We start from the raw sequence: 55920 nt of genomic DNA on the forward strand, positions 1-55920 counted from the left end.
CAATGATTGCTCCCGGGCGAAGCGCATCGATGAGCGCGAGCCGCGGGGAACTGCGCACAGAGGAGACGTTTCTCGTGAGTTACGCAGACCTGAGAGGGTTCATCGAGGCGCTCGACAACCAGGGCATGGAAGTCGACCTCGCATGTTTTCCTGTACAGCAGTGGCAAAAAGCGGCACCTGGCGTCGACACGGAAGCTGAAGAGGCGGCGCTGGCGTTCATCGACTGCTCTCCCTGATCGAAGCTCCGTTGCGGAGCATCTTAGGTACAATATATACCTACACTGTGTACCTTTCTAACGCGTTTGGCAAACGCAAATTTCGAGGCGAGGAGCGCAGCGCTCATGACCAATTCAAGGCATACACATGCACTCCAGCAGGGCAGCGCCGGACCCAGTGACCGCCGATCCGAGCGTTTCGTTCCAGCTGCGACCGTTTCGCACCCCGACCTCCTGCGCGATGGTAGCGATTATGAGTTTCGAGATACGATCCATCTGATGACACTCGCGATTGGTCGCCTTCTGATCTGTCGCGATGCGTTTGGAAGACGGGCCAACCTTACGGGGTCGCAGTTCGCTGTTCTTCTCGGCACCGCATATTGTGAGGGCTGCGACGGCGTGACCATAAGGAAGCTTTCAGAACACGTTCATCTAGCCCAGATGCACGTGACGACCGAGGTCGGTCGCCTCGTTCGCATTGGCCTTCTTAAAAAGAAGCCAAGCTCGAACGACCGACGGTCCGTGCAGGTCAGTCTCTCCGACAGCGGTCGCGATGCGGTGGCCCGACTCACCCCCTTCATTCGCACAGCTAACGATTTGCTCTTTGCAGGTGTCACACGATCGGAAATCGACTCGGTCCGCAACTTCTTCGCGAAGGTGGTTTCAAACAGCGAAGGCGCGATCTTCTTCGTCAAGAAGCGGCCCGAAAGCACCTTTCCCTCGCTGGTGCTCGCACCGACGTGATGGGCTTGGCCTAAGAGATGGGTGCTCGTTAAGTCGGGGCGCGCCAGGCGATAGCCGCCGGGCGGCAGTTCCGGCCTTATGCCGTGGTTAGAGCGTCAATGATATATTGATCGCGATATAAATAATGACAATAATTACGAAGAGCCCGATGAGCAAACCGCCAGCGGGCCGGCGGAAGTAAGATATCATCCGAGAATGCAAACCATGGCCGGCATTTGTGGTCATTTCTGTTTCAATACCATCCCTTGTGCCAAAACTTCCCATAAATGAGCCAGAACCAGATACTAGCGTAAGTTCTTGGTTTCTCAAAGCTCGCGAGAACGGCCGTGGTCAGGTTGCGAAAGTCCACGCGTTGCAGATGAACTCGTAGGGTGTCAGACCCTTGAGGGTCTTGAGCTACGGGCAAAGTTGGCTGCCTACGGGAGGAACCGGTCAGAGCAGTGAACCGTGCTGCCCTTTGGCATTGCTCGTTTCGCCTTGCGGCGAGGTGACCCTCAACCTTTTCGCTCCTGCTTGGCTCTGGCAAAGCCCCGATCCGTCGCGATAAATCGCTCAAGCATGGGCACAATCAGGCGAAGGGGATCGGCGGAAGGCTGACCCGCGTCGCGGCCAAGGATCTCAGCATATCTGGACAGATCGCGGTGCAGCGGCGCCGGCAGTTCCACTGTGACCTTGACCGGCTTGTCGTCTGCAATCGGACCGAGTTTCAGCTTGGCCATTTTCAGCCTCCGTAGGGTTCGAGCACGAGATCGCGCGTAACGACGACACGCACATTAACGCCCGGCCGTATCGTCAGCGTCGGTGCGATGTTGAGTTGGCGCTGGACGATTTGCTGGCCCACCTGGCTGAGGCTGTCGGAGGCGCCGCCGCGCAAGGCGCGCACGATGTCACTTTCCTGGCCGGACGAGCCGGCCTCCGCGCCAACGCTGAGGATGGTGGTGAGTGCGGCCGCCTTGAACAGCTCGGCCCAATGGTAGTCGACGCCGTCCTCAAGGCCGGCATAGCCTTGGGCGTCAGTGCCGGGCTGGCGTTCAAGGACAATGGAACGTCCGTTGGGAAAGACCAGCCTGCTCCAGACAAGCAGCACGCGCCGCTGGCCGAAGCCGACCCCATTGTCGTACTGGCCAATGACACGCGTGCCTTGCGGGATCAGCAGCGAGCGACCCGTCGGACTGTCATAGACATTTTCGGTCACCTGCGCGGTGATCTGACCAGGCAGATCGGAACGGATACCGGTGATGAGGGCCGCCGGGATGACGGCCCCTGCCTGGAGCACATAGGGCGATGCCGGCGGCGTGACGCGATCCGGCGTCACGGTGCGCCGATCAGCGGCCGCATTCAGAAAGCCAAGCTGGCGGTCTTGTGTGGTCGACTGGCCGACCTGACCGGCAAGCTCGGGGCCGCCAAGGTTCGCCGGAGAAGTTCCCCCGGGCGGGGTTTCGGCCATCGCGGTTGACTGCCCTGTCTGGAAGAAGACGCGCGAGGTTCGGGCCGCCTCCTCTTCGGCCCGCCGGCGCTGTTCCGCCTCATCGACCATGGGTGTCGCGATCGTTGGCGGCACGACGGGCTGTCCCTTGTTCTGGGCATCAAGCATCGGCCGGCCAAGATCGCCAGGCAGTGGCGGTCCAAGAACAGGGCCGGTATAGTCGCGCGGCAGGCTGGCCAGTCCGTCGGCGGGCTGCCTGTTGGACGTCGAGTAGAGCTCGTCGCCATGCCTGCCGGTTTCGCTCGTCTGAAGCGCGTAGATCAGCGCGCCGCCGACGCCAAGCGATGCACATAAGCTGATGCCGGCGAGCACTTTGCGCGACAGGCGGGTGACACGCGGCGGATCGGCGCGAAGCTGCATCGGCGCAGCCGGTATTTCGTTCTCGTTCACGAGTGCTCCCCTCCCCTTTGACGAAATGCGTTCTTTGCATTCGGCACGGCGTTGGCGCCTGACATCCACAGGCCTCTCCTCGTGGCATCGGTGCGGACGATCCTGACGGTCTGTTGCCGCTTGCCACTGCCAAGCCGCAATTCCCCGGCGCCAAAGAGTCGGTCGACGATCAGGGTGTTCTGGTAGACGCGGCTGTTGGCAATCTCGGCCTCGCCGTCCGGGCCGATGACGAAGATGGGCGGCATCTCGCCTTGCACGATCCCGCGTGGAAACTCGACATAGACCCGCCTGCCGTCGTCATAGACGGTGACGGGTCTCCAGGGGGGCGCGTCGCCGGTGAGACCATAGCGGTAGTTGCGTGCGGTGATGGCGGGAATCACCGGTGTCGCGGGGATCGCCCGCGCTTGTCCGGCCGGCGGCGCCGGATAGGCCCATGACACGGCGGGCATGTACGGCTTCTCGCCCGATCGCAGCTCGATCATGTAGCTGCGCCGGTCGGTGGTGATGACGAGATTGGTGTTGATGTCCGAGCGTGAAGGCTTGACCAGCACGTGGACGCGCCTGGTGACGCCCGCTCCGCTTTCGGTGTCGCCGATGATCCAGCGCGCGGTATCGCCCGCCGCGATCGGACCTTCGCCGGTCAGGCTTTCGCCAGGCTCAAGCGCGATGTCCGTTATCTGTCCTGGAGCGGCATAGACCTGATAAAGGGCTCCTTCACTCCAGGGATAAATCTGAATGGCGTTGTAATAGCCCTCACGACGCGGCTGGACTCGCGCCGCCGCGTTGGCGTTCTCGACGCGCGCCATCGGCGTGCTGCCGGCGACACCGCCGCGGGCCGGGACCCACCCTGGTGGAACGTGCAGCGGCTTTGGCCTTTCATCGAGCCCGGCTGCCGGAGCGGCGGGCAAAGGCGGCACGTAGGCATCATAGGAGATCTGAGGTGGTTTCTGAGGTGTGGCGCAACCGGCAAGTATGGAGCCCGATAACAACACCACGGCAAACGCCGACCTTGTCAAAGCCGGAGTGGCGATGACACACAATGGCAGGTTCATTGGCTCATCTCCCGGGACCAGTTGATGGCGTTGACGTAGATGCCGAGCGGATTGGCCCGAAGACGTTCGGCGTCGTTTGGCATTTGTGTCACGATCGTCAGGATCGCGGTCCAGCGCTCGGTGCCGGAAAGCTGGCCGTTTTCGTAATGGTGCTCGATCCAGGCAACACGAAAGGAGCCCGGTGAGGCCCTGATGACCGAAGAGATATCCACCGCGACCTGCTGCTTGCCGACCCTGGAGAAAGGGTCGTTGGCGCGGGCGTAATCGTTGAGCGCCGCGGCGCCCTGGTCGGTGGTCCAATCATAGGCGCGCAGCCAGTCCTGGCGCAGGATGATCGGATCGGCGGGGATGGAGCGCACCTGTTCGACAAAGCGGGCGAGATGCCACGCTATCTGAGGATCAGTCGGCTTATAATCCGCGATCGCGGGCGCGGTCGCTTGAACCTGGCCCATCTTGTCGACCTGCACGACCCAGGGCACGACAGTGCCGCGGCCCAATTGCCAGACCAGTGACGTGGAAAGGCCTGCCGACAAGATGAGCGACCCGAACGCCATGGCGCGCCAGTTGCGTGCCTGCACGCGAGCAGACCCGATGCGCTCATCCCAGATCTGCTCCGCCTTCTGATACGGGGTTTCCGGTCGAGGAGTCTTGCCGTAGTGAACGTCGGGTCGCCTAAAGATATTCATCTTGTCATTTGCCTTCAGAAAGAGAAATCGAAGCTCCGCCGCCATGGCTGTCGCCGGCGCGTACCGCGTGGGCCGCGGTCTGGGCGCCGTGAGAGAGGCGTTGAGAGCGCTGCAAGCGTCTGGCCCATTCCGGCTGTCCGTGCGTGCCGGATGGCTTGCCCGCGCCGGACGCAGACGCCGCGGCTGACAACGCGGCGCCGCCGATCGTTCCCATGGTGGTCGACGAACCGCCGTGGATTTCAGCCGCCGAACTGGCGCCGGAGGCGAAGCTGGACTTAAACGATTGACCGGTGTTTGCGGCAGCGCGCTTGAGAGGAGAGGAGGCTGCCGCAGCGCCAGCACGCGCAATGCCGCCCAAGCCGGAGGCGATGCCTGCCGCGCCAGCTTGGCCGCCTGCGCCAAGCGTGTAAGCGGCCGAGGCGCCACCAGCGAGTGACGTGCCGCCACGCGCGGCTGACATTGCGCCCGCGAATGCGGCTGTCCCACCTCGCGCCGCCAGGCCGGCTGCGCCATGGCCAGCAACCGCCATGCCGCCCGCGGCAAGGCCGGTGCCGACAGCCGCACCGGCGCCAAGCTGCGGTCCACCCGAGACGAGGCCGTTGGCGATGCCGGGGCCGAAGATGCCGAGGCCAAGCAGCGACAGCGCCGCCAATACGATCGCCATGGCTTGGTCGATGGTGGGGCTCTCACCGCCGAAGCCTTGGGTGAATTCGCCGAAGAGCGTCGATCCGATGCCGATGACGACGGCAAGCACCAGAACCTTGATGCCGGACGAGATGACGTTGCCCAGCACGCGCTCGGCCATGAAGGCAGTCTTGCCGAAGAGGCCGAAGGGGATCAGCACAAAGCCGGCCAGCGTCGCCAGCTTGAACTCGATCAGAGTCACAAAGAGCTGTACCGCCAAGATGAAGAAGGCGAGCAGGACGAGCGCCCAGGCAAAGAGCAGGCAAGCAATCTGGATGAAGTTTTCAAAGAAGGAGACGTAGCCCATCAAACCGGAGATCGCCTCAAGCAAGGGTCGTCCGGCGTCGAGACCGGTTTGCGCCACCCTGCCAGGGTGCAGTAGGTCCTGTGCCGAGAAGCCGGTGCCACTCGCCTTGAGACCAAGACCGGAGAAGCTCTCGAACACGATCTGAGCGAGACCGTTCCAGTTGGATATCAGATAGGCGAAGACACCGACGAAGAGCGTTTTCTTGACGAGCCGCGCAAGAATGTCGTCATCAGCGCCCCAGCTCCAGAAGAGCGCGGCAAGCGTCACGTCGATGACGATCAGCGTGGTGGCGACGAAGGCGACCTCGCCACCGAGGAGGCCGAAACCGCTGTCGATGTAGCGGGTGAAAGTGGCCAGGAATTGGTCGATGACACCTGTATTGCCCATGTCTATTGATCCCAGCGCACGGCAGCATCTGGAGACTGCGAAGCGTCCGGCTCGCCTATCGAACGCCCCGATGGCTCTTTGAGACCGAGGAAGCGATCGCGCTGTTCGGCCCATAGCCGCGCGCATCCATCGTCACGCAGGGCAGCTTCACCGAGGACCTGGCAGCGGCGCAGACCATCGCGAAGCGGGTTCGGCATCAAGCCTGCGGTTGTGTGCGCGCGCTCGCCCGCCGGCTTGGTCTCCTTCCGGCTCGTACCGAGCGCGGCCGCCGTGACGGCGGCCGCGACAAAGATGACAGGCACAATGCGAGCGAGCGTTTTGCCGTCCATGGCCTTCGATCTCAGCGGTTGAACATCTGGGCCGAGCCGGCCTCGTAGCCGGAGCCTGGCGCCAGGAAGCGGCGGCGTTGCTCGCGGCCCTGATCGACCGCGGCGGCACGTTCGGCCTCGCTCAGAGCCTGGGCGCGGCCGTTGGCGGCGACCACAGCGGTCAGGTCCGCGAGCTGCTGGCCCTGGAGCGCAAGCAGCTGATTGCCAGCTTGCGTCGCCTGCAGCGCTCCGGTCGCCGATTGGCTGGCGCCGACCAGCGCCGACATCTGCGCGCGGCCGGTCTCGATGTTTCCAACGACGCCCGCCTGGATGCGCATGGCGTCCTGAAGGCCGCCCACCGTGTTTTGCCAGCGTGAGCGCGCGTCCGTGACGAGCTGCTGGTCGGAAGCAGAGAGTGAGACGCTGCCGTATTGCTGCTGAAAGGCCTTGTCGACCTGCTGGACGTCGAAGGCGATGTTCTGTGCCTGCCCGAGAAGCTGTTGCGTGCGTTGCACCGACTGTTGCAGTTGCTGCAGCGAGGACAAAGGCAGGCTCGCCAGGTTACGCGCCTGGTTGATCAGCATCTGGGCCTGGTTCTGAAGCGAGGTGATCTGGTTTGTGATCTGCTGCAGCGAACGCGCGGCCGTCAGAACATTCTGGGAATAGTTCGATGGATCAAACACGATGAAGGCATACGCTGGCGCAGTCATCATCGGCGGGATGGCGACCGGCGCGGCGAGCATCGCCGCGACCAGAAAGATGGCGCGAGGGCGGCTTTGATGAACATTCATGGTTGCGGATTCTTTTCAGGTTCGGGAAGGGTGAGGTTGGGAATGAGGTCGGCGGCCCAGCCGACGTCACGGGCACGCAGCCAGGCCGCCAGGAAGCCGTGGCGGCCATGCTCGGCAATGATGCTGCCGATCAGGGCCTGATCGCTCTTCGAGGACGCGGCGCAAAGTGCCAGCCCGACCTCGGACAGGCCGAGCTCGAAGAGACGGTTGCCGCGACGGGACTGGCAGTAGTAATCGCGCTTGGGTGTCGCTCGTGCCAGGATTTCGATCTGGCGGTCGTTCAGGCCGAAGCGGCGATAGATGGCGGTAATCTGCGGCTCAACCGCGCGCTCATTGGGCAACAGCAGCCGGGTTGGACAGCTTTCGATGATCGCCGGCGCAATGGCCGAATTGTCGATATCGGCAAGTGACTGGGTGGCGAAGACGACGCTGGCGTTCTTCTTGCGCAGCGTCTTCAGCCACTCGCGCAACTGCCCGGCAAACCCCTCGTCATCGAGGGCAAGCCAGCCTTCGTCGATGATGAGCAGCGTTGGACGCCCGTCGAGCCGATCGCCGATGCGGTGGAACAGATAGGACAGGACAGCCGGCGCGGCTTGCGTGCCCACCAGTCCTTCGATCTCGAAGGCCTGCACGGATGCCTGGCCGAGGTGTTCGGCCTCGGCGTCGAGCAATCGTCCGTGAGCGCCTCCGACACAGTAGGGGCGCAAAGCCTGTTTCAGGTCATTGGCTTGCAAGAGGACACTGAGCCCGGTGATGGTGCGCTCCTCGACGGGAGCCGAGGCAAGCGACGTCAGCGCCGCCCAGATATGCTCCTTTGCGTCCGGGGTGATCTGGATGCCCTCGCGCATCAGGATCGCAACGATCCAGTCAGCCGCCCAGGCGCGCTCATATGTGTCATGAACCCGGGCAAGCGGCTGCAGCGAAACGGAGGCGTCCACGCCTTCGGTGAGGTGCCCTCCGAGATCGTGCCAGTCGCCACCCATGGCGAGCGCCGCGGCGCGGATAGAGCCGCCGAAATCGAAGGCGAATATCTGAGCTTTGCGGTAGCGGCAGAACTGCAGCGCCATCAGCGCCAGCAGCACAGACTTGCCAGCGCCAGTGGGGCCGACGACCAGCGTATGACCGACGTCGCCGACATGAAGAACCAACCGGAACGGGGTCGAGCCTTCGGTCTTGCCGTAAAGCAAGGGAGGACTGACCAGATGCTCGTCCCGTTCCGGTCCCGCCCACACGGCAGACAGCGGCATCATGTGGGCGAGATTGAGCGTTGAGATGGGAGGCTGACGGACGTTGCCGTAGGCGTGCCCGGGCAAGGAACCGAGCCAGGCGTCGACGGCGTTGACGGTCTCGGCAATCGCCGTGAAGTCGCGGCCCTGGATGACCTTCTCGACAAGCCGCAATTTCTCGTCGGCCACGCGCGGGTCGCAATCCCATATGGCGACTGTCGCGGTGACATAGGCCATGCCCGCCATGTCGGCGCCGAGTTCCTGCAACGCCGTGTCGGCGTCGGCCGCCTTGTTGGCGGCATCGGTGTCGAGGAGGGCTGACGCTTCGTTGGTCATCACCTCCTTGAGGATCGAGGCGATGCTCTTGCGCTTCGCAAACCATTGCCGCCTTATCCTGGTCAACAGTCGGACAGCGTCGACCTTGTCGAGCAGGATGGCGCGGGTCGACCAGCGGTAGGGGAAGGCCAGGCGATTGAGGTCATCAAGCAGGCCGGGTGTCGTAGCGGTCGGGAAGCCAACAATCGAAAGCACGCGAAGATGCTTGTCGCCAAGTCGTGGCTCGAGCCCGCCGGCGAGCGGTTCATCGGCCAGCAGTGTATCGAGATAGATCGGCGTCTCGGGAACACGAACCTTATGGCGTTTGGTCGAGATCGTCGAATGCAGGTAGGTGAGCGTTTCGCCGTCATCGAGCCAGTGGCATTCCGGCATGAACCCGTCGAGCAGGGACAGTACGCGCTCCGTCCGGTCGACAAAGGCGCGCACGATCTCGCCCGGATCCGCGTCCGACTGGTCGCGACCCTCATAAAGCCACCCCTCGGCACGTGTGGCGTCTTCGGGCGGTGGCAAAAACAGGAATGTGAGAAAGTAGCTCGATACGAAATGAACCCCCTCCTCGTCAAAATCGGCTTTGCGCTCGGCATCGAGCAGGCTGGAGGCCGCATTGTGAAACTGGCTCTCGGGATAGGAGGCGGCTTCGTGCCGCTGCGCTTCGACAAAGACGCTCCAGCCCGAGCCGAGGCGACGAAGGGCATTGTTGATGCGCGACGCCACCGCAACCAGCTCCGCCGCGACGGCGGAGTCGAGATCAGGGCCGCGAAATCGCGCTGTGCGCTGAAAGCTGCCATCCTTGTTAAGCACGACGCCCGGCGCGACGAGTGCTGCCCAAGGCAGATAGTCGGCAAGGCGAGCAGCGGTCCGGCGGTATTCGGCAAGGCTCATCATGGCGGCGCCCTCAAACCAAAAGATGTCCAGGCAGCCGCAGGTGCCTGCGCCCAACCTCGAAAAACAGCGGATCGCGCCTGGCGGCCCATACCGCCGTGAGATGTCCGATTGCCCAGATGAGGAGACCGACCAGCCACAGCCGCAGCCCAAGGCCGACAGCGCCCGCCAGCGTGCCATTCAGGATCGCGATTGCGCGCGGCGCGCCGCCGAGCAGGATCTGCTCCGTCAGCGCCCGGTGGACGGGCACCGTCCACCCCGGCACCGCGTCGAGTTGTTCAAGAGCGGTTGTCATCAGATCAACGCTCCGCCGCCGAACGAGAAGAACGACAGGAAGAAACTCGACGCCGCAAAGGCGATCGAGAGGCCAAAAACGATCTGGATGAGCCGCCTGAAACCGCCTGAACTGTCGCCGAAGGCCAGCGTCAGGCCGGTGACGATGATGATGATGACGGCCATGATCTTGGAGACCGGTCCTTCGACCGACTGCAGGATCTTTTCGAGTGGCTGTTCCCACGGCATCGAGGAGCCTGACGCATGGGCGCTCGACGCGACCAGGAGATTGACGGCAAGGGCGGTGGCTCCTGCGGCCAGGTGGCCGTGGCAGCGTGCAAGGAGGCGGATCATGAGGTTTCTCCTGGGTTGATCGGTGTGGCTTCAGCAATGCGATAATCGCCGTCGGGGCCAAGACCCTCGACCCGGACGAGCTCGCTCAGCCGTCGCGCGACGCCACGTCCCGACAGGACGGCAACGAGGCCGATCGTGTCGGCGATCAATGCGCGCGGCACGGTGACGACGGCTTCCTGGATAAGCTGCTCAAGGCGGCGCAGGGCGCCGATGCCGGAGCCCGCATGAAGGGTGCCGATACCCCCGGGGTGCCCGGTCCCCCATGCCTTCAAGAGGTCGAGGGCCTCGGCGCCGCGCACCTCGCCGATGGGGATGCGGTCGGGCCGCAAGCGCAACGAGGAGCGCACCAGGTCGGAGAGTGTGGCGACGCCATCCTTGGTGCGCATGGCGACAAGGTTGGGGGCGGCGCATTGCAGTTCGCGGGTGTCCTCGATGATGACGACCCGATCCGTCCCTTTTGCCACTTCGGCGAGCAGCGCGTTGGTCAGGGTCGTCTTGCCGGTCGATGTGCCGCCGGCGACGAGGATGTTCAAGCGCGCGGCAACCGCGGCGCGCAATATCGCGGCCTGACCGTCGGACATGATGCCTGCCGCGACATAGTCATCGAGCGTGAACACGGCCACGGCGGGCTTGCGGATCGCGAAGGCGGGTGCTGCGACGACGGGCGGCAACAGACCTTCGAAACGTTCGCCGGTTTGCGGCAACTCAGCCGACACGCGCGGGGAACGGGAATGAACCTCGGCGCCGACATGATGGGCGACCAGGCGCACAATGCGCTCGCCAGCGGCAGGGGCCAGCGTTTCCCCGGTATCGGCCAAACCGTCGGAAAGCCGATCCACCCAGATCCGGCCATCCGGGTTCAGCATGACCTCGACGATCGCGGGATCGTCGAGAAACCGGGCGATGGCGGGTCCGAGCGCGGTGCGCAGCATACGCGAGCTGCGCGCGCGTCCTTCGGTATCGTTGTGCGAGATGGCCATCCTGTCCCCGTTGCGCCGGGGACATGTCAAGCAGTCCCCGGTCGGGGACGATCAAAACAGCCCTGAAGCGGTCCGATTCAACGGGTTTCAGCCGTCATCGTAGCGTAGCGTGCAATTACCGGCCAACGGCGGCGCCGCTGGCCGCGGCGGTATAATATGAACTTTGTCAATAATAAGTACATCTTTATTGACACGCGACTCCTGCCGGGTTTATGAGGGAACCACCGATGGTCTGCTCCTACAGGCATCGTTCTTTCCACGGCGCGGAGGGTGTCATGAGGTCCGGTCCGGAGGGCGCGATTTCTCGGCGCAAAACCGCCCTCCTCAGGTACGCCGACACTATACTGACATCGTCGCCGCCCGCCTCAACAAAGAATGGTGGCACCCCGTGAGCATGCTCGAGATCTGGCTGGGCATTCTGCAAGGGCTGGGCATCACCGCAGAGGTCACCGCCTATGGCCTGGTCTTTGCGATCCCCTTCGCGCTCGTCTTCGGCGTCGCGCAGTTTTTGACCACCGGCATGACGCGCTTTCTGGTTACCGCCGTGATCGAATTCTGGCGCAGCTCAGCGGTCGTCGTCCTGCTCTTCTTCTTTTATTACGTGCTGCCGGTGATGGGGGTCACTCTGTCGGCGCTGACCGTCAGTGCATTGGTGCTCGGTCTCAACACCGGCGGCTATGCCAGCCAGGCGGTTCGCGCCGGGCTGCAGTCTGTGCCTGCCGGCCAACGCGAGGCCGGCATGGCGCTCGGCCTCCCGCGCCCGGCGATCCTGCTCCTGATCGAGCTGCCGCAGGCCTTGGTCGCGATGAGCCCAACCTTCGTCAACAACCTTATCCAGCTCGTCAAGGCGACTTCCCTCGTCTCGCTGGTCACGCTGACGGACATGACCTTCCGCGCCAAGGAAATCGCGCAGACCGACTACGACCCCGTCGCGATCTATTCGGCGCTGCTGCTGGCCTTCTTCGTCGTCTGTTATCCGATCGCACTTGCCGGCCGCTGGCTCGAGGCGCGGGTCAATCCTGAAAGAGGAACGCCGCGTGGGATTTAACTTCGATTTCGCACTATCGACCGTCCCGACGATCATCGGGGCGATCGGAACGACCCTGCTCGCAACGGTCTTGAGTTGCCTCGGCGCATCAGTGCTTGGCTTCACTTTCGAGATGATCCGCCGCGGGGGCGGTGCGACTGGCCTCGTCGTCCGCTTCCTGATCGACTTCATCCGCTCGACGCCGGTTCTGGCCGGGCTCTATTTCCTGTATTTCGTCCTGCCCTTCTACGGGATCCGGCTTGGCGCCATGACGGTCGGCATACTGGGGCTGAGCCTGTACTACAGCGGCTATCTGGCGGAGGTGTTCAAAGCGGGCATCGACGCGATCCCGAAAGGCCAGCAGGAAGCGGCCAGAGCCTTGTCGCTAACACGCCGCGACACGGTCGTTTTCGTCATCGCGCCGCAGATGTTGCGCAACGTCGCCGCACCGTTGGGCAACTATCTTGTTTCGATCCTCAAGGCGACGCCTTATCTCGCGATCCTGGCCGTGCCCGAAATGCTCGGGCGCGCCTTCGATATCGCGTCCGAGACCTATCGATACGCGGAGCCGCTGACGATTGCCGGCATACTGTTTCTCGCCTTGGCGCTGCTCATTGCGTATGGCGTAAAGCGCATCGAGCAGCGCCTGCTTGCTGCTGGACGCCGCTGATGCTGGCTCAAGCCCCACATCCAGCCCAGCCCGTTCAATCCATCCCTCATGTCCGGATCGACGGCCTCAACAAATGGTTCGGCGCCCTGCAGGTTTTGAAAGACATCGATCTGACGGTTGGAGCGGGCGCACGGATCGTCGTTTGCGGACCGTCCGGTTCCGGCAAGTCGACCTTGATCCGCTGCATCAACGGTCTCGAGCCTTTCCAGAAGGGAACGATTCAGTTCGAAGCAGCAATTCTGGACAAGGATGGCCGCGATGCCAGGAAGGCGCGCCGGCAGACAGGCATGGTATTTCAGAGCTTCAACCTGTTTCCGCACCTCACCGTGCTCGCCAACTGCACGCTGGCGCTGCGCCGGGTTCTCCTGAAACCGGCACGGGAGGCCGAAGAGATCGCCATGCAGCATCTGACAGCGGTGCACATCCCCGAAAAGGCGCAGGCCTACCCGGCCCAGCTCTCGGGCGGTCAACAACAACGGGTGGCGATCGCGCGCGCGCTTTGCCTCAATCCCCGCATCATGCTGTTCGACGAACCCACCTCGGCGCTCGACCCGGAAATGATCAAGGAAGTCCTCGACGTCATGATCGCGCTGGCGGGAAGCGGCATGACCATGGTCTGCGTGACCCATGAGATGGGTTTTGCACGCGAAGTCGCCGATGAGATCGTTTTCATGGACGACGGCCGCATCCTCGAGCATGCCTCGTCCAAAGACTTTTTCTCAGCGGCCGCTCACCCACGCGCCCGGCTGTTCCTGGATACCATCTTGAGCCATTGAGAGCCGACGCGTGTGGACCCCGCGTGCCGGCAATCGGCGCGCAACCGCGCCACATGTCGGAAGTCCCGACCAGGTCACCACTCCGGTGCGAACGCGTAGCCAGCCGAGCGGACCGTCCGGATCACGTCGCTTCCCACGGACGCCCGAAGCCTTTTGCGTAGCCTGGCTATATGAACGTCGACGCCCCGCACGTCGGTTGCGGCGGCATGTTCAGGCCACGCGGTCGCGACCAGTTCCTCGCGGCTGAAGACCTTGCCAGGCTGCGCCAAAAGGCTGCGCAAAAGCTTGAACTCGATCGGTGGCATCACGATTTCTTTTTGCCTGAAGAATGTCCGGTGAGTCTGCCGATCCAGCCGAAAATCGCCCTGCACCAGCTCACCCGAGTCTGTTTCGCGCGATAGCTTCGCAAGGCCTGCTCTGCCATGCAGCCAGGCCAGAAGCTGTTCGGGGGCGAACGGCCGCGAAAATATCTCGTCGACGCCAGCCTTGATCAAGTCGAGATGCAGCTTGCCAGAACGCGGGGCAACCAGGCTCACGACCGGAGTCCCTTTGGTCGCAGCGCCAGACTTCAGCCAGGCGCACTGTTTGACCACTGCACGGTCGCCTGGATGGCAGTCCATGATCACGGCAAGCGGGGATGCCGCCTCGATGGCGCGTGCGATTTCCCGGTCTCCCGTAATCAGTTGAATCTCGAAGCCAGCTACCGACAGTATGTGGCCGAAAACCAGGAAAAAATCCGGGTCCTTCGAGGAGATCAGGACCAGCGGCTTCATGAGTCCATCAACCGAGTTCGATACATCATAAGGCTGACTACCGCGCAAATGGGCGCGATGACAATATACCCTGACGATCGACGCCTCGCGGGCTTTCCGCAAGTGCCTGGTTATGAGCCTAGATGTTGTCGGCAAGTATGACGCCGCTGATGCCGTAAGCGCGGCGCGTCTGTTCAACAGCCTCGGGCGTGACATCGATCAGCAGCGCGATGATATCGCCGTCGGGATGTTCAAGAGCTTCGCCGAGCTCGATCAGCGTCCAGCCAAGCGCGCGCAGCCGTTTTGGCCAGAATGTCTCGCAAACCACGCTGATCTGTCGAATCCCAAGGCTTTGCGCGGTCTCGAGCAGGCCGCAAAGAACAATGCCGGCGATCGGCGACGGGGCGCCTTGTGTGCGAAGCGATGGAACGACGAAGAAACGCGTCCATTCGAAGATTCCAGCTGCTCTCGGAGGCCTGCCGCCGGCGAGACCCGGGAAGACCTCGCTCATGAGATGCGGCTCCAGCGTCGGCAAGAGACGGGAGCCGCCTACGATCTTGCCGTTGGTGTCAAGCGCGAGAACATATAGCGTATGCTCGTTGTCGAAGGCGTCGATCTCGATGTTGATGGGCCGTGCGACGTCGCGCCAACGCCTCTGCTTGACGTAAATCTCGTACCGTATCCGAAAGTAGCGTTCCAGAACTTTCCGGTAGCGCTTCCTGTTATCCCAAGTGACCAGATGCATACGAACCATGACGCCTCCAGGCGGAGGGTCGTAGGAAAATGAACTTGCGGTACGTATGACGGTATTCAGGTATTGCTAAATCTGGATTTCCTGCCGTCGCAGCGCCTTGACGATGGCGTGCGCGACATTGATCGCGTCGAGCTTTGCTCGAATGTTGCGCTGATGGCTTTCAACCGTGTTCCTGGTAACACCGAGGATACAAGCGATATCCTCTGTGGATTTGCCTTGTGCGCTCCACTCCAGGAGTTCGCGCTCGCGCGCCGTCAAGGGCGTGGGCTCATCGCCATCGCCGGGCGTTCCCAGCCCTGAGAGGCTGCGAAAGGTGTGCACGCAAAGCGTTTCGATAAGGGGCATGGCGCTTGGCGGAACGTCCATCCGGTCACTCGCCATCGTGACGACGCCGGGCCCGGCCAATGGGACATGAATCGGGACGCAGATACCTTCTTTCATCCCGAACTCGGCCGCCTCGTCCATCACCAGCTTCGCGCGTGCAACCAGCCTTGCGGACGGCAGCTCGCCCCATCGGAAAGGCTCTGGCGAGTGCCGGCACTGGGCGACACAAGGATCGTGCAAGAAATATTCCTCGGTGACATAGCGACGATGCCATTCAGGAGACCAGCCATCAGCAAGGATCTCACGCTGCCAGTCCGTACCGTGCGGCACAGGCAGTCCGGTGATCAGAAAATTGCGCAATCCCTAGCGCTCCATGGCTAAGCGGAACGCCTGAAGGATTGCATCAGCCGACCGCGCGGTGTCGATCTTCGTGATCGCCGCAAAAAGGTCGATAACAGTCTCGTTCTCCATCGGTAGACCTCAACCACAGTCAGGCCCTACCCCGCGGAACAACCTATGGCTGTCTAGACACCACCTTCAATGGGACAAGCATCGAATGTACACTAAAGGAGTCAATCGCGTATCACAAAGACGAGATAAGTGAAAATCTTACCAGTACTGCATCGAGGACGTGCGGCTTCATCCATTCAACTTTGAAGTCGCCTGCTTCGTCACCCGAATGGCTCGCTTGTTTGCCGGGCTCGCTGAAACCAACTCTTGTGGCTCGACATTCAACGCCTTGGCCAGAATTTCGACTGTATCCAGCGTGGCGTTGCGCCGCCCGGCCTCGACGCTGCTGATATAGGCGCGCGTGCGGCCCGAAACAAAAGACAACTGCTCCTGAGAGAGTTTTCTTTCTCTCCGAAGCCGCTGCACGTTCAGACCAAAAACGGCGCGAAGTTTCATCAAACAACGGATGCTACGGCGCGCACTATGGTGCGACACACTATAGTGCACATTCCGCATTGACAGCCGTGCTCTTGGCTGTTTGAAACAACCAGCGAATTCATCGTTTCCTTGACAAGGAATAGCCATGACGAGCCGGCCGTTTCGCGACCTCGCGCACGACATGTCCGCGCAGTCCTCAGGCGAGATTAGCCGTCCCGGGATGGACAAGAGCCGGGTCCTGGAACTCGTTTGCATCCGATGCGGCGCTTCCTACCCCGCCGAAGTCACCATCGACTCCAGGGGATGCGCGCGCTGCCAAGACACCGCGCCGGCAAATCTTGCGCCCGTCTATGCCACTCCGCAGCCTCACCCTTTAACCGGCGCCACCAGCTCGCGCTCGCTGTGGCGTTTTGCGCATATGCTGCCTTGCACAGAAGCCGAGGCGGTGAGCCTCGGCGAGGGTCTGACACCTTTGCTTGCCACGCCGCGCATCGGCGCGTTTCTCGGCGTGCCGGATCTTGCAATCAAGGATGAAGGCAGAAATCCGACCTGGTCGCACAAGGACCGCTTCTCGACCATCGCGGTCAGCGTGGCGCGCGCACGTGGTTCTAAAGTCGTCGCCACCGCCTCGTCGGGGAACGCCGGCGCTTCGCTGGCGGCCTACGCTGCCCGAGCCGGGCTCAAATGCGTCGTCACCACTTTCGCGGGATCGGCCGGCGCGATGTTGGCGCAGATCCGCAAATATGGTGCGACGGTCCTGCCCTTGGTCAGCAAAATGGACCGATGGTCGCTGCTTGAACAGGCAGCGGCCCGTTACGACTGGTTCATCGCATCGCCCTATCACGGTCCGGTCGTCGGCAGCCATCCACTCGGCATCGAGGGCTATAAGACGATCGCCTATGAGATCGTCGAGCAATCGGACGGCACGGCGCCAGACTGGTGCGTCCTGCCCGTCTGCTACGGCGATGCCTTGTCCGGTGTGTGGGCTGGCTTTTGCGAGCTGTTCGCGCAAGGGTCGATCACGCGCCTGCCTCGTCTCGTCGCGGCGGAGGTGCATGGGTCGCTGGCGGACGCTCTGGCCAGCGGCGCCGATGCGTTGAGTGAACGCAAGATGCTTTTCGACAGCCTTGCCGTATCGATCGGCACGCCGCGCAGCACCTTTCAGGCGCTGAAGGCGCTGCGAGAATCCGGCGGACACGCCGTCCCCGTCAGCAATCACGGCCTGATTGCGATGCAGGAGCGCCTTGCGCGGGACGAAGGTATCTTTGCCGAACTGGCGTCGGTCACGCCGCTGATGGCGATATCGACGTTAAAGGACCAAGGTGTCATCGCAGCCACAGACCGCGTCGTGGCCGTCGTGACAGCCAGCGGCCTCAAGGACCTCGATCGGTCCACCGGATCGAACGAACACGATCACGTGTTCCAGACGACGGACGATGCCTGGCGCTGGCTCGACAAAAACGGGCCGGATTTCGTTTCATAGATTTTCCGGGGCGCCAATCGCCGATGGCACCTCGCTTGGCGCCTGCGTTTTCAGCACGTCGTCGAGGCTGCGACGAAGCCAGAGAAAGCGCGTCCATTGCGATTCCGCAGCCGGCGCGATGGTCGTCAGCGTCCTTGGCTGGGCCAGTTCCTTGCAGGGCCAGCCAGGCAGAACCGCAAGCCAGTCGTCATTGTAGACGGTCTCGGCATGGCGATGGCCTTCGTCAGGCATGATGACCGCCACTTGCGCATCCGAAAGTGTCGTTGCAACCCATTGCGCCACCAACGCGGCGGCGCCGCTGGTCGGCCCCATGAAGAGGCCGTGCTCGCGCAGCAAACGATGCGCGGTCCTGTACGCCGGATAGGCGCCAACCCAATGGATCTCGTCGACAAGTTCATGCCTGACATTCTTCGGCAAAACGCTGTTGCCCAGGCCCCGCAGCATGCGTTTGCCGACGGGCTGTCCAAACAGGATGCTGCGATGGGTATCGACGGCAAACACCGTCAGATGCGGAAAGACCGTTCGCAAAAAGGACGCGGTGCCGCAGAGCGAGCCGCCCGTACCGACGCAGCCGACCAGGCAGTCGACCTTGCCCATCGCCCGGATGAAGAGTTCGGCCAGCCGCGCATAGGCAAGCCAGTTGCCCGGACTGTCGTATTGGCGTGTCCAGAAGCCGTCCGGCTCGTTGGCCAGGATTTCCTGGAGGCGCTCCAGCCGGCCTGGCTGATTGCCGTCGCCGCGCGGATCGTCAAGGGCGATAACCGTGGCGCCGATGCGTTCCAGGCGGGCTTTGTATTTGGCATCGATCAGCGTTGAAGCGGTGACGAGCGTAAGGCGATAGTCACGCGCCGCCGCCAGCAGCGCCACCGCCATGCCAAATGTGCCCGACGTGGTCTCGACAATGTGGGAGCCTGCCTTCAGTTCCCTATTAGACGCTGCCCGATCCAGAATGTAGCGGGCCGGCATCAGTTTCATCAGCGGGAACGCAGCGGCGACGAGATTTGGTGCCAGGCGCGCAAGGCGCGGGGTCTCAAGGTCCCTGAAATAGTCCACGTCGAGGCTTACCATGTCCAACCCTCCGCATTGACGTGATGGACTTCAACGTCCTTAAAGCCGGCACGCCTTATCTGCTGCGCGACCAAGGCCGCCCGACGCTTGAGATTGGGTGTGAACAGATCGAAAATCAGACCAAACAGCGAGCCGCTATGGGCGACTTGCACGCCGCAGGCCCCGGTTCTCCTGGCAATTTCGGCGATCTCGTCTAACCCCTGTTTCGGCAGGTGCCGTTGACTGATCACGGCGCTTGCCGATGCGGCGCGTCCGAGAAGATTGGGATCCTGAAGACGAACCGCCCGTGCCACCATCGCCCGAAGCACGCCGAATTCCTGGATTTCGGCACTGTCGTAGCGCGCCGGTGGCAGCTGCAATGTGTCGACCGGGACCCCGTCATTTGCCTTGAAGCCGACCAGAAGCAGCGGCGGCAGGGAGCCGCCGAAATTCTCGATCACCGTGCCTTCTCGTTGCGCGAACAGCACCGCGTGGTCGTCGAAGGCGATGGCGTCGCTGGCGCGCTCAGCGGCAACAGCGAGACGACCGATGCTCGACGGCCGCAGGTGGATATTGAGCGCTGCGGCGACTGCGCGAATGGAAGCGACGACGTCCGCAGTCGATGAGCCGTAGCCGTGCCCCACAGGGATCGAGCTTTGGAGCGTCAGCACGCCACCGCCGTCGACCTTCAGGAATTCGAGCGTGAGCCGCGCGGCGGTCGCCGCCTTGACCTTGTGATCGGGGTGGACAACGATCGCATCGCCGTCGCTCCTGGCAAAGCTCGCCTCCGATCTCAACCCGGCAAGCGGCAGCGTGACGAGCCCGCGATGCAGGCGCCCGCCATCATCCTTGAAGACGCCCTGGATGAGTTCGCCGTGATGCGCAATCGCCGCTGCCGTACCCACCGTCGACCGCAAAGTTTCATGCCTCGTAAGATCGCCGGTCCCAGCCATTTCTCCTCCCCCACGCTTTCTCGAAGCGCGGGAGGATGGCGCCGACAGCTGGTACCTGCCCTCAAGGAATTCCGGTATTGACAGCGTCCTATCGAGCGAGCCGGGATGCGATGCGTGATGGGTTCGTCAGGCGGCGGAGCCCAGGTGCCGAAGCGGCCGGCCTGCCGAAACCGATTGCACTGCTGCCATGATCCCTTGCGCATCGATCCCGTAGTGCCGGTAGAGATCCGCGATCGTGCCGGTCTGGCCAAAATGCTCGACGCCGAGGGCGCGCGTGCGGTGGCCATAAACCGACCCCAGCCAGGCCAGCGTCGCGGGATGCCCGTCCAACACCGTCACGATGGCGCAGGAGGCCGGAAGACCGGCCAGCAGGCGCTCAACATGACTGGTGGCACCCGGATTGCCATACTGGCGCGCCCGGCTCGCGGCTGACCAGCCAGCGTTCAATCGATCTGCCGAGGTCACGGCCAGAAGCCCGACATCGCGCCGGTCGCCGGCCATCAGCCCCAGTGCCTGCACCGCCTCCGGCGCGACCGCCCCCGAAAAGGCGATGACCACGTCGGCGTTCGGCCCTGGTTTGCGCAGCCAGTAGGCGCCATCCACGATGTCGCGCGCGGGCGGTCCCTTGGCCTGGCGCGTCGGTTGCTCGATCGACCGCGTCGAGAGCCTGAGGTAGACCGAACCTCCAGTCTGATCGCGCAGCCAGCTATGGTCGTCGGGCTCGGCCTCGCCGGAACGCTGCATATAGTCGAATGCCCAACGCAGGATGACGGCCAGCTCATCGACATAGGCCGGCTCGAACGTCGCCAGCCCATCCTGCGCCATGCCGATCAGCGGCGTGGCGATCGACTGATGCGCGCCTCCCTCGGGCGCCAGCGTCACACCGGAAGGCGTCGCCGCCAGGATAAAGCGTGCATCCTGATAGCAGGCATAGTTGAGCGCATCGAGGCCACGCTCGATGAACGGATCGTAGAGGGTTCCGACTGGAAGCAGACGTTGGCCGTTGAGCGAGTGCGACAGACCCAGCGCCGAAAGCATCGTGAAAAGGTTCATCTCGGAGATGCCAAGTTCGATGTGCTGTCCCGACGGCGAGAATGTCCAGTTGAAGGTGGAGGGTATGCGCTCCTCTCGGAAAATGTCTGCCCGACCAGCGCGCGCGAACAGACCGCGCTTGTTCACCCAGGCGCCAAGATTGGTCGAGACCGTGACGTCGGGAGACGTGGTGACGACACGCTTGGCAAAATCGCTGTTTGATTTTGCGATCTCGTGCATCAAAAGGCCGAAACCTTGTTGTGTCGACATCGAGACCTGTGCGCTCCAAGGTATCTGTGCCGGCACGGGTACGGCTGGGGCTTTATGGCGACGGGTGGCTGCCTGGGCGAAAGGCGACGACGCCAGATAGGACCGGATCGCGGCCTCATCGTATGCAAGGCCCTCGAACATCTCCCATTCACGCCCCTGGCCGACACCCATGCCTTGCCGCAGCGCGTCGACTTGCGCCGGTGTCATCAATCCGGCGTGATTGTCCTTGTGGCCGGCGAGCGGCAGGCCGAAGCCCTTGATCGTGTAGGCGATGAAGCACGTCGGACGATCATGCCCGCGCGCTGCCTCAAAGGCATCGACGATGCTTGCCAGATCATGGCCGCCGAGATTTGCCATCAAGGCGGCAAGGTCTTCGTCGCTGCGCTTCTCGATCAGGCGGGTGACCGGTCCCTGATCACCAAGGTCGTCCAGAAGGCGCCGGCGCCATGCGCCGCAGCCCTGGAAGGTCAGCGCGGAATAGAGCTGATTGGGGCATGCATCGATCCAGGACCGCAGCTTTTCGCCGCCCTCTTCCTCGAAGGCCGCCTGTTGCAATGTCCCATGTTTCAGGATCACCACATCCCAGCCGAAGTTGCGAAAGATGGACTCGAAGCGCTGCCACAGGCCTTCGCGCACCACCGCATCAAGGCTTTGCCTGTTGTAGTCGACGACCCACCAAGTGTTGCGCAGGCCGTGCTTCCAGCCTTCGAGAAGAGCCTCGAAGATATTGCCTTCATCCATTTCGGCGTCGCCGAGAAGGGCGATCATCCGGCCTTCCGGCTGGTCCGCATTCCAGCCTTTTGCGCTGACATAATCCTGGACCAGGGAGGAGAACAGGGTCTGCGCCACGCCCAGTCCGACCGACCCGGTCGAGAAATCGACATCGTCGATATCCTTGGTTCGTGACGGGTAGGACTGCGCGCCGCGATAGCCGCGAAAATTCTGCAGCTGCTCGAGCGTCTGCCTGCCGAACAGATACTGGATGGCATGGAAAACCGGGCTGGCATGCGGCTTAACGGCAACGCGGTCTTCAGGCCTGAGGATCTGGAAGTAGAGCGCCGTCATCAAGGTCGAGGCGGACGCCGAGGACGCCTGATGTCCGCCGACCTTGAGGCCGTCCTCCGACCCGCGAACATGATTGGCATGATGGATCATCCAAACAGCCAGCCACAGAACCTTGCGTTCAAGTTCGGAAAGGATCGTCATCGTCGGCTCCCGTGAAATCGGCTCAACGATAGCAGCCAACGACTCTCAAAAGTGGCTATTCTTATGTAATCCTATCGATGATATTGGCTGATCCAGCCAACAATGACGCCCAGACGAGGGAAACGTGCCAAATCCGACGCTCGATGCAATCGACCTTAAAATCATCGCCGCGCTGCAGAAGAACGCAAAGGCGACAACGAACGACCTCGCTGAAGCCGTCGGTCTTTCGCCTTCACCTTGCGCCCGGCGCGTGAGGCTCCTGGAGAGCGCCGGCGTCATCAAAGGTTATACCGTGATCCTCGACCAGAAGAAGCTCGGCCTGCCGATCAGCGCTTTCGCGTCGATCAAGCTTGAACGGCAACGCGAGGACGATCTCGACCGCTTCTCCCAGGCGGTGCTGCGCTGGCCGGAGGTGGTCGACTGCTATCTGATGACCGGCCAGCGGGATTACCTGATGCGCATCGTGGTGCGCGACCTTGAGGCCTATGAGCGGTTCATCAAGGACAAGCTGACGCGGCTGGACAACATCGCTTCGATCGAAAGCAGCTTCGCGCTTGGCCAGGTCAAGCGCTCGGAAGTGCTGCCTATCTAACCGATCGGGTAGTCTGCGACGGTCAGGTTGTCGGTACGGCACTCACATTGTGCTCGACGAAAGCAAGCTCATATTCTTTGACAGAAAGTCCCTTAGGGCCATCGCGACCTCACTGTGATGGGATGGGGCGGCCTGTTCGGGTCGATATGATATTTGTTCCGAAAGGCAAATGTGAACCGATGCCGGTAAGCTCGATGTCGCGAATCCCTGTTGCCATCATGAACGTAAGCTTTGTAGCCGCCTCCCGCAAACCCGGTTTTTCATGGTGACGCCGGCAGCGATATATCCATATATCTCATTGATATTTAAGATTTTTTCGGCTATTTCGTGTCAAAAACTTGCAATAAAACCCCATCAAAAACTTGCCTTTGCACAGCACAATTGACTTGCAATAACACAGCTCTATATACTTGCGTTTGAACGGCACAAGAAACTTGCAAGGGCACAGCCATGGCTAAGCCTCACGAAAAACTCGCGGAATCCCTCGCCACCCTTCAAGGCCTGCAGGCAGGAGGGCGCCGCATTTTCAAATCTCAAGAGATCACCCGGGTCCATCGTGAGCGCATACTCCAAAACGGATTCCTCCGTGAGGTGATCAAAGGGTGGTTGATGTCCACCGGACCACAAGCGCAGGAGCAAGACACGACGCCTTGGTATGCCAGCTTCTGGGAGTTTTGCGCGATGTATTGCAACGAGCGTTTCGGGAAGGCGTGGTACCTTTCTCCCGAGCAATCATTGCTCCTGCACGCAGAGGCTACTGCGATCCCACCGCAGGTGGTGATCAGCAGCCCTTACGGAGGCAACAATAAAATCGGCCTGCTGTTTGGCACATCGCTATACGACCTCAAAATCAAGGATATGCCTGAAAACCTGACGGAGAAGAACGGATTGCGCCTGTTTCCGGTCAACGCCGCCCTCGTCCGTGTGCCCGAGGCATTTTTCCAGCGTTACCCAATCGAAGCCCAGGTTGCTATGGCTTCATTACGCAGTGTTTCAGGCGTGCTAGGGCTTTTGCTCGATGGAGGCCATTCGTCTATCGCCGGGCGGCTTGCCGGCGCGTTTCGGCGCATAGGGCGCGATGCCTTCTCTGACGAGATCGTCGGCGCGTTCAAGGCTGCAAGCTATGACATTCGAGAGTCCGATCCTTTCGACGGGCAGGTCGGCGTTACTGCCATCACGTCAGGCGCGCCGCCGATCGTGACAAGGCTCCACGCCATCTGGGAATCACAGCGCGATGCGGTGGCCGAAATTTTCCCGAAAGCACCCGGGCCGCCGTCCGACAAGGATAGCTACATGAAATTCGTGGAAGATATTTATGAGAGCGATGCCTATCATTCGTTGTCGATCGAAGGCTACAGCGTTACGCCAGAACTGATCGACCGCGTGCGCGATGGCGGCTGGAATCCAGAGATCGATGAAGCAGATCGAAAGAACCGCGATGCGCTGGCCGCCCGCGGCTACTATCAGGCGTTCCAAAAGGTCAAGGATGCGGTTGCCGCGATTATCGACGGCGCACCCGCAGGTAACCTGACAAGGGATGCGCATAGGGAATGGTATAGGGAGCTCTTCGCGCCCTCAGTGAGTGCAGGCATATTGAAAGCGAGCGCGCTCGCCGGTTATCGAAACCACCATGTGTATCTCAAGGGGTCATCTCACGTACCGCCGCGTGTGGAGGCGGTACTCGACGGCATGGATGCGCTATTCGATCTACTGGAAGCCGAAGCAGACCCGGCCGTTCGCGCTGTTCTGGGGCATTGGCTTCTCGGCTATGTTCACCCTTATCCTGACGGAAACGGACGCGTGGCCCGCTTTCTGATGAATGCCATGCTGGCATCAGGCGGCTATCCCTGGACAGTGGTGAGAGTGGAGGACCGGAAGGCATACCTCGCTGGGCTTGAACAGGCTAGCGTTGGGATGAATGTAAAGCCTTTCGCCGAATTCCTGGCGAAACGGGTCAAATGGTCCTCAGAGGAAGCTGGCAGATGACAAACAAGAAGACGATAAACCCTACATTCCCATCAGTCTGATACTCGCGGGTCGAATCGAGGCGATTCTTTGAAGCCACATAGGCGCTTCTGCGCCAGGGATGGTGCGGCGCGTATTTCGGCCGCATGCATTTGCGGCCCATCAAGGGAGCGATTGCTTCCTCAGGCGCCTCAACTGCCGTCAGCCGATCCTCGAAAGTGTGCCGCAGGCTGTAGAGTTTATGCTCCGATGTCGGCAGCAGTTCCATGTTGGTGAGCACCTTGTTGAAAAGTGCCGAAGGGCGAGGCTGCCTTGTCACGATTGCGCGGGAGCCCTTTGGAGGGAGTTTCGTCGCCTCCAGGGTTGGCAACGGCCACCCTGGAGGAAATACGCAACAGGCCGCGTAGATCAAGGCCGCGAATTCCACCATCAACCCAATCGCAACTCACGAACAAATGGATTCCCTCCACGAGCGAGAGCCTCTCATTGCCGAATTCGCAATATTTCGTACATATTTTATACATCTATATTGACGGACTGCCATCTTCAAACGTAGCGTCGCGCGGCTGAGGCGGAACGCCTGCACGCAACAACTCAATCTCACGGGAGGACTGCACCGATGAAATTTCGAGCCCGATCGGCCGCCATTGGCCTGGCCTGCATCGCCTATGCCGCGATTGTCGGATCCGTGTTGCCGGCAATGGCGGAGACGACAAAAGAACGCGTGTTGAAGGAAGGCAGGATCGTCATCGGCATCCATAACCGTGCGCCATGGGGCTACAAGAAGGAGGGAACCGGCGAATTGCTCGGCTGGCACCCGGACCTGCTGAGAGCTGCGTTCGCCGATCTCGGCGTCAAGCAGGTCGACTTCGAGGTCACAGAGTTCGGCGCCTTGATCCCGGGCCTGATGGCCGGGCGTTTCGATGCCGTCGCGTCCGGTCTGTCGATAACGCCACCGCGATGCCAGCAAGTCGCCTTCGGCGCTCCCGACCTGAGGTCCGACGACGCGGCGATCGTGCTCACCGGCAACCCCAAGGCGATCCACAGCTATTCGGACCTTGCCAAGAAATCCGAGGTGATCATGGGCGGCGGCCGCGGCAGCAATGTCATCACGAATGCCATCGCCGAGGGCGTGCCGCAGGACCGCATCCTGCAGTTCCCCGACATCGAGACCAACATCGCCGCACTGCGCGCCGGCCGCATCGATGCCGCCGTGTTCTCTTCCCCGACGGTGATCGGGCTGCTGGCCGGCAACAAGAGCCCCGATCTCGAGCGCGCCAGCCCTTTCACGACGAGTGAGAAGTCGATCAGCTATATCGCGATCGCGTTCAGGAAGGACGATGGCGATCTCCGCGATCTCTACAATCAGGGTCTGGCGAAAGTCATGTCGAGCGGCACCATCGCCACCATCATGGCAAAGTATGGATTTGGCCCCACCGAAGACGTGCCGCCGGGATTGACGACGTCGCAACTGTGCGGCGCCACCAACTGACCCGCACTCGCCGGCCGAAGGCGCTGGCGTCAACAGGATTGAAGGCGTCGCGCGAAATCGGGCGGAGCCCACGGTCCGCGAACAGGCGTGTCGAGTTCACGTCTGTTCCGAATCGCGGGAAGCCTCGACGTCTTCGGGGATTTCCTGCCGCAAGTTCGGCCCCTTGGCCAGGCGCCTGCCAAGCGCGGAGACGAAAGCCTCATAACGCTCGCTTGCCTTGGCGCGCGTTGCCTGGGCCATCGGCTCAGGCAGCGCTGGCGTGGTCGCCAGCCAGAAGCGAATGAACACGGCCAGCGTTTCTATCGAGATGCCGACATCGCGCTCAAGCCGCGCAAGCCGGCGGTCGCTTCGGTCGAGGCGCGTTGAGACAGCCGCCTCGCGTTGGGTGTCGGCATCGGGCGAGAGGAAAGACGCGATCGCCGCTTCAGCGATAAGCGACTGCGAACGGTCGCGCCTGGCAGCGTAGTCGACCAGCATCGCCAGGACAGCTGGATCGAGATAGACGGAGATCTGAACCTTTTTCTTTCCTGCCGTCACCACCTTCACAACCCCATACCGTCATCCGGATCGAGCGCGATCTGCCGCGCCACGCCGCGCGCAAGGCGCGCCATCCGGCTGCTGCTCGCAGCCAGATCATCAGCGTCGTCAGGCACGTCGGGCTCGAACTCGTTGACAAGCGGCGGCGCCGCCGCAGCAGGAAGAAAGGGATCGAGTTCGGGCTGACGCCGCAACTCGGTCTCGGTCGATTCCTGCCGGGTTTGTGCCACCACCGTCGCGGCAGCCGCACTCCCTGACGGAAGCGCCGTCCAATCGTCAGGCTCCGGCTCGGTTCGATCGGCAAGAGCCGGCGGCGGCAGAATGCGCTTAAACAATCGCGGGTCTTCGAAGTAACGCGCCTTCTTCGCCCGGATCGGCGGCGTGCCCGCCAGCATGACGATCTCGTCACCAGCCGGCAATTGCATGATCTCGCCTGGCGTCAGCAATGGCCGAGCCGTTTCGGAGCGCGAAACCATGAGATGACCGAGCCATGGCGAGAGCCGGTGGCCGGCATAGTTCTTCATCGCCTTCAGCTCGGTTGCCGTGCCAAGGGCATCCGACACGCGCTTTGCGGTGCGTTCGTCATTGGTCGCGAAGCTGACGCGCACATGGCAGTTGTCCAGAATTGAATTGTTCGGCCCATAGGCCTTCTCGATCTGATTGAGAGACTGCGCGATCAGGAAAGCCTTCAACCCATAGCCGGCCATGAAAGCGAGCGCGGATTCGAAGAAGTCGAGCCGCCCGAGCGCCGGGAACTCGTCCAGCATCAGAAGCAGGCGATGGCGTTCCGCCCTCGCCTGCAGATCCTCGGTCAGACGGCGGCCGATCTGGTTGAGAATGAGACGGATTAGCGGTTTGGTGCGACTGATGTCGGAGGGCGGAACGACCAGATAGAGCGTCGCCGGACGGGTATCCCCGACCAGGTCGGCGATGCGCCAGCCGCAGGCGCGGGTCACCTGCGCCACCACCGGATCGCGATAGAGCCCAAGGAAGGACATCGCCGTCGAGAGCACGCCGGAACGTTCGTTGTCGGACTTGTTCAACAACTCACGGGCAGCACTTGCAATGACCGGGTGCGGACCGCCCTCGCCCAGATGCGGCGTCGTCATCATGGCTGCCAAGGTCGATTCGATCGGTCGCTTCGGATCGGACAGGAATGCGGCGACGCCGGCCAGGGTCTTGTCCGGTCCGGCATAAAGCACATGCAAGATCGCGCCAACCAGAAGCGCGTGGCTCGTCTTTTCCCAATGATTGCGCCTTTCAAGGGAGCCTTCCGGATCGACAAGGATGTCGGCGATGTTCTGCACGTCGCGGACCTCCCATTCCCCGCGGCGAACCTCAAGCAAAGGGTTGTAAGCGTCCGATCTCGCATTGGTCGGATCAAACAGCAGCACCCGGCCGTGGCGGGCGCGAAACCCGGCGGTGAGGCCCCAGTTCTCGCCCTTGATGTCATGGACGATCGCCGAGCCAGGCCAGGTGAGCAACGACGGCACGACCAAGCCGACACCCTTTCCCGAACGCGTCGGCGCAAAGCAAAGCACATGCTCGGGCCCATCGTGGCGCAGATAGTGTGGTCCGTACCGACCCAGCACCACGCCGTCGGGGGCAAGCAGGCCTGCCGCCTGCACCTCGCTCCTGTCGGCCCAGCGCGCAGAGCCATAGGTCGCGACCTTCGTCGCCTCGCGCGCACGCCACAGCGACATGCCGATCGCCACGGCGATCGCGATGAAGCCGCCCGAGGCGGCAATCAGACCGCCGCGCATGAAGATGCCAGGCGCATAGGCGTCGTAGAAATACCACCACCAGAAGATGGCCGGCGGATAATAGACTGGAAGGCCGCCGATGACGAACCAAGGCGCCCCCAGCCCCGCCTGATAACCCAGCTGCCACGCCGACCATTGCGTCGATCCCCAGATGGTGAAGAGCACGATCAGGAAGACAGCAACAATCTGCCCCCAAAGGACTTTCGTTCCCGACATTGGTTTCTCCTTGTGCGGAGAGGTCGGCAAGGTTGAGGCGAGGTTCAACAGCCGGCTGACGCTGATCGTGTCGCCTCGCGCTGTCGGCAAGGAAAACAAGCGATCGGCAATCCAAGATTCCAGATCCATGTGAGAGCGCCCTCACAAGCCGAGACCGGGCTTGCGACCGAAACTCCAATCGGCACCGCCATCACCGCGAACGACGCCGGAGACGTGACTGCCGAGATGGCGCTCCAACGAGGGCGTCCAGGGCACGAGCTTGAAGCCGAGCCCGTCATCGATCATCGCGAAACGGCCGGTCGCGAGCGCAAAGCGCTGGCTGTAGGTGCCGGCCACGAATTCGCCTTTGCCGGCACGGTTGAACGACTGGCCGGTTTGGTCCGCGAGCCGGCTGCCCAGCGCGTCGAGTTCCCTTCGGCGCAGCGTGTCGATCAAGTTGCCGGCAAAGACAGTTCCGCGCGGCTGCCGCTCTGCCAGCCCCAATCCGACCAGGTGCTCGGCGCGCCGATCAAGCGCCTGGCGCACCTCGGCGCCGAAGCCGCCATCCGATAGTGCCACCGCAGGACGGGCGAGAGCCTGCCGGTCGAGCCAGGTCGCCCCTTCCGCGACGACCTGACGTTCGATGTCGAGATCGGAGCGCACGGCTAGCGCCACCCGCGGGCGTCCCTGCGCGTCGTCAAATTTGCGCAGTTCGACGATCGAGCCCGGCGCACCGTCGCCCGACGCCTCAAGATCGGCGAGCCGGACGTGATGACAGCGGCCGTCGACGCCATCGACGACCGCATAGGCGGTGCCCTTGAGTTCGTCATCCAGGCCGCGCTCGACCAGGCGGCCGATGATCGTCTCGCCGACGGTCCCGGCGGCCAGCACATAGCTGGCGCTCGCGCGTTCAATGTCGCGGGCCGAGAGGGCGCGATGCATACGTCTGATGATATCGCCGCGCTCGCCCATCTCGCGCAGCGTGGCCTCGGCCCTGTCGCTGACGACCCATTGGCCAGGACCGAGTTGCTCGGCGAGGCCGAGCGTTTCCAATCTGCGCAGCCGCCCCACCTTGAGCGCGACAAATTCGTCAGGCTGGCCATCGGCATGCGGCGCGAGATCGATGACACCGTTGTCGCGCGTGTCGCGGAGCAACTGGCGGTCGAGCCCGGTCCACCGCTCTGCCTCGACCTGCCGCTCGACATGCCGGCGGATTTCAAGATCGGACCGCGGGCCGAGCTCCTGCGTGACGAGATCGCTGGCGCGATCGCGCATGCCGCGGCTAATGTAGTCGCGTGAGATCACTAGGTCCTGGCCGTCGTCGGCCCGGCCGCGCAGGATGACGTGGACATGCGGATTGTCGGTGTTCCAGTGATCGACCGCAATCCAGTCGAGCGATGTGCCGAGATCCTTCTGCATGCGATCCATGAGATCACGGGTGAAGGATTTCAGGTCTGACATCTCGACGGCGTCCTCCGGCGAGACGATGAAGCGGAAGTGATGCCGGTCATCCTTGCAGCGCGCGACGAAATCCGCAGTCGACGCATCGTCGACCTCCGGTCCGAACATGCGGGCTTTCGCGTCGTCCCGCGTGACGCCCTCTCGCCGCAGATAGTTGAGGTGGGTCGCCAGCGGCGCGCCACGCTTCGAATGGCGCACCACACGGGTCTTGATCGTGGCGACGCGGGAGCGGCCTGTAAGCAAACGGTTGGCCTGAACGCTCGCTGCCCTGCCGCGCCCGAATTGCGAGCGCTTGCCTGGCGTGATCCTGCCGGCCCGCGACACGCTGCCGCCAGCCTTCTGGGCGGCCGCGAGCGCCTGGGCGATGAAGGGCCGCGACGATTGGGATCGCGTCGAGCGAATGCGCCCCGGACGGACGCGGAATTCGCCCTCATCGGCCATGGCAGCGCCCCACACACTGCCAAAAGCGAAACAAATACAATGATTTGCGTGGTCCCAGCACATTGCGCCGAGGCGCTACAATGTGCGGGAAGCGGCGAAAAACCCAGCAAAAACAACCAACCGACATCAGCACAATGTGCGCCCTTTTATCTTGCCATCCCTCGGTTGTTGCCCTGTGCTCTCCGCGCCTCATTGGCAGCGACGTCCAAACAGACCCAAGGCGCGAGTTGACGGAGACTTCATCACCGCTGCGATGTCGCGACGTCGGACCCCGTGAACAGTTGGCGCGGCTGCGAACCGGCCGCGAAAAGCTTGCGCACCAATGGTGACGGCGAGACCTCGACGGCAGCGTCTTCGCCGGACAAAAGACCGGAAGCAGCGATGGATCCGGACCGCACTATGAATAGCGGCGCGACCTTCCAAGTGACGGCCTTGGCTTGGCCGGTGGTGAGCGGGCCGGGCGCATCACCGCCGGCCCAGAAAGGGCGAAGCTTCGCAACATAAGCCCCGGTCTCGGCCGGCAGCGATCGGCCCTTCAATGAGGCTTCGTAACGCCCTGGCCCCGCATTGTAGGCGGCCAGGAAGCCCGGTGAACCGTATCGATCGTAGAGCTCCCGAAGATAGGCCGTGCCGGCAAGGATGTTGTCGCGCGGATCGTAGGGATCGCGGCCGAGTTGGTGACGAAGGCGCAGCTCGGCAAAGGTTCCGGGCATGATCTGCATCAAACCCGCCGCCCCTTTTCGCGAAATCGCGCGCGGGTCGCGGGCGCTTTCGAGGTGCATGATTGCCCGTATCCAGCGCTCTGGAACGCGGAAGCGATGCGATGCCTCGGCGATATGCGCGGCATAAGGATCGTCCGCGGATTTGCGCGAGACCGGCGCGGATTGTGCGAGCGCTCCTGTCATTGCGTGACAGAAGATCAGCATGCCACACATAAGGAAAAGTGCTTCGCGCCGCGCAGGCAACCAGCGGACGGGGCGGCATTCGTGCGCACATTTCGGCGCCGACGGCCCACTCATCGCACACGCTCCGGCCGCGCTTTCGGCCGCATCCAGCGCAGCGACCAGGAGCCGTCATCGGATCGGAACAGGCTGGCGCGGAAGCGCCGGCCAAACAGCGGATCCTCCAATCGGCAAGACAGATAGTCGCCAGCCGTCTGCCCGATTTCCTTCCAGGCCGCGCCGACCTCGGGGCCGCTGCCGTCACCGATGTGGATGCGAAAATCCGGCGCCTTGCCGTCGGACATCCTGGTCGTGACGAACACCAGCTCGGCATCCACGAGCAGTGTTCGAATGCGTCCGGAGTAACCGGATTCTGTTTCATGGAAGACACCGATCTCGGCCATGGACTATCTCCTTCTCTTGTTGGCTGGGTGGAATTTCAGTTCACTGGCGCGAGCCAGGCGTAGTGGCCATCGCCGCTCTCGTCGGTCCAAAGCGGCAGCGCGCGTCCGACGATCGAACTCGCCGGGAACGGGCCGAAATAGCGGCCGTCGAGACTGTCCTGGACCTTTGGATTCATGACGAAGATTTCGTCGGCCGCGATGATGCGGCAGCCCTGCCAGTCGGGCAGCGCGCGGCCAATGCGGTCGCGCTCGAGTGCGGCACCCACCGCAAGCCCGTTCACCGTGATGACGCGACCGACGCGGCAGACTTCTTCTCCAGGAAGTCCCTCGACGTGCTTCAGCATCGGCACACCGAGCGGAAGGTAGCCACGCTCGGCGGTGAACCGGGCGACCGCCTCTGGCGGTTCGATGACAGTGAGCACGCCAGCCGTCGGAGCGCCTATTTCCCTGATCGCATAGAGCCCGATCGGCGTGCTGGCCGATGCGTTCCATAGCAGCAGCGGCGGCATCTCCATGACAGCCGGAGCGACCGTCGCGATGACCGACGCAAGTGCTGCGGCTAGGCAAGCGGCGCGGCTCATGATGTCACTCTGCTGCGCAACAGAAATGCCCGGTGCTGCTCGAGCGAATAGGCACGCGGCGTTGCGCCGGCAATGATACGGTTGTGGGCCTGACGCCAATAGTCCGGTGCTGCCTCGACCGGATCGAGGCCGATCGCCTCGATCGCATCGATCAGTTGCAGGACCCGCTCGACCTTGTCCCAGCCTGCGAGCTTGAGCAGGATCTCGCCGCCTGGCCGAATGTAGGGCAGCGTCTGATATGGTTCAGCGGGCAAGACGGCGCGCACGATGTCGACGCGCGAAACAATGGTGCCGAAGTCATTCGCCGCCCAGCGCACGAACGCAAAAACACTACCCGGCGCAAATCCGACGACGCGGCGCTGCCCGTCGATTATAGTCTCATGGGCTGGGCGTCCGAAGCGGATGCGGTACTCTATCCGCTTCTCGATCCAGATCAGTTCGACCGTCGTGAGGTTGCCGCGCGGCGTCGATTGGGTAGGCGACGTCATGTGTCGTCTCCCTCGCCCCGGCCAACCCACCGCCGCTCCTGCGCGTCACCGCCAGACCGCGGCTCGCGCGCAAGACTGTTAGATTGTGAGTTAGACTCTAAGTTAGGAGCGCGATTTTCCGTTCTGGGACCGTCACTTAAGGCCGATCGCGGTTCCCGAAAGCACGAGGATGCGGTTCCCGATGGCACGATAGTTCGGGTTCCCGATGGCACGATCCTGTCAACAGGCGCGGGCGCCGCTTCGAAAGCCAACAGCACGCGACCGCTGGCTTCGACCTCCGTGAACAGCAGATATCCCGGCAAAGGTTGGCGGCGCACGATGTCACGCAGCTCGAAGGCGAAGCGCTTGAGCGGCGAGAGGCTGCCGGACTTCCGGTGCAGGTGGCCGATGTCAAAACGCCAGCCGGCGCGCTGGCGTCCGCCATGCTTGCGCACCAGCCGGTAGAGCCAGCGCTCCAGGCCGCCCGTCAGCCCGAAATACGCGCGGTCGATGGTCAGGATCAGCGCGTCGTCCATGACGGCGCGATAGAACCAGTCAGGCAGGACCAGTTCGACGCCAAGCGGGCGACCGCTTCGGCCGGAGCGCTCCTGCCATTCATTGATCCACGAGAAGCGATGGCGACGGCCTTCCGCGGGTTGGCGAATGGAGGTGACGACGCTTGTCGACTGCAGGCGGTCGAGCGCCGCCTTGAGGCGCAGGTAGTCTCGCTTCGAGACGCCGCGGCCGATGAAGGTAAGCATCTCGTATGGCGTCGCGGCCATCAGGCGCGACGTGCGCAATCCGGCATCCCGCGCGCTGACGATCTGGCTCGCGGCCCAGATCAGGATATCGGCATCCCAGATCGTCGCCATGCCGTGGTCGGGCATCGCTTCGACACGGATCGCCACATCGCCGGCGCGAAAATCGATCGGCGCGATGCGCCTGGATTTGGCGAGGGAGAAGAAGGGATAGGCCATGAGGTCCTGCGCATCGCGTGGCGCGACGACACCGGGCAGCGCGTGGAACAGATCAAGCTGTCCGCGTTCCGACGGTTGGCGTGTGCGTCCAGACATGGGGGAGATCAGCGGGCTCAGCGCCTCTCGCGCCCGGCATAAGCGATCAGGCGCGCCGCCTGGGGCTTGGCGGGCAGCACCGAGCCATTCGGATCGGATGTCGACGTCATCGCGCCGCGCTGCACCCAGGCCTGGAGGTCGTCGACGGCGTAGACGACGCGGCCGCCAAGTTTGCGATAGGCAGGCCCGGTGCCATAGGTGCGGTGCTTTTCCAGCGTGCGCGCAGAAAGGCTGAGGAAATGCGCGGCTTCCGAAGTGCGCAGGTAGCGCGGCGGCAATGGCGCGGCGTCGGCGTTCATGAGGTGTCTCCTTCCGGCCGTTGCGGTTGAACGGCGATCGACGGCCAGGATGGAGGAGCGTGGGGACAGTAATCAGGTGCGCAATTGAGGGGCGCTATTTCGCACCGCCGATGGTCTTCAGGATGTGCGCCGGCGCGCGCAGCAATTGGTGGTGGCCGCGCTCCGCCATCTTCACGCCATCGCGCATCGAGGAACGCATCCGATGACAAGAGGCCGGGCTATGGCGGCCGGCGGTGCGGAGAGCTTCCGCGGTCACCGGCAGAAGACGCCTCGCCCGGTACCGGGCGAGGCGTCTGCCGATTTACTCGCCGTTGCGGCGGTTGGGGCGGGACCAGATGAGGCTGTGGCCCTCGCCTTCTTCGTCGGCGAAGAGGTTGGCGTAGATCGGAGCGGTGAAGCTCGGATCGTCGAGCTTGAGCCCGAGATAGTCGCGACCCTCGTTGGAGCGCTTGGACCAGGCGGCGCCGATTTCGGCCTTGCCGACCACGACGCGGTGGCTTGGAGCGTTCTCGCCGCTGGCCCTTGTGTCGGGAACGATGCGCACGCCCTTGGCATGGACGCTGAGGGTGACGATCTCGCCGGTGAACTCGTTCGCATTGGTCTTCTTGAAAGTGCCGATGGTAGCCATTTTCAGTCTCCGTCTTCTCGTTTCCGAGCCCGCACCATGCGACCTCGATGGCGATCGCGGGGCCGAAGGCGGCCGCAGCCGCATCGCTTGCGACCGCAGCAAAGCGGAGGATGGCGCAGGCGCGCGTTTCTTGGTTCCGCGAGGAATGGGCTTCGCCCAGGGGACGAAACGCGCGACGCGCCATTGTGGCAGAGGCGGTCGAGGCTTCAGCCGTCCTTCGGCCAGATCAGCCCGTTCGAGAGGTCGTTGGTGCGCTCCGCGAAATGGCCGACGTGGAGGCAAGGGCACCACTGGTTTTCAAAATAGATGAAGCGAATTGGTGGCCGAGATGTCAGCCGACAACAGCTTGGCATGACCTGAATGAATGCTTGAGCCATCCGCTGCCAGCAGCACACGGTGAAGTACCGCGAATGTCTCATTTTGGGCCGTCTCCGGACGGTCCGAATGTGGTGAGCGTACCGCGGATAGCGGTCGTTCGGACCCAGTAGGCAAAATTTGCCGTCCGTCTACGACTCCATCGTAGTCATTCGGAGCGAATTTGCGAATACACGAAACTTGCCATCCGTTGACCCAAATTGACGGCGACTCTGACTTTGGCTGAGTCGTTTACAGAAGCTAACATTCCGTGCACGTAGGAGTTAGTTGCGGTCGGATATCACAAGTGGACAAAATCTGACGGGCTTGCCGCCATGTGGTGCCCGACGAAATACCTCCGCACTTTCAACGGCGCCGAAGCACCGCATCACTGCAGGGAACGATGAACCGGCCATCCAGAAAGCATCACTTTGTTCCTCAGGCCCAGCTTCGGCACTTTGCGGCCGATCCAGAACGACGCTCCATCTACGTTTTCGCCAAGCGGTCCGACCGATCTTTTCTGACGTCGATTGCCAATGCTGGCTCCGAGAATGACTTCAATGTGGTGAGCCTGGGCGATACCAAATGGAACTTCGAGGATCTGTTCCAGGAGGTCGATGCGCGCTCCGCGCGCCTCGTCGTCGAAATCGTCTCGCGACGTTCGCTCGCGTGGATGACGGCGGATGACCGTATTGCACTGGCCGATTTCTTCGCGACCCAGATGCTGCGGACGCATTTTAGCCGAACGGGACCAAAGCATCTGGCGGGCCAATTGCGGGAGATGATGCGCCAGGCCGGCTATGACCGGGATGCCGATCCGCACATGGCTATGCCATCTGATGCGTCAGTGAGACTTGGCGCCGTCAAGGCGTTCCTTGAACGGGAAGGTCACACCGTTGCGCTACTTGATCTTCATCCCGCCATCTATGCGAGCGACGGCGAGCATCGCTTCATCATCTCGGACCATCCGGTCAGCCGGATCAACGCATTCCCCTATGGGGATGTCGGGCTCACTTCGCCGGGCCTAGTGGTGATGCTGCCGGTTTCACCTGGCCTGACGCTTGCCCTGCATTGCCAGACGATCGTCCAACGTTACGAACTGGCGGCGAGCGCAGATATCGAGCCCGAACGCAAGACAAGAATGATCCGCTATCGGGACGGCCTGCGGTCCGGTGAGCCGATCGCTATCGATGGCAACATGGTGCGCTACCTCAATGGTCTCCAGGTCTCGCAAAGCGCTGGCTATCTTTATGCCGATACCGATGCGTTCGACTTCGCACGCGAGATTCTAGGGGAGGACGAGGACCTGCGGAACGTCGAGACCCATGTCGAGCTCGGCGAGATGGGGCATGCGCCTCCACCGCGACCGGGCATGCCCGCAGGGACGCACCTCGTCATCTTTGGTCCCCTCGATCACTGCACGCTGGCAATTGAAGAGATCGACAAGAGCGGCGAAGGCTTGACGGCACGAACCAGGCAGATCGATCTGCTCGCCCAGGTCGCCGCCGACAAGGCGATGTTGCGGGTCGAGCTGTATGTCGATCGGCGGGTGAGGCGTGGAATGGGCCAAGTGATGGTGGAGCGTTTTGGCGAACCGGCGTCCGGCTGGTTTCGGGTTGTCCATCGCGACGCGAGCTTGAGATCGCTCGGCCTTCAGCTCGATGCCGAGCGCCGTTGAGATCGCTCGGAGCGGACAGAGCGCTTCAGGATCCGGTCGAGATCGGCGTAGGTGAAGGCGGGGGCGCGGCCGATCAGGAAGGACGGCGCGAACAGATCGATCACCTTCTGACCGGGTTTCAGAGATTCACGTATCTTGCGCCTGACTTGTTTCAGTTGTGCGCCGGAAGGATTTGCGATGCCGTCGCGTTGCAGAACGGCCGTGACCATGCGCTCCAGGCGATCCTGCCGCATGCGCCCGATGCAGTAGGTTCGAATGTATCGCAACAGCGACTGCAGGAACAAACCCTGGCAGTGAAATGACTGCATGACGCCGCCCAGGGTCTGCTCGAATGCGGCTGTCACATTCGAGGTGCGGTTCATCTCTCGATAGAAGTCCAACGTTTGCGCCTCGAGGAAGCCGACGCTGATTTCAGCGGGCGGTGCGAAGAAGAGATAGGACGGCACGGGACGCCTCAGGCTCACTTGTTTGTAGAGATGCAACCCGAAGCAAAGAGCGAAGATGCAGGTGAGATTGTTGGCCGCCGCAACGTTGAGGGCACGGAGATCTTCGATGATCTCAGCCCAGCCGACGCGTTCGCCGCTCGGCGCTAGCAGGAGCCCCTCGTCAATTGTTCCGTGAGCATCGACATGGAGCACCGGCCTCAATCCCTGCTCGGCCTTCGTCGTCAACTGGCTGAACAGCTCGCTCAGTTCGCTACGATCTCGAACCGCATATTCGAACACGGGGAAACCACCGGCGGTGGAGAGGCCCTCAAGGTCTTCGAGGATACGCCGGCTGGGGCCCATCTCCTGTTCCGGTAGCGAGTGAATCCAGACGACCGCGTTGGTCTGCAGCGGTTCCGAGATCGTGAGTGCGGTGTCCGAGTACGATATCATTCTGCCGAGCCTCGCCTTGCGCTGGCGCCTGCTTGCTGGGCCTTAGACATAGCGAGGTCGACCGAGAAGGGTGGAAAGCTCAAGGCGATCGCTTAGCCCGGCGGCAGCCACATGTTGAGACACGGTGGCGCGCTCGGCTTCGGTTGTGGTTGAGCCGAGCACGATGCGTTCAATCAGAGTGGGAAGATCGACGTCGACGAGGATGCCGTGTTCGGGAACTCGGACGCCAAATTCCTCAGCCATTCTAACGGAAATGGCGAGCCGATATTCCCGCTCCCATTCAAAAGCTCGGTGCTTGAAAAAGAACCGGTCGAGCATGCCGATGCCGCGCATCCGAACCTGAGTCAAGTCTACATATTGGACCGGACCGCCCCACAGATCTTCGACGCCATATTCCGGTTTGAGCCGAAAGGGTTTGAAGGCGGCGCGCATGCGATCGGGCGTCGTGCAGATCGCGATGCCCTTGTGCTCACCGGAGTAGAGCTTCCACATCGCGTCACTCTCATAGACGGCACGGTGCCAGCAGCTTATCTTGGTCAACCGTTTAAGTTGGAAGAAGGCGCGCTCCACGCCCTCCACTTCGGCGTAGCGCGGATCAGGCGGCGGCACGTTCAATTGGACAGCGACGGCGCCTTCGAAAGGATCGATAAACTGATTGGCCGATGCAAAATAGAGTCTGCTTTCAGCGAGCGTTGAAAGGAAGCGCTCGAAACGAAAATACTTCCATAGCGTCTCGTTGCCTTCGATCGCAATTTCTCCAATCTTGCGCACCACAAACTCCATTTACAGTAACGCTTACGTAAGGCCCATTCTATTTCAAGTCTACTACAGCACGGGCTGCGGAGAAGGCGGAAGAGCCCGTCTATGATGCGCCGCCGAAAAGCCACGTTGGCGAGTTGGTAGGACTGGGTCGCCTCCTGGAGTTTTATCTGGCGCCCGTAGTGGACGCCGCCGTCTACCACTATCATGTTGTCGGCGGTGTAAGTAATCTGGTCGCCTACGGGGGAGAGACCATTGGCAGAAAACAGCATCATCAGCGTTGCCGTGCATGACCTGAAGAAGGACGCCGACAAGTTCGACATCGCGTTGGGCAAATCGAATTTGAAGGTCACCGAACCGGTCCAGCGACTCGTGGACGTACTGGACAAGCTCTATGGCCGCCGCACGTCCAAGTCCCATGGTAAATTCTCCGATGATGAGGACAACTACCCCACTCAACGGCATCTTCGAGAATACGTGGAGGCCGAGGAGAAGGATTTCGCTACCCTTACGGAATCGCTGATGAAGACGTTGGCGGTAAACGCCCAGACCAAAGCGGCTGCCACTGGTGGTCACGTTTTCTTCGCGCACTTCACCCGGGACGAGCGGCACTATCTCATGGTCGCTATCGTCACCGATACGCTCAGCGCTGCGCTTACCCAGCAGAACGACGTACACGATGTGGCTCATCTCGACATCGAAGGATTCAGGTTCGCCGGGCGCATCAACATCACCGGATGGGCGAACAAGGAGGATCGCTACATAGGGTTCCTCAAGGGCAAAGGGAACGTCGCCGAATATTTTCAGGCTTTCCTCGGCTGCATCGACTCCGTGCAGGAGAAGGCCGACACCAAGAACCTGGTGGAGGCCTTGATGTCCTTCGCCGACGATAAGAGCCTGAAGCCCGAGGCGAAGACGGCCTTCCTGACCAAAGCCAAGGAAATTTGCGACCGCGCTGCGTTCAAGCGGGAGGAACTCTCATTCGACGCACTCACCAACGAGTTGCTGCCCGAGGATCCAGGGAGCCTCCGCGATTACCTCGCCAACCCGGACCTGAAGCTCAATGACTGGTTCATACCCAACAGGGCAGTGCTGAACACCCTAGTCCGTTTCAAAGGGCGCACGGACCACTGGTCACTTGAGTTCGACCGCAAGGCGATCCAGGAAGGCGAGGTGACCTACGATCCAGAGAATCAGACGCTCACCTTGCGCAATCTGCCTGCTGAATTGAAGGACAGGTTGAGCGGTGAATTCGAAGATGCCTAGGCTCGGTTGGCAAGACATCGAGCCCATCTATGCCGTCACGGCCTTCGCCGATGATGGCACCGGCACGCTGACCATCACTACGCAGCCCATACTGAACGCCCTTCTGCTGATTGACCAGGACGAGGACGCAGCCGCCGATGCCGGCATGGCGTTGCTCACCGAAAGAGATCAGCTCGAGCTGGGCAAGCAAGCGCATGTCCAGTTCAATGCGCCGCGGACGTCGCTCGGCAGGTTCGCATTGTCCTTCGCCAACCTGATTGCTGGACCGAAAGCCCGTGTGGAAGAGCCGGCCAATTACTTCGTCGTGGACGGCAGGTTGACCCGGCACTCTCAACCACCGTCGGACCTACAACTGAGATACCGATCAGTTCTTTCGCTGGTGGCATTGCTGGCGCGGGCTGCCGCCTTCCTCGATGGAGTTCAGCAGGAACTCGTCTTCTTTCGCGATGGCCGCATAGCAATCCCGGTAGACTACGATGAGAAGGACCTGACCAGCCTCAAGGCTGACCAAGTCGCAAAACTCGTCGGACTGTTCGCGGATCCAGTGCATCTCGAGCAGAAGCTCACGATCCTGTCGGAGGCCGTCATAGACCTAGTCGCAGGTCTGCCGACCGGACAGAGGTTCCGCCATGTCATGCGTGGGGTCGGGGAGATCGTCGAAAAGGTGGCCGCAGGCTACCGGCTATTCGCCTCCAGCTTCACCTATTCCAAGATCCGGCGAGAGGTCGAAACCGCGCAGGCCGAATTCATCACCCGCATCCACAAGACTTTCGTGGACCTTCAAGGTCAGATACTCGGCATCCCTATCGCCACGATCGTCGTCGCTTCGCAACTCAAGGTCGCAAAGGCTTGTGGAGTTGAGGTATGGACGAACATCGCGGTGATAGCCGGCGCCTGGATATTCGTCCTGTTCCTTCTCGCGAGCATCGTGAACCAATGGCTGACTCTCAAGGCCATAGCGTTTGAGTTCGGGCGCCAACAAGATCGGCTGGTCAAGGATTTTGCCGAGGTAAGGGGTGACTTCAACACGGCGTTCGAGCAGCTGACGAATCGTGCCTTCTGGCACCGCGTGGTTTTCGTGGTAGTTGGTCTCATCGGTGTCGGAGGAGCAAGCTTCGCGACGTGGGCGGCCACCAAGCTTATTGAAGTCGAGATTCACACCTGCATCTGATCAGGTAGAAGGACTGTACCCGCCTACAATAGGTGGCCCGATCCCGGACCATGGCGGAACCAGCTTTAGGGACCTGAGCGGACATCGGCCCCGAATGACAGGTTTAGGTAATCGTCAAGCGAACCTGAATGACCGAAAATAGGCGCAAAACTGCCGTCCGTTCAGCAACAAGCCCAACCATCAGTGATTTCGGTGGTCACTGAAAATCGAAGTTGAACTGCACTAATTCCCATATTCCAGTTTTGGGTATATTTTGTTGGGAGGGAGGACTTGGTACGTGGGGGCGTCGCGCTTTCTAGGACAGGCTACAATCGAGATTCCGCAGAACTTTCAGTGTTTTGTGGAAGGCGCATTAATTCGACTACAAGTCCAGTATCCGTCGCTGCGGTTTTCGGCCTCGGGTCACGGCGTAGCTGTAGAAGAGATTCCGCCGGAGAGGCTGGACGATTTGCGAAAGAATGTCCTTCACGCCATCTATCGTGAGAAGATCTACTCGGAAACGCTTTCGCTGCGACAAGCGTTGATCGGGGCGGTCACCGCCACATGACCGTATGGCCGCTCAAATTCAGAGATCGCCCGGACGGAAAGCTTCTGTTTAGCGACGATGCCGGTGGGTTCTTTCTCGGTAGCGACGAGTTTCTAGGGAGATACGCACGCGATGCGCTCTCGGCCGACGACCAGAGATTTCTTCGTGGCAATGGACATACGTTTGAACGCGAAGGCGATCCTGATTGGACATCGTTTGCCTATCGTTGGGCGGGCAGGCAGTCGAAGCAGCAAGAGCTGTCGTATCTCATTCTCGTTCCGACTTTGCGTTGCAATCTGACTTGCAGCTATTGCCAGGTTTCCCGGGCCCCTGAGGCCGCACGGGGCTTCGACTGGTCCAACGAAACATTGAACGCGGCGCTCGACTTCATCGGCAATTTGAATGGTCCTGATATCAAGATCGAGTTTCAGGGCGGGGAGCCTTTGCTTCGCGTTGATCTGCTCGAGCAGATCAGAGCTTTCACCCGCACAAGATTTCCGCGCAGCCAGTTTGTCGTTTGCACCAACCTCCAGCGCATGGGTGAGGTGGAGTGGGCTTTTCTTGATCAGCCGGACACGTTCGTCAGCACGTCACTGGATGGGAACCACGAGACACACACCCGGCAGCGGACTGGCGACAGTCTGGCGACCGATACATTCCTCGGAAATTTGGCTGAAGCTGTCAGGCGTCTCGGCCCCGGCAAGGTTTCCGCCCTGCCAACCATCGCCGTTGAGCGTCCGCCGAATTTTGAGGATCTCATCGGTAACTTCGAGCGGCATGGCATACAGTCGATATATCTCCGTCCGATAAACCACCAAGGCTTTGCGCGCCGGCGCAAGAGCGATGCCAATGCGATCGCTCGATGGAATGCGCTCCATTCAGGTTTCATCGATTATCTCATCGAACGTAATCACCGCACCGGCCGATACGTTGAAGAGTACTATTTCAGCCAGTGCCTGCGGCGATTCTTGAGATCAGGCACCGATGATCATGTCGATCTTCGCAATCCGAATTTCTTCGCGTCCGACTACATCGTTGTCGATCACGATGGGCAGTTATACCCGACGGACGAAGCCAGGATGCTGTCGCGGATCGGACGTGTCGATCTCTCGATTGGAACAGTGGCCGACGGCATCAATCAGCAAAAGGTGCAGCTACTCGATCAAGCATCGATGAACAACTTCGATGCCGATTGCATCCACTGTGTTTATCAGCCTTTTTGCGGCACGGACGTCGTCGACGATCTGTCTCGCGACGGCCATATCGATCTCATTCGCAGTGAGACGTGGTTCTGCAGACGGCATATTTCTCTATTCGACAAAGTCGTAGAGGTGATGACGCGTTGCGACGACGCAGCTCGGCAATCCGTCGCCAAATGGGCCGGAGTTCCCTCCTGGGGAGATCACATGGTCCCGGTCCACGCATGATCCCGCTTCGCCTCAAAATTGAGACTAACGCGATCGATCCATATGTGGTTCGACTCCGGTCCTTCGAGGGCGTTGCCCACGACATGCCAACGCTCAGCTCGTTCGATGCGGTGCTGGGTAACGCATCCGGCGAAAGTGCAGACTTTTCGGGCGGAGAGGGAACGCTCCGTGTCTACGGAATCGACCCCAGTGACGTGAATGGCGACGTGCTGTTTGTTGTGCCTCGACGGGGGACTGCACACCGTCTCATCCGGGCAAATTCCCGTCACAACACGCTGCTGGTTACCGAACGATGCGACCAGCTTTGTCTGATGTGTTCGCAGCCGCCGAAAGCGCACCACGTAGACATGTTTCCGTTTTTTGAGACGGCAGTCCTTCTCTCGCCAGAAAACGCAACGATCGGTCTATCTGGCGGAGAGCCGACGCTCTTCAAATCGGAACTGCTCGAGTTCCTGGGGCGAATGCTGGCAGCGCGGCCCGACATTGATTTCCACGTTCTGACCAATGCGCAACACTTTGACCGCGTTGATCTGGCTAAGCTCGGCGAGCTGAATTTAAATCGTGTCCTTTGGGGTGTTCCCGTCTACTCGAGCGACCCCGAGGTTCATGACCGGATCGTGGCAAAGCCAGGTGCGTTCGATAAAGTTAGAGAAGGCCTGTCAATCCTTTGCCAGGCCGGCGCAAAAATCGAATTGCGTACGGTGCTTATGAAGCCGAACGCCCTCGGTCTGGCGGATTTGGCCAAGTTTGTGACGACATCGCTGCCCTTCATCGACAAATGGGCGATCATGCAGCTCGAGAACATCGGCTACGGCAGGCAGAACTGGCACTCGTTGTTCTTCGACAGCTCCACAGGTTTCGAGGTGGTTGGCAAGGCCCTCGATCTCGCCATCAGCCGCGGAATTGACGCCATACTGTACAATTTTCCGCTGTGCACGCTTCCGCCCAACTATCGGACGCTGGCCCCGTCGACGATTTCAGATTGGAAGCGAACTTACCTCTCGGAATGCGCTGGCTGCGTACTGCGTGACGACTGCGGCGGTTTCTTCGAATGGCACCCGAAAACGCATGGGTACGAAAGGTTCGGTCTCGCGTGAAAAAACGGCTCTTTACGATCCCGTCGTTGCTCGCTGCCGGCTTCATGCCGATTGAAAGTATCGCAATGCCGATTGCTCCGTTCATTGACGGAGGCAAGTCGAAATCATTGTTCGACATTTTCAAGCTTGACCACAAATTCACCTTGGCCGGTCACAGATCTCACTCCAGCCACAGCAGTCACAGCTCTCACAGCAGCCATCGATCATCGACGGGCGGCACCTATTTGCCGCGTGCCCCGGTCTATCAATCTCCAGCGCCTGTCTATCAAGCTCCGGCGCCAGTCTATCAGGCGCCCGCGCCGACCTACCAGGCGCCGACCGCCGCTCCGCCGGCTGCGGCGTCGCCGCTGGTCGTGCTTCCAGGGACCGCTGCCAAATTCAAGGAGATCGTCCTCCAGGTTCAGTTCGCGATGCTATCGTTCGGCTATTACAATGGCGAGTTGGATGGAAAGATGAGCCCTGCGATGCGATCTGGGCTCCTGAAAATGCAGTCGGATTACAATCTCAAGGTAACAGGCACCATTACGCCGGAGACACTGAACGCCTTGCGCATTACAGCGGATTAATTTCACCGAAATGATTCGTATTTACAGACAGCGGCACTACCCCGCACTGGCGCCCCCTCATTCTTCGGCGGAAAGACCCACCCACCAAATTCCGACAATGCTGGCTTTAGTAAACCGCGAGACTGATCTCACGGCCAACACAAACGGCGATCCCAGCGCCAGCATCGCTAACCACCCGTCTGCATTCGGCGGGTGGTCAAATCGGAAGGAGTGACCGAGATTGGCGCTGAGCAGCCGTTCACTCCAGGATCGTACGCCTGCCGATAGCGCAATAAGTGGACCAGGCGCCGGACGGAGCCTCTTCAGGAAAGGCGCCGTCGAACGCGCAGCAACTGGCGATAGCCGCGCTCGACCATTTTCAGGCCGTCCCGCACAAGGCGTTGCGTCTGATAGCGAAAGGCCGAGTCGTGCCAGTCGGCGACGCTGACTAGCCGACGGCCAAACAAGGCGGTTGCGACGTCGAAATGAGATGCCTGCTCCTCACGGCCGTCAAGGCATCGCAGCATCAGGCCAAGACGCCGGCGCTGTGCCCCGGTCAAGCGGGCATCGGGAAGGTGCTGCCTATGGATCGAGCGGATGAACCGCTCGATCGCCTGAAGCCTTTCGTGCGCCATGTCATCGAGTGGAATTATGGCGGCCAACGGTTCGCCTGCCTGCGCATCGCCGAGAAGCGCCAGTTGCGTAGCGCCTGACGTAGAGCGCACGTGAAGGCCGATTTCATCACGCTGACCCGTGGCCAGCGGAACGTCGAGGACCTCCCGCGCTCGCAGATCCGGCGGAACTTCGACTAGGTTCACGACCCCAGGATCGATCTGAGGCGCCCAATATACGGGCTGCTCGACTGCGGATTGGTCAGGCCTGGCGGCGAAACTGCAAACCCCAGCGCTTGCGCAATGCGCGCATCGCCTTGGCCGAGCGGGAGACCGCGAAGTCCTGCTGATACTGGGGATTGCGTCGCAGGAACTCCCATGCAATCGCATCGGCGGCGGCCCCTTTAACGAACGCATATGCCTGTGGGTCACGCCACTGCGATGTATCCGGCTTCATCCGTATCCTTCCCTTCTCAAGGATTTGATAGGGGGACGCGGCGTTGAGCGAAATCCTTGGATTCCGTCATTGACGAATGAACAAAGAGCGATCTCGGCGCCGAGCAGTCAGGCCTAGACTTGCGGTGCCTACTGGCTCGCGCCTTGCAGTGTCTTGAAAGTGTCCGTCCAGGCGCGATACGCGTCATCATCGCCCTGGCTCCAAGCGCTGAAGGCGCGCCAGGCGGCGAAAGATGATGCAGGCTGCTCGAACAGCACGCCGATAGACTGATCGCCTGCGGGCCAGCCGGTAGGCTCGTCGCTTATCGTTTCATGCGTGAGGCGCCGCAGATCGGCCAAGGCCGAGCGGATGTGCGGCAGCGGAAATTCGCAAAGGTCGGTGTTGTCAGTCGCCTCCCGAAGGATGACCGCGAGCTTGGCGACCACGCCCGCCAAGGACTGCGCTGGCGTCGCCACAATCTCAGCCAGCAAGGCGTCTGCCTTTTCAGCGTCATCCTGCTCCGTCGTCCGGGCATCGAGACCGCCACAGTCGGCGTCAGCCCCCTCCTCGCGCCCAATGACTTCGTCGGAAGACAAGATCGCGCCGCGCCTTAAGAGCCCCTCGTCCGCCTGCTGCTGCCGGACACAAGAAGCCAGCATCGCAACGTGCGCATCAATCCAGGCAAGGGACAGAACGAGGGCGGGATCGGCTGACGGCTGATTTTCGGCTCCATGGCCAGCCAAAGGCTTAGGATGCCCTGCGGTCAACGAACTGCGCGATTTCCGTCCACGCGTGACGGAAGGCAAAGTCGTGGTAATGTCGGAATCAGCCATGATCCGAGCTCTACACAGCTTGGTTTTGGTCAGGTCGGGCACGGGTGTTCCTGCACTCTGCTCGACCGTTTCGCCGCAGCATTGCAGACCTTGGAGGTCACCCCTCCCGGGCCACATGCGTCGGTAACAGTGGTGATTTAGATGAACGCGGACAAAAAATCAAGCCCCATGGCATCAAATGATACTTTTGGTATAGATGAACTTACAAGCGGACAAATGCGAGCCGCACGCGCTTTGCTTCAATGGGATCAAAAAACGCTTGCGGAACAGTCGAAGGTTTCCCTCGCGACAATCAAGCGACTAGAGCCTCAGGCCGGCCCGATAAGAGCAAACAGAGTCACTATTGACGCGTTACGACGCGCATTCGAATCCGCAGGTATTCAGTTTATCCCAGAGAATGGTGGCGGTGTGGGCGTGCGCCTCTCCCGCCGTTCCGATTATTCATAGGCAAACTTCCGCGAACTCCGGCAGGAGACGCCTCGCCCGATACCGGGCGAGGCGTTGGCCAGTTCACTCACCGTTGCGGCGGTTGGGGCGGGACCAGATGAGGCTGTGGCCCTCGCCTTCTTCGTCAGAGAAGAGGTTGGCGTAGATCGGAGCGGTGAAGCTCGGATCGTCCAGCTTGAGGCCGAGATAGTCGCGACCCTCGTTGGAGCGCTTGGACCAGGCGGCGCCGATTTCGGCCTTGCCGACCACCACGCGGTGGCTTGGAGCATTCTCGCCGCTGGCCCGGGTGTCGGGAATGATGCGCACGCCCTTGGCCTGGACGCTGAGGGTGACGATCTCGCCGGTGAACTCGTTCGCATTGGTCTTCTTGAAAGTGCCGATGGTAGCCATTTTCAGTCTCCGTTCTTCGTTTCCGAGCCCGCACCATGCGACCTCGATGGCGATCGAGAGGCCGAAGGCGACCGCCGCCGCATCGCTTGCGACCGCAGCAAAGCGGAGGATGGCGCAGGCGCGCGTTTCTTGGTTCCGCGAGGAATGGCCTTGCCCAGGGGAAGAAACGCGCGACGCACCGTTGCGGCATAGGCGGTCGAGGCTTCAGCCGTCCTTGGGCCAGATCAGCCAGTTCGAGAGGTCGTTGGTGAGCTCTATGAAATGAGGGAGAGAGGCGACGGCAGCACTGGCCATCAAGAGATATGAAGCGCGTTAGTGGCCCATATCTCCACCGAAGGCGATTTGGCGAGATCTAAAAGAAAGCTTGCGCCGATCCGGCACCAGCCGCACACGGTCGTATACAGCGAATGTCTCGTTTGGGGCCGGAAGCTGCTTGGCAGATTTCGGAAAGACGCAGCGAGACCAAACGTCCGCACAGATGGCGCAGGCTGATCTATCTCACCGAATCCCAGACGAGCGACAGCAAGAGGTTAGCGCTCGCGAAGCGCCCCGATGGTATCGAGCACTCGTACGATCTTGTCGGCACCCTCAGGGGTCTTGTCCCATAGGCCGCGTAAGCTCGCCTGCAACTTCGTCCAGGCGGCAGTTTCGGCGTTGGGCTCGATCACGGTTGAGTCCATTTCCAGCCCCAATACCTTGCAAATTTGCACCACGCTTTCGCTGATGCGGCGAAACTTGCCACGCGTGATGCGGCCGACCTGGCTGGCATGCACCCCAACTACAGCGCCGATCTGCGTGTCAGTGAGTGCGCAATCGGTGCGCGCTGCGACGATTCTTGCGCGGAGTACAGAAATCTGATTTTCATTTGCCTTCATGCAGATTTGCATGTAACAAAATGTGCAAATTTGCAAGAGGCACATGATGGCAGATGAAATCCGCTTCTATCGAGCCAGCGAGCGGCCCTACGGTGCGTTCAGCAATCTTTATCGGTGCGAAATCGAGTTTGAGGGTCAGCGCTTCGCCACGAGCGAGCATGCCTACCAGGCGGGGAAGCCGCGCAAGAAGGCTGTCCGCGACTGGCTGATGAGTGCGCCGTCCCCGGCATTACTAGCGATGGCCGCGCACGGCCTGTATTATTGGGATGTCGCGCCAGGCTGGTCGGTCGGCAAATTCGACCGAATGCGCGGGGTGCTCCGGGCCAAGTTCGAGCAGCATCCCGACCTGCGCAATCTGCTGCTCTCTACAGGCGATGCTCGTTTGGTGGAGAGCGCCACCGTCGACAATGATGTCAATCGCCTTTGGGGCGAAGTGAACGGGGTCGGCAAGAATATGCTCGGCGTGCTGTTGATGGAGTTGCGCGCGCAGTTCCGCCGCGAAACGCCGGTGGCGGCGGCGGCCTAGGTCGGGAAATCGCGACGCGCATGCTCTAGGATGGACCGCACATAAGAGACGTCGCGCTGCCGGAACACGCCCCGCGCGCCGGCAAATGCGCAATTTTCCGCCGCGAGCCGCTGGCCGGCGACTACGCCGCCCATCAGGTCATGGATATCCAGGGCCGCGAGCCGCGGCGTGGCTCGGGCCAATAGCCAGTCGATCAGCCCGACGCTCACCATGTCGCCTGATCCGCAAGTGTCCGTCACCTGCTTGGCAGGATAGGCCGCACACCAGATCCGCTCACGACCGTGACGGAGTTCGAGGCCATCGGCGCCGTAAGTAACGATCGCCATTGCCGCGCTGGCAGCTACCTTATCGTCGAGCTCGGGGCCCAAACGATCCGAGGAATATTTAAGCACGCTAGTGATCGCGAGCGCTTCGTCGAATAGCGCGTGATCGATGTCGGACGGTTCGAAATAGATTATCGCACCGCCATGGTAAGCCTGCGCCATCGCGTCGAGGATCGCCGGCGACAGGCGATCAGTGTAAAAGAGTGTGCAATTTTCTAACGCGACCATCGCAGATTGCAGCTCCTCGTGGCCGATCGGCTGATAGCGCGGATATTCCTCGAAAGTGTCGCAGCAGGTGAAACTGAAGCTGTGATGGCCTGAACGGGTGTCGAGTTCCTGGCGCAAGACCGGAGAGCGGCGTCCAGGATGACGATGGATGTAGCGTGTATCGGCGCCGGCGATCTCAAACTCGGCAAGCAACTGCTCACCGATCTCATCCAGCCCAAGTGCCAAAACCGGCGTGACCTGCCTTTGAAGCATGGCAAGCGACACGAGCACGTTGCCACACGACCCGCCAAGCGCCTCGGCGGTAAGATCGCCGTCGGCGTAAAGCCGATCGAGCACCGTAAAACCGGTGCCGACGACATCAATCACGTCACGTTGTGGGATCATAATGTTCTGCAATTGCACTTATTTCGGCAAAGCTGTCGAGTCCCAATGAAGACACATCTATACGAACGCATCCGTCACCATCACGTTCCAAGGCCTGGAGCAGGCGCAGCAGCGCCTCGGGACCGGTTAGCGTCTTGCCGAACAGAGTCCAGCAACCGTCGTGGCGGTCGCAGACCGTTCCAACGCTGATCCCATGGGCGTGCGATAGCAACTCATTGTCATTACCATCGCGCCCGCCACTATCGCCGATGCACAAAATTGCTAAGTCGTTCGGCAACGTCTGCCGCACGCGGTCGACGACGCTGAGCTTGCTGGTGCCGGCCGCAAAGAAATCGATGCTGTGGCCTGAGCGCCTAAACCGAACGGCGCCGGACGCGATGGACGGACAGTCTGCGAGAGCCGCCGGAAAGGCCAAGCGATCAGCGAGATTATCGAGCTTGATCGAAATTTGCACGTCGCTGAACCGCCCCTCGAAAGCTCCAGAGAATAATTCGGGATGTGATTCGAGCCAAGCGTAGCTTTGCGCCAGGTCTGGATCGGACGCTGGTCGATCCACCTCGATGTCGATGCTGAGAGGCTGTATATAAGCACCGTTGTAATAGCCGACGAGCACGTGATCGCGCATCGTCACCGGAAGTACGGCGCTCAGCGCCTTGCCACCCGACCCGCCGCGCCCGGTGGCGATCGCAATGCGCACGCCAATCGCATGGAGGCGTACAAGCTCATCGACGATAGCAGTCCGGGGATGTCCGAAACGCTCGTCATCAGAAATGATCGTGCCGTCATAGTCGAGGACGATCGCGCCGACCCGAGCGTCCGCAAGCACGCCGCGTCGCGCGGCGCAGGCAGCCCGGATACAGACGTGATTGTCGGTCACATCATCGCGCTCGAGTGCGGCCGAGCGCTTTTGTCGGACCGCTGGCCCAAGCTCACGCGCAAGAGCGAGTAATCCGTCTTCCTCGTAGAGGTTTCGGCCAAAATCGCCGATACCCGGCTTTCCTGGATCGATGCCGGTCGCGGCCCCGATCGCCTCGACGATTACTAGGCCTTCGACAATCCCGGCCGCTGTGCGCATGCGCCCGGCATTGCCGAAGTCGAAGACATGGCGCCGTAGCGCCTGTGGCAACAGGGAGTTCGCGCGCTCCCATATCTCGCGGCTATCATCGCCGATCAGCCCGAGGATGACGGTTCGTTCGCCTCTATGATGCAGCCAGGTGTGGCGACCATGGGCGAAGTTGCGGAGGTCGGTTCGCTGGATCGGGCACAGCGCAGCCTCCCAGGCGGAGGTCTCGATAAGCTCGGCGACGGCACAAAGCTGGGGATCGGCGACGATCAGCAGGACATCGTCACTCCGCACATCGGCGAGTTGAGCCTGCATGGCCTGCCGGGTTGCTGGGTGCATCCACTCGCGCAGACGTTTGATTACAGCTGCAACGAGCGCCTCGCCCAATGGATCGGCCGATACCAGATCGCTGGCGAACAAGAGTGCGAGGACCGAACCAATGAGCGAATGGGTGGCGAGAAACCCGTCCTTCGCATCGGCGACCGGAATGCTGGTCACTGTGTTGCCAGGGTCTGCGGAGATGGCCTGAACCGCAGCGCCAGTGGCGTTGCGCGTCAGTAGATGGATTTGTGCGGCACCGCGCGAGCGAGCGGCGGCCACACTGGCGATGCTATCGGCATTGTCGGCGCCGGCGCTGAATAACCAGACATCACTCTGCTTAAGTTCGTCGTTGGCGAGGACGAATTCGGCTGGGGTCACTACGTGGGTTGCTGCTTCGAACAGCGTTTCCCTACACCGCGCGAAGTACTGCGCTGTGATCGCCGAGCCACCGGACCCAATCGCCACCACCTGGCGGTGCCGACTTTGCCGAAGCGCCTCGGCCAGCACGCGCAAATCCGCGCTCGCGACCAACTCGGCGGTGCGCAGCAGCGTGTCGAGCTTTTCGGCGAATCGGGTCATACTGCTTTGTCCCTCACTGTCTCAGCGGTATCTGGCGCAGCGGCCGGTGCGGCGGATGCAGCGCCAAGTTCGCTATAGGCAGGGCCGGACAGGAGCAGGTGGACGCGCATGTCGGGTGTCGCCGCGACCGCGGGCTTTTCCGGATCGAAGTCGTAGCGCACAGTCTCGATATACTGGACGGGAAGGTCATGTTCGATCGCGGCCATGAGCGCCCCTGCGGCCATTACACGGCTGCCGACGGGGGAGAGGATGATCGACGGTACGAATACCTGCTCGACCGCGTCGGAGTAGCGTTTGGTGAGTATGCTCAAGGTCCGATAGCAATCCAACGGGTTGGATTCGGAGACATATACGAGATCACGCGGGTCCACCTGCCACTCGTCTACGAGCTGAGCCTCATATTCGGCGATCAGCGCGTCCGCCCGGCGCGGATCGCGTGCCGGGAACGGCACTACCGGACAGATCTTATAGGTGCCGCGGATCGAACGGCCGATATCAGTGAGCGCGCGTGTGCGCCCTTTGGCCAGTTGTGGGACCCAGATTCGCGCGATCTCCAGCTTCGCGTCGCTTTGGTCGGTGCCGGCAAAGCCACGAACGGCAATCGGACGATCACCCGGTTCGCTCGCAATGGCATCGTCCAGCTCTGGGTTAGACGCGATCATGATGTGGAAAGCGATGCCGCAGCTCTCACAATAGTCGAGCAGGAGGCGCGCGGCGGGAAACGCGACGCCGATCGAGAGCGCTGTCATGTCGAGCACGATGTCGGTGGTTTCAGCGGCGATGCTGTGACCACGGATGACCGAAGCGATGCGCGCTCCGGCGATCGGCGCATTATCGTTGCCGAAAATATCAACCGTGGCAATTTCGCAACCGGGCACTAGGCCTCTAAGTAGTACAGCGTTCTGATCGGCCGCCGCGACGAGACTCGCGTCCGGGGTACCTCGCTCCTCCCGGATGAATAGGCCCTTGAGACGTTCACCAAGATGACCGGCGAGAAGCGTCGCGATACCGAGCGATCGGGGGTCGAAGCCCGCGGCGGCCACCAGCAAGCAATGGACGTCTGTGCGCCCAAAGTATTCCCCTGCGAACACGTCGACCTGCGCATCGAAGTGGGCGATGCAGTTTTCCCAATGGTTATGCGCCATCCTAGCCCCCCTGCTCGCGCAGATAGCCAACATCGCGCTCGAGGAAGCCGCCCCGGTGCAAGGTCAGCCCATGCGAGAGTGCGACCACGCCGCTGAGCTCGATGAGGCACCAGTTCTTGCTTCCTTGGCCATAGTCCCGAGTGACCTCGATCGCGCCATGGGCGACGGCATATTTGAGGATGAGCGCAAGCTCGTCGTTTGAGAGTAGAAGCTTGGCCATCTCCTCTTCCAGAACACCAACCGCATTCGCGCCGGCACCGAGACGGGCGTGGGGCAGCAGCGAGACTTCACGGCAGTCCGACGCGATGCCATCGACCATCGCGCGGACACGGCGTGCGAAGGGGAACGCCCAACCATCCATTATTTCTACAGCCTTGGCGCTCAGCACATCCTGTTGTGCACTCGCCGGGAGCGCCAGCGCTCGTCCCCGGATCGCTTGGGTTTCCATGCGTGCGACTAGCGCGCCGGCGAGTTGGAGGAACAGCTCGGCATTTTCGTTGCTTGCGTCGCACAGCGTGTCGAAACCGTAGTGGAAGGCACGCCCGCTCAGCGCGTGGAGGTGCAGCCTGGCGGCCTCGGCGACCGGCGCATTCGCCTTGAGCGGTGTCCGCGGCTCTGGATCAAAGTCCTCGAACAGTGATACCTGCTGATCGGAAACGCGGTTGGCGTAACGCGCCATCAGGACTCGGACCATGGCAAGGGCGACCTCCGGCTCACGGTCGCCAGATTGCGTCCCCGCAAGATAGCCGGCCACCAGTTCCTCGATCGAGATGCGCCGCGCCGGAGTTACGTCGAAGCGCTGCTGATCGCGCTCGACGAGAGCCGCGAGTTCGCGCAGCTTCGCCTCAGACAGGCGTGGTGGTTCGTCGGGGACAAGCCGTCGAAATGGCGGAAGGTTGCGATTGCGGAAGGCGGTGACGCGCGGGAGGTAGCGGTCTGCCATGTCCGCCGCCATGTCGCGGAAGCGCCGCCGCTCCTTGTCGCGGCTTTCGCCGCCCTGCATGAAGATATCGACATAGTCGCGGTCGGGCTTGAGATTATGCGTGGCGACACTACGAGCCGACCGGAACACGGCGCCAGGGCTGAGGGCGTCGAGCCGCATCATCAGCCAGCGTCCGAATTTGATCTCTCGTCGCGCGAGCGCGGTGAAGATCTGCTCGAACTGGTCTGGGTGAAGCGCGTGTACGTCGTCTAGGATAGCGAGCGGCTTGACCGTCAGACGCTCTCCCATCCACGGAATATCGATCTCCTGGATGCATTCGAAAGGCTGATAGGGTTCAGTCGCTGCCTTCGGCAATTTGTCGATGTCGGGCGGCAGCAAGCTCGCTCCGATTGAATAGATGGCGCGCTGCACTTCGAGCGCGCGGTCGCGAATGCCGGTCGCGGTCAGCCCGCCGATCTGCTCGAGGTGCGCTTCCGATGCGTCCCGGGCGATGAAGCGAATCTCCTCGAGCCGGCGATGGTCGCCATTGGTTAGGCCGCGCAGCAGAGCGAGCATAGTGCGCGCCTGGACCAGCCACAGGGCGAGTTTGGTTTTGACGCTGTCCTCATAGGGCAACTCCCAGAAGTCGCGATACTCGGATTCCATAGGAATGCGGACAGCTGCGACCCCGGGTTTCCCGTCTTGCAGAAACCCAGCGCCGGCGAGGGCTATGGAAAGCTGCTTGTTAGTGTCGTTGGTGGGGTCGCGCAGGATCGTTTCGACGAGGCGAAACTCGGCCAGCATGGCCAGCATGGTTTTGCCGCTTCCCGGCGCGCCGACAATGCGGATGGGCAGATCAAAAATGTCGGCCTTGCGAGGATGCTCGGCCAGGAATGTGGTGAGTGGCGCCGGACTCACGATCTCCAGGAAAGTAGTGTCGTCACGAATGTATTCGGTGGCGCGGCGGAGAAATGGATTTGCCATGGTCAGCCGTGCCTATCACGCCGACGAAACAAGGGCTGCATCGCGTGACCATTTTCATTGGTCGTTTCCGCCCAGAGTAGTGGAATGCTGTTGTTAGGTGTGTTGTGCTCAAGGATAAGCGGCAAGGCGCAGTCGGCATAACCCATCTTGAGATCGGCCTGCTCTGCCTCGCCAGCATGTTCGATCAGCCGAAGGTAGAGAGCGTGATTATAGTACTTTTCGCAAAGCGCGATGACGGCGTCGTCAGCGCCTGGATTGAGTTTGAGCGAGGCGGGCAGCAAGGTGCCCTGGGTCACATCGATTGACCCGAAGGTTCGGTCCGCCCATTCGAGATTGGCCAATTTGGTGCGTTGGAGTAGCGCCTCGTGCGCCTGGGTGGTCGAGATATAATGATGAATATGCAGCGCGTAATTCTCGACGATCGGAAAGGTCTTTCCCTGTGCCTCAACCGCCTTGCGCGCACCGATCAGCATGTCGTTGAATTTTTGCAGCTTGCCCTTCCACTCGCCATCCTTGAAGCGAATGAAGGTCGTACCTGAGCCGGTGAAATCGTCGATCAGGTAGACATGCTCGAACTGCTCGTCGCCAGCGTCGGCTTCCTTGATTTTCTTCGCAAGATCGAGCCATTTCTCGATGCCGATATTCATCATCGGCACGACCTGCTCCTGGGTGATGCGGCCGCTGTTGGCGCGCCGCATGATGTCGATACGGCTGCCGTCGCTCATGCCTATGAATAGCGAGCGTCGCTTAATCCGCTTGAAGGCTGCGACCCCATCGCTGCTGCCCCAAACCTCATGGGGTGGGATGCCGGCCTGCTTGGCGGCAAGGCGCCGCAGATGCGGCGTCACCGTTTCTGGATAAAAGGCCTCGATCACGCGATAAAGCTCTGCATTGGAGATGTAGACGAGCCGGTGCTTAATGAAATCATAGGCCGTCTGGCGGTCCTCGGCATCGAACTGTTTCAGCCAGATTGCCAGGTTTTCGATAAAGCGGGATCCCGCTCGGAAATCGCTGTAGCCGTCATATTTAG

General features: G+C 61.5%; 59 protein-coding genes (1 of these 59 only partly in view). 18 read left to right on the top strand and 41 right to left on the bottom strand.

The window, feature by feature from the left end; genetic code table 11:
• Both EN824_RS28500 and EN824_RS28505 read left to right on the top strand, forming a co-directional pair.
• The coding region (locus EN824_RS28500; RefSeq protein ID WP_210235462.1) for a hypothetical protein at nt 1–236 on the top strand (236 nt) is incomplete at its 5' end.
• A 105-nt stretch (nt 237–341) separates the two neighbouring features.
• The gene (locus EN824_RS28505) at nt 342–959 is read left to right on the top strand and encodes a MarR family transcriptional regulator (RefSeq protein ID WP_135932939.1); all 618 of its coding nucleotides are present in this window, start codon (nt 342–344) and stop codon (nt 957–959) included.
• Nucleotides 960–1453: 494 nt separating this feature from the next.
• Here the strand turns inward: EN824_RS28505 and EN824_RS28510 are convergent, their stop codons facing one another.
• From EN824_RS28510 to trbB, 11 genes are read right to left on the bottom strand one after another with little or no spacing between them, the layout of a single operon-like run.
• Nucleotides 1454–1678, bottom strand: a complete 225-nt coding sequence (locus EN824_RS28510; protein WP_135880872.1) for a DUF2274 domain-containing protein — start codon at nt 1676–1678, stop codon at nt 1454–1456.
• Nucleotides 1679–1680: 2 nt separating this feature from the next.
• A complete protein-coding gene (locus tag EN824_RS28515) occupies nt 1681–2805 on the bottom strand; it encodes a TrbI/VirB10 family protein (RefSeq protein WP_135917500.1) in 1125 nt (374 codons plus the stop codon).
• Nucleotides 2806–2831: 26 nt separating this feature from the next.
• Nucleotides 2832–3887, bottom strand: coding sequence for a P-type conjugative transfer protein TrbG (trbG, locus tag EN824_RS28520; RefSeq protein WP_135932940.1), 1056 nt, complete (start codon nt 3885–3887; stop codon nt 2832–2834).
• Nucleotides 3884–4573 carry a conjugal transfer protein TrbF gene (trbF, locus tag EN824_RS28525; RefSeq protein WP_135881149.1) on the bottom strand — a complete coding sequence of 230 codons (690 nt, stop codon included), beginning with the start codon at nt 4571–4573 and terminating at the stop codon, nt 3884–3886. The genes trbG and trbF overlap by 4 nt, the downstream gene beginning before the upstream one ends.
• Before the next feature lie 4 nt (nt 4574–4577).
• On the bottom strand, nt 4578–5951 hold the full coding sequence (gene trbL, locus EN824_RS28530) for a P-type conjugative transfer protein TrbL (RefSeq protein ID WP_135932941.1): 1374 nt from the start codon (nt 5949–5951) through the stop codon (nt 4578–4580).
• A 2-nt stretch (nt 5952–5953) separates the two neighbouring features.
• The gene (gene trbK-alt, locus EN824_RS28535; protein ID WP_135932942.1) at nt 5954–6280 is read right to left on the bottom strand and encodes a putative entry exclusion protein TrbK-alt; all 327 of its coding nucleotides are present in this window, start codon (nt 6278–6280) and stop codon (nt 5954–5956) included.
• A gap of 11 nt (nt 6281–6291) precedes the next feature.
• Nucleotides 6292–7050, bottom strand: coding sequence for a P-type conjugative transfer protein TrbJ (trbJ, locus tag EN824_RS28540; RefSeq protein ID WP_135932943.1), 759 nt, complete (start codon nt 7048–7050; stop codon nt 6292–6294).
• Nucleotides 7047–9497, bottom strand: a complete 2451-nt coding sequence (gene trbE / locus EN824_RS28545) for a conjugal transfer protein TrbE (RefSeq protein WP_135932944.1) — start codon at nt 9495–9497, stop codon at nt 7047–7049. The genes trbJ and trbE overlap by 4 nt, the downstream gene beginning before the upstream one ends.
• A 10-nt stretch (nt 9498–9507) precedes the next feature.
• Complete coding sequence (locus EN824_RS28550; protein WP_135880879.1) at nt 9508–9789, bottom strand: VirB3 family type IV secretion system protein; 282 nt, start codon at nt 9787–9789, stop codon at nt 9508–9510.
• Complete coding sequence (locus tag EN824_RS28555) at nt 9789–10121, bottom strand: TrbC/VirB2 family protein (protein WP_135932945.1); 333 nt, start codon at nt 10119–10121, stop codon at nt 9789–9791. The genes EN824_RS28550 and EN824_RS28555 overlap by 1 nt, the downstream gene beginning before the upstream one ends.
• A complete protein-coding gene (gene trbB, locus EN824_RS28560) occupies nt 10118–11101 on the bottom strand; it encodes a P-type conjugative transfer ATPase TrbB (protein WP_135932946.1) in 984 nt (327 codons plus the stop codon). The genes EN824_RS28555 and trbB overlap by 4 nt, the downstream gene beginning before the upstream one ends.
• Before the next feature lie 187 nt (nt 11102–11288).
• On the opposite strand from trbB, the gene EN824_RS28565 reads away from it, so the two are divergent.
• The 3 genes from EN824_RS28565 to EN824_RS28575 are packed head-to-tail and all read left to right on the top strand — an operon-like array spanning nt 11289 to nt 13574.
• Nucleotides 11289–12149, top strand: a complete 861-nt coding sequence (locus EN824_RS28565) for an amino acid ABC transporter permease (RefSeq protein ID WP_245521033.1) — start codon at nt 11289–11291, stop codon at nt 12147–12149.
• Nucleotides 12139–12798, top strand: coding sequence for an ectoine/hydroxyectoine ABC transporter permease subunit EhuD (ehuD, locus tag EN824_RS28570; protein WP_135932947.1), 660 nt, complete (start codon nt 12139–12141; stop codon nt 12796–12798). The genes EN824_RS28565 and ehuD overlap by 11 nt, the downstream gene beginning before the upstream one ends.
• Nucleotides 12798–13574: an amino acid ABC transporter ATP-binding protein gene (locus tag EN824_RS28575; protein WP_135932948.1), complete on the top strand. Its 777-nt coding sequence runs from the start codon at nt 12798–12800 to the stop codon at nt 13572–13574. Before ehuD ends, EN824_RS28575 begins: the two co-directional genes overlap by 1 nt.
• A gap of 74 nt (nt 13575–13648) precedes the next feature.
• On the opposite strand, the gene EN824_RS28580 is transcribed toward EN824_RS28575, so the two are convergent.
• The 4 genes from EN824_RS28580 to EN824_RS28595 form a co-directional block, all read right to left on the bottom strand.
• Complete coding sequence (locus EN824_RS28580; RefSeq protein WP_135932949.1) at nt 13649–14347, bottom strand: response regulator transcription factor; 699 nt, start codon at nt 14345–14347, stop codon at nt 13649–13651.
• Nucleotides 14348–14465: 118 nt separating this feature from the next.
• Nucleotides 14466–15080, bottom strand: a complete 615-nt coding sequence (locus EN824_RS28585) for an acyl-homoserine-lactone synthase (protein ID WP_135880885.1) — start codon at nt 15078–15080, stop codon at nt 14466–14468.
• 66 nt (nt 15081–15146) lie between these two features.
• Nucleotides 15147–15764 carry a LuxR family transcriptional regulator gene (locus EN824_RS28590; protein ID WP_245521034.1) on the bottom strand — a complete coding sequence of 206 codons (618 nt, stop codon included), beginning with the start codon at nt 15762–15764 and terminating at the stop codon, nt 15147–15149.
• A gap of 279 nt (nt 15765–16043) precedes the next feature.
• Nucleotides 16044–16310: a helix-turn-helix transcriptional regulator gene (locus EN824_RS28595; RefSeq protein ID WP_135932950.1), complete on the bottom strand. Its 267-nt coding sequence runs from the start codon at nt 16308–16310 to the stop codon at nt 16044–16046.
• Nucleotides 16311–16512: 202 nt separating this feature from the next.
• On the opposite strand from EN824_RS28595, the gene EN824_RS28600 reads away from it, so the two are divergent.
• On the top strand, nt 16513–17775 hold the full coding sequence (locus EN824_RS28600; protein WP_135932966.1) for a threonine synthase: 1263 nt from the start codon (nt 16513–16515) through the stop codon (nt 17773–17775).
• On the opposite strand, the gene EN824_RS28605 is transcribed toward EN824_RS28600, so the two are convergent.
• The 3 genes from EN824_RS28605 to EN824_RS28615 form a co-directional block, all read right to left on the bottom strand.
• Complete coding sequence (locus EN824_RS28605) at nt 17770–18843, bottom strand: PLP-dependent cysteine synthase family protein (RefSeq protein WP_135932951.1); 1074 nt, start codon at nt 18841–18843, stop codon at nt 17770–17772. The genes EN824_RS28600 and EN824_RS28605 overlap by 6 nt on opposite strands.
• Nucleotides 18837–19775, bottom strand: a complete 939-nt coding sequence (locus EN824_RS28610) for a kinase (protein ID WP_135906837.1) — start codon at nt 19773–19775, stop codon at nt 18837–18839. Before EN824_RS28610 ends, EN824_RS28605 begins: the two co-directional genes overlap by 7 nt.
• Nucleotides 19776–19901: 126 nt before the next feature.
• A complete protein-coding gene (locus EN824_RS28615; RefSeq protein WP_135932952.1) occupies nt 19902–22283 on the bottom strand; it encodes a transketolase in 2382 nt (793 codons plus the stop codon).
• A gap of 124 nt (nt 22284–22407) precedes the next feature.
• Between EN824_RS28615 and EN824_RS28620 the strand changes: the two genes are divergently transcribed.
• Both EN824_RS28620 and EN824_RS28625 read left to right on the top strand, forming a co-directional pair.
• Nucleotides 22408–22875, top strand: coding sequence for an Lrp/AsnC family transcriptional regulator (locus EN824_RS28620; RefSeq protein WP_135880891.1), 468 nt, complete (start codon nt 22408–22410; stop codon nt 22873–22875).
• A 450-nt stretch (nt 22876–23325) separates the two neighbouring features.
• Entirely contained in the window at nt 23326–24861 is a 1536-nt protein-coding gene (locus tag EN824_RS28625; protein WP_135932953.1) for a Fic family protein, read from the top strand.
• Here the strand turns inward: EN824_RS28625 and EN824_RS28630 are convergent.
• Nucleotides 24830–25270 (bottom strand): hypothetical protein, encoded by a 441-nt coding sequence (locus tag EN824_RS28630; protein WP_135932954.1) that lies wholly within the window; start codon nt 25268–25270, stop codon nt 24830–24832. The genes EN824_RS28625 and EN824_RS28630 overlap by 32 nt on opposite strands.
• Before the next feature lie 189 nt (nt 25271–25459).
• Between EN824_RS28630 and ehuB the strand changes: the two genes are divergently transcribed.
• Nucleotides 25460–26332, top strand: a complete 873-nt coding sequence (gene ehuB, locus EN824_RS28635) for an ectoine/hydroxyectoine ABC transporter substrate-binding protein EhuB (protein WP_135932955.1) — start codon at nt 25460–25462, stop codon at nt 26330–26332.
• A gap of 96 nt (nt 26333–26428) precedes the next feature.
• Here the strand turns inward: ehuB and EN824_RS28640 are convergent, their stop codons facing one another.
• The 10 genes from EN824_RS28640 to EN824_RS28685 all read right to left on the bottom strand — a co-directional run bounded on the left by EN824_RS28640 (nt 26429) and on the right by EN824_RS28685 (nt 35122).
• Nucleotides 26429–26869: a CopG family transcriptional regulator gene (locus tag EN824_RS28640; protein WP_135932967.1), complete on the bottom strand. Its 441-nt coding sequence runs from the start codon at nt 26867–26869 to the stop codon at nt 26429–26431.
• Nucleotides 26870–26874: 5 nt separating this feature from the next.
• Complete coding sequence (locus EN824_RS28645; protein ID WP_135932956.1) at nt 26875–28848, bottom strand: conjugal transfer protein TraG; 1974 nt, start codon at nt 28846–28848, stop codon at nt 26875–26877.
• A 141-nt stretch (nt 28849–28989) separates the two neighbouring features.
• Entirely contained in the window at nt 28990–30729 is a 1740-nt protein-coding gene (locus tag EN824_RS28650) for a VirD2 family relaxase/mobilization nuclease (RefSeq protein ID WP_135932957.1), read from the bottom strand.
• Between the two features lie 242 nt (nt 30730–30971).
• A complete protein-coding gene (locus EN824_RS28655; RefSeq protein ID WP_272483029.1) occupies nt 30972–31634 on the bottom strand; it encodes a lytic transglycosylase domain-containing protein in 663 nt (220 codons plus the stop codon).
• A 110-nt stretch (nt 31635–31744) separates the two neighbouring features.
• Nucleotides 31745–32074: a DUF736 family protein gene (locus EN824_RS28660; protein ID WP_135932959.1), complete on the bottom strand. Its 330-nt coding sequence runs from the start codon at nt 32072–32074 to the stop codon at nt 31745–31747.
• Nucleotides 32075–32109: 35 nt separating this feature from the next.
• The gene (locus tag EN824_RS28665; RefSeq protein ID WP_135932960.1) at nt 32110–32655 is read right to left on the bottom strand and encodes a S26 family signal peptidase; all 546 of its coding nucleotides are present in this window, start codon (nt 32653–32655) and stop codon (nt 32110–32112) included.
• Entirely contained in the window at nt 32652–33143 is a 492-nt protein-coding gene (locus EN824_RS28670; RefSeq protein WP_135932961.1) for a DUF2840 domain-containing protein, read from the bottom strand. The genes EN824_RS28665 and EN824_RS28670 overlap by 4 nt, the downstream gene beginning before the upstream one ends.
• Complete coding sequence (locus EN824_RS28675; protein WP_135932962.1) at nt 33140–34195, bottom strand: replication initiator protein A; 1056 nt, start codon at nt 34193–34195, stop codon at nt 33140–33142. Before EN824_RS28675 ends, EN824_RS28670 begins: the two co-directional genes overlap by 4 nt.
• 17 nt (nt 34196–34212) lie before the next feature.
• Nucleotides 34213–34494: a helix-turn-helix domain-containing protein gene (locus tag EN824_RS28680; protein ID WP_135917375.1), complete on the bottom strand. Its 282-nt coding sequence runs from the start codon at nt 34492–34494 to the stop codon at nt 34213–34215.
• 301 nt (nt 34495–34795) lie between these two features.
• Nucleotides 34796–35122 (bottom strand): DUF736 domain-containing protein, encoded by a 327-nt coding sequence (locus EN824_RS28685; RefSeq protein WP_027042653.1) that lies wholly within the window; start codon nt 35120–35122, stop codon nt 34796–34798.
• Between the two features lie 757 nt (nt 35123–35879).
• Between EN824_RS28685 and EN824_RS28690 the strand changes: the two genes are divergently transcribed.
• Nucleotides 35880–37154 carry a DUF4238 domain-containing protein gene (locus EN824_RS28690; protein WP_135917374.1) on the top strand — a complete coding sequence of 425 codons (1275 nt, stop codon included), beginning with the start codon at nt 35880–35882 and terminating at the stop codon, nt 37152–37154.
• Here the strand turns inward: EN824_RS28690 and EN824_RS28695 are convergent.
• Nucleotides 37130–38032, bottom strand: a complete 903-nt coding sequence (locus EN824_RS28695; protein WP_135917373.1) for a hypothetical protein — start codon at nt 38030–38032, stop codon at nt 37130–37132. The two genes, EN824_RS28690 and EN824_RS28695, sit on opposite strands and share 25 nt — an antisense overlap.
• A 42-nt stretch (nt 38033–38074) precedes the next feature.
• A complete protein-coding gene (locus EN824_RS28700) occupies nt 38075–38803 on the bottom strand; it encodes a DUF2971 domain-containing protein (protein ID WP_210234929.1) in 729 nt (242 codons plus the stop codon).
• 243 nt (nt 38804–39046) lie between these two features.
• On the opposite strand from EN824_RS28700, the gene EN824_RS28705 reads away from it, so the two are divergent.
• From EN824_RS28705 to hxsA, 6 genes are all read left to right on the top strand, one after another.
• On the top strand, nt 39047–40057 hold the full coding sequence (locus EN824_RS28705) for a nucleoid-associated protein (RefSeq protein WP_189522242.1): 1011 nt from the start codon (nt 39047–39049) through the stop codon (nt 40055–40057).
• Nucleotides 40038–41228, top strand: coding sequence for a hypothetical protein (locus tag EN824_RS28710; protein ID WP_135917370.1), 1191 nt, complete (start codon nt 40038–40040; stop codon nt 41226–41228). The genes EN824_RS28705 and EN824_RS28710 overlap by 20 nt, the downstream gene beginning before the upstream one ends.
• A 277-nt stretch (nt 41229–41505) precedes the next feature.
• Complete coding sequence (locus EN824_RS28715; RefSeq protein ID WP_135917368.1) at nt 41506–41775, top strand: hypothetical protein; 270 nt, start codon at nt 41506–41508, stop codon at nt 41773–41775.
• The gene (hxsB, locus tag EN824_RS28720; protein ID WP_135917367.1) at nt 41772–43181 is read left to right on the top strand and encodes a His-Xaa-Ser system radical SAM maturase HxsB; all 1410 of its coding nucleotides are present in this window, start codon (nt 41772–41774) and stop codon (nt 43179–43181) included. Before EN824_RS28715 ends, hxsB begins: the two co-directional genes overlap by 4 nt.
• Nucleotides 43178–44278, top strand: coding sequence for a His-Xaa-Ser system radical SAM maturase HxsC (gene hxsC, locus EN824_RS28725; RefSeq protein WP_135917366.1), 1101 nt, complete (start codon nt 43178–43180; stop codon nt 44276–44278). Before hxsB ends, hxsC begins: the two co-directional genes overlap by 4 nt.
• Entirely contained in the window at nt 44275–44844 is a 570-nt protein-coding gene (hxsA, locus tag EN824_RS28730; RefSeq protein WP_135917365.1) for a His-Xaa-Ser repeat protein HxsA, read from the top strand. Before hxsC ends, hxsA begins: the two co-directional genes overlap by 4 nt.
• Before the next feature lie 302 nt (nt 44845–45146).
• On the opposite strand, the gene EN824_RS28735 is transcribed toward hxsA, so the two are convergent.
• The 3 genes from EN824_RS28735 to EN824_RS28745 all read right to left on the bottom strand — a co-directional run bounded on the left by EN824_RS28735 (nt 45147) and on the right by EN824_RS28745 (nt 46745).
• Nucleotides 45147–45641, bottom strand: coding sequence for a DUF2285 domain-containing protein (locus EN824_RS28735; RefSeq protein ID WP_135906815.1), 495 nt, complete (start codon nt 45639–45641; stop codon nt 45147–45149).
• A gap of 55 nt (nt 45642–45696) precedes the next feature.
• Nucleotides 45697–45891 (bottom strand): DUF6499 domain-containing protein, encoded by a 195-nt coding sequence (locus EN824_RS28740; protein ID WP_135906814.1) that lies wholly within the window; start codon nt 45889–45891, stop codon nt 45697–45699.
• A gap of 128 nt (nt 45892–46019) precedes the next feature.
• Nucleotides 46020–46745: a hypothetical protein gene (locus tag EN824_RS28745; RefSeq protein WP_245521035.1), complete on the bottom strand. Its 726-nt coding sequence runs from the start codon at nt 46743–46745 to the stop codon at nt 46020–46022.
• A 99-nt stretch (nt 46746–46844) separates the two neighbouring features.
• Here EN824_RS28745 and EN824_RS28750 point away from each other — a divergent pair, with 99 nt between their 5' ends.
• Nucleotides 46845–47150, top strand: coding sequence for a transcriptional regulator (locus EN824_RS28750; RefSeq protein WP_245511644.1), 306 nt, complete (start codon nt 46845–46847; stop codon nt 47148–47150).
• A gap of 63 nt (nt 47151–47213) precedes the next feature.
• Here EN824_RS28750 and EN824_RS28755 read toward each other — a convergent pair whose 3' ends face one another.
• Both EN824_RS28755 and EN824_RS28760 read right to left on the bottom strand, forming a co-directional pair.
• Nucleotides 47214–47540, bottom strand: coding sequence for a DUF736 domain-containing protein (locus tag EN824_RS28755; protein WP_135917364.1), 327 nt, complete (start codon nt 47538–47540; stop codon nt 47214–47216).
• Nucleotides 47541–48070: 530 nt separating this feature from the next.
• Nucleotides 48071–48415 (bottom strand): hypothetical protein, encoded by a 345-nt coding sequence (locus EN824_RS28760; protein WP_135906812.1) that lies wholly within the window; start codon nt 48413–48415, stop codon nt 48071–48073.
• Nucleotides 48416–48461: 46 nt separating this feature from the next.
• Here EN824_RS28760 and EN824_RS28765 point away from each other — a divergent pair, with 46 nt between their 5' ends.
• Nucleotides 48462–48941: an NADAR family protein gene (locus EN824_RS28765; RefSeq protein ID WP_135917363.1), complete on the top strand. Its 480-nt coding sequence runs from the start codon at nt 48462–48464 to the stop codon at nt 48939–48941.
• Here EN824_RS28765 and EN824_RS28770 read toward each other — a convergent pair.
• The 5 genes in view from EN824_RS28770 to EN824_RS28790 are tightly spaced (at most 2 nt apart) and all read right to left on the bottom strand, a layout consistent with a single transcriptional unit that may run on beyond the window.
• Entirely contained in the window at nt 48938–49876 is a 939-nt protein-coding gene (locus EN824_RS28770) for a PfkB family carbohydrate kinase (RefSeq protein ID WP_135906810.1), read from the bottom strand. The two genes, EN824_RS28765 and EN824_RS28770, sit on opposite strands and share 4 nt — an antisense overlap.
• Complete coding sequence (locus tag EN824_RS28775) at nt 49860–51839, bottom strand: HAD hydrolase family protein (RefSeq protein ID WP_135917362.1); 1980 nt, start codon at nt 51837–51839, stop codon at nt 49860–49862. The genes EN824_RS28770 and EN824_RS28775 overlap by 17 nt, the downstream gene beginning before the upstream one ends.
• Nucleotides 51836–52984: a hypothetical protein gene (locus tag EN824_RS28780; protein WP_135917361.1), complete on the bottom strand. Its 1149-nt coding sequence runs from the start codon at nt 52982–52984 to the stop codon at nt 51836–51838. The genes EN824_RS28775 and EN824_RS28780 overlap by 4 nt, the downstream gene beginning before the upstream one ends.
• A 1-nt stretch (nt 52985) precedes the next feature.
• Nucleotides 52986–54890: a hypothetical protein gene (locus EN824_RS28785; RefSeq protein WP_135906807.1), complete on the bottom strand. Its 1905-nt coding sequence runs from the start codon at nt 54888–54890 to the stop codon at nt 52986–52988.
• Nucleotides 54891–54892: 2 nt separating this feature from the next.
• On the bottom strand, nt 54893–55920 hold the 3' portion of the coding sequence (locus EN824_RS28790; RefSeq protein ID WP_135906806.1) for a hypothetical protein. It continues 100 nt past the right edge of the window; only the last 1028 of its 1128 coding nucleotides appear in the window; its start codon lies off the right edge, out of view; the stop codon is at nt 54893–54895.

This window comes from Mesorhizobium sp. M8A.F.Ca.ET.181.01.1.1 (genome assembly GCF_004792025.1).
Taxonomy (GTDB): Bacteria; Pseudomonadota; Alphaproteobacteria; order Rhizobiales; family Rhizobiaceae; genus Mesorhizobium.

Bases quoted from the DNA above. Each gene is read 5' to 3' on its own strand.
- EN824_RS28670 (WP_135932961.1), bottom strand. From the start codon at position 33,143: ATGACGTCGCCTACCCAATCGACGCCGCGCGGCAACCTCACGACGGTC.
- EN824_RS28625 (WP_135932953.1), top strand. From the start codon at position 23,326: ATGGCTAAGCCTCACGAAAAACTCGCGGAATCCCTCGCCACCCTTCAA.
- EN824_RS28645 (WP_135932956.1), bottom strand. From the start codon at position 28,848: ATGTCGGGAACGAAAGTCCTTTGGGGGCAGATTGTTGCTGTCTTCCTG.
- hxsC (WP_135917366.1), top strand. From the start codon at position 43,178: ATGATCCCGCTTCGCCTCAAAATTGAGACTAACGCGATCGATCCATAT.
- EN824_RS28680 (WP_135917375.1), bottom strand. From the start codon at position 34,494: ATGAACGCCGACGCCGCGCCATTGCCGCCGCGCTACCTGCGCACTTCG.
- EN824_RS28595 (WP_135932950.1), bottom strand. From the start codon at position 16,310: ATGAAACTTCGCGCCGTTTTTGGTCTGAACGTGCAGCGGCTTCGGAGA.
- EN824_RS28605 (WP_135932951.1), bottom strand. From the start codon at position 18,843: ATGGTAAGCCTCGACGTGGACTATTTCAGGGACCTTGAGACCCCGCGC.
- EN824_RS28660 (WP_135932959.1), bottom strand. From the start codon at position 32,074: ATGGCCGAGATCGGTGTCTTCCATGAAACAGAATCCGGTTACTCCGGA.
- EN824_RS28690 (WP_135917374.1), top strand. From the start codon at position 35,880: ATGAACCGGCCATCCAGAAAGCATCACTTTGTTCCTCAGGCCCAGCTT.
- ehuB (WP_135932955.1), top strand. From the start codon at position 25,460: ATGAAATTTCGAGCCCGATCGGCCGCCATTGGCCTGGCCTGCATCGCC.
- EN824_RS28515 (WP_135917500.1), bottom strand. From the start codon at position 2,805: ATGCAGCTTCGCGCCGATCCGCCGCGTGTCACCCGCCTGTCGCGCAAA.
- EN824_RS28575 (WP_135932948.1), top strand. From the start codon at position 12,798: ATGCTGGCTCAAGCCCCACATCCAGCCCAGCCCGTTCAATCCATCCCT.
- EN824_RS28505 (WP_135932939.1), top strand. From the start codon at position 342: ATGACCAATTCAAGGCATACACATGCACTCCAGCAGGGCAGCGCCGGA.
- EN824_RS28665 (WP_135932960.1), bottom strand. From the start codon at position 32,655: ATGAGCCGCGCCGCTTGCCTAGCCGCAGCACTTGCGTCGGTCATCGCG.
- EN824_RS28695 (WP_135917373.1), bottom strand. From the start codon at position 38,032: ATGATATCGTACTCGGACACCGCACTCACGATCTCGGAACCGCTGCAG.
- EN824_RS28650 (WP_135932957.1), bottom strand. From the start codon at position 30,729: ATGGCCGATGAGGGCGAATTCCGCGTCCGTCCGGGGCGCATTCGCTCG.
- trbG (WP_135932940.1), bottom strand. From the start codon at position 3,887: ATGAACCTGCCATTGTGTGTCATCGCCACTCCGGCTTTGACAAGGTCG.
- EN824_RS28675 (WP_135932962.1), bottom strand. From the start codon at position 34,195: ATGTCTGGACGCACACGCCAACCGTCGGAACGCGGACAGCTTGATCTG.
- trbJ (WP_135932943.1), bottom strand. From the start codon at position 7,050: ATGAATGTTCATCAAAGCCGCCCTCGCGCCATCTTTCTGGTCGCGGCG.
- EN824_RS28585 (WP_135880885.1), bottom strand. From the start codon at position 15,080: ATGGTTCGTATGCATCTGGTCACTTGGGATAACAGGAAGCGCTACCGG.
- EN824_RS28780 (WP_135917361.1), bottom strand. From the start codon at position 52,984: ATGGCGCATAACCATTGGGAAAACTGCATCGCCCACTTCGATGCGCAG.
- EN824_RS28765 (WP_135917363.1), top strand. From the start codon at position 48,462: ATGGCAGATGAAATCCGCTTCTATCGAGCCAGCGAGCGGCCCTACGGT.
- EN824_RS28770 (WP_135906810.1), bottom strand. From the start codon at position 49,876: ATGATCCCACAACGTGACGTGATTGATGTCGTCGGCACCGGTTTTACG.
- EN824_RS28600 (WP_135932966.1), top strand. From the start codon at position 16,513: ATGGACAAGAGCCGGGTCCTGGAACTCGTTTGCATCCGATGCGGCGCT.
- trbB (WP_135932946.1), bottom strand. From the start codon at position 11,101: ATGGCCATCTCGCACAACGATACCGAAGGACGCGCGCGCAGCTCGCGT.
- EN824_RS28755 (WP_135917364.1), bottom strand. From the start codon at position 47,540: ATGGCTACCATCGGCACTTTCAAGAAGACCAATGCGAACGAGTTCACC.
- EN824_RS28580 (WP_135932949.1), bottom strand. From the start codon at position 14,347: ATGAAGCCGCTGGTCCTGATCTCCTCGAAGGACCCGGATTTTTTCCTG.
- trbK-alt (WP_135932942.1), bottom strand. From the start codon at position 6,280: ATGGACGGCAAAACGCTCGCTCGCATTGTGCCTGTCATCTTTGTCGCG.
- EN824_RS28750 (WP_245511644.1), top strand. From the start codon at position 46,845: ATGAACGCGGACAAAAAATCAAGCCCCATGGCATCAAATGATACTTTT.
- hxsB (WP_135917367.1), top strand. From the start codon at position 41,772: ATGACCGTATGGCCGCTCAAATTCAGAGATCGCCCGGACGGAAAGCTT.
- EN824_RS28760 (WP_135906812.1), bottom strand. From the start codon at position 48,415: ATGAAGGCAAATGAAAATCAGATTTCTGTACTCCGCGCAAGAATCGTC.
- EN824_RS28630 (WP_135932954.1), bottom strand. From the start codon at position 25,270: ATGGTGGAATTCGCGGCCTTGATCTACGCGGCCTGTTGCGTATTTCCT.
- EN824_RS28775 (WP_135917362.1), bottom strand. From the start codon at position 51,839: ATGACCCGATTCGCCGAAAAGCTCGACACGCTGCTGCGCACCGCCGAG.
- trbL (WP_135932941.1), bottom strand. From the start codon at position 5,951: ATGGGCAATACAGGTGTCATCGACCAATTCCTGGCCACTTTCACCCGC.
- EN824_RS28655 (WP_272483029.1), bottom strand. From the start codon at position 31,634: ATGACAGGAGCGCTCGCACAATCCGCGCCGGTCTCGCGCAAATCCGCG.
- trbE (WP_135932944.1), bottom strand. From the start codon at position 9,497: ATGATGAGCCTTGCCGAATACCGCCGGACCGCTGCTCGCCTTGCCGAC.
- EN824_RS28550 (WP_135880879.1), bottom strand. From the start codon at position 9,789: ATGACAACCGCTCTTGAACAACTCGACGCGGTGCCGGGGTGGACGGTG.
- EN824_RS28610 (WP_135906837.1), bottom strand. From the start codon at position 19,775: ATGGCTGGGACCGGCGATCTTACGAGGCATGAAACTTTGCGGTCGACG.
- EN824_RS28740 (WP_135906814.1), bottom strand. From the start codon at position 45,891: ATGAAGCCGGATACATCGCAGTGGCGTGACCCACAGGCATATGCGTTC.
- EN824_RS28785 (WP_135906807.1), bottom strand. From the start codon at position 54,890: ATGGCAAATCCATTTCTCCGCCGCGCCACCGAATACATTCGTGACGAC.
- EN824_RS28555 (WP_135932945.1), bottom strand. From the start codon at position 10,121: ATGATCCGCCTCCTTGCACGCTGCCACGGCCACCTGGCCGCAGGAGCC.
- EN824_RS28510 (WP_135880872.1), bottom strand. From the start codon at position 1,678: ATGGCCAAGCTGAAACTCGGTCCGATTGCAGACGACAAGCCGGTCAAG.
- EN824_RS28685 (WP_027042653.1), bottom strand. From the start codon at position 35,122: ATGGCTACCATCGGCACTTTCAAGAAGACCAATGCGAACGAGTTCACC.
- trbF (WP_135881149.1), bottom strand. From the start codon at position 4,573: ATGAATATCTTTAGGCGACCCGACGTTCACTACGGCAAGACTCCTCGA.
- EN824_RS28615 (WP_135932952.1), bottom strand. From the start codon at position 22,283: ATGACGATCCTTTCCGAACTTGAACGCAAGGTTCTGTGGCTGGCTGTT.